81 protein-coding genes, 2 tRNA genes and 1 other annotated feature (2 of these 84 running past the window's edge) are annotated in these 50234 nt (G+C 53.5%); of the genes, 30 read left to right on the plus strand and 53 right to left on the minus strand.

Features of this window, described 5'->3' with window-relative positions:
• The 4 genes in view from HWQ15_RS22635 to HWQ15_RS22650 are tightly spaced (at most 9 nt apart) and all read right to left on the minus strand, a layout consistent with a single transcriptional unit that may run on beyond the window.
• Positions 1-576 carry the 5' portion of a phage tail protein gene (locus tag HWQ15_RS22635; protein WP_080399876.1) on the minus strand. Its footprint begins 3174 nt before the window's first position, so the window shows 576 of its 3750 coding nt (coding positions 1-576); its start codon is at positions 574-576; the stop codon falls past the left edge of the window.
• A gap of 9 nt (positions 577-585) precedes the next feature.
• Positions 586-1119, minus strand: coding sequence for a tail assembly protein (locus HWQ15_RS22640; RefSeq protein WP_023296453.1), 534 nt, complete (start codon positions 1117-1119; stop codon positions 586-588).
• Complete coding sequence (locus tag HWQ15_RS22645) at positions 1062-1781, minus strand: C40 family peptidase (protein ID WP_059291162.1); 720 nt, start codon at positions 1779-1781, stop codon at positions 1062-1064. Before HWQ15_RS22645 ends, HWQ15_RS22640 begins: the two co-directional genes overlap by 58 nt.
• Complete coding sequence (locus tag HWQ15_RS22650; protein ID WP_023296451.1) at positions 1781-2485, minus strand: phage minor tail protein L; 705 nt, start codon at positions 2483-2485, stop codon at positions 1781-1783. The genes HWQ15_RS22645 and HWQ15_RS22650 overlap by 1 nt, the downstream gene beginning before the upstream one ends.
• A gap of 164 nt (positions 2486-2649) precedes the next feature.
• On the opposite strand from HWQ15_RS22650, the gene HWQ15_RS22655 reads away from it, so the two are divergent.
• Positions 2650-3114 (plus strand): retropepsin-like aspartic protease, encoded by a 465-nt coding sequence (locus HWQ15_RS22655; protein WP_032665925.1) that lies wholly within the window; start codon positions 2650-2652, stop codon positions 3112-3114.
• On the opposite strand, the gene HWQ15_RS22660 is transcribed toward HWQ15_RS22655, so the two are convergent.
• The 44 genes from HWQ15_RS22660 to HWQ15_RS22870 all read right to left on the minus strand — a co-directional run bounded on the left by HWQ15_RS22660 (position 3097) and on the right by HWQ15_RS22870 (position 30252).
• Positions 3097-3258, minus strand: coding sequence for a hypothetical protein (locus HWQ15_RS22660; protein WP_023303625.1), 162 nt, complete (start codon positions 3256-3258; stop codon positions 3097-3099). The genes HWQ15_RS22655 and HWQ15_RS22660 overlap by 18 nt on opposite strands.
• A 21-nt stretch (positions 3259-3279) precedes the next feature.
• The gene (locus HWQ15_RS22665; protein ID WP_022651022.1) at positions 3280-3627 is read right to left on the minus strand and encodes a phage tail protein; all 348 of its coding nucleotides are present in this window, start codon (positions 3625-3627) and stop codon (positions 3280-3282) included.
• Positions 3627-6800, minus strand: coding sequence for a tape measure protein (locus HWQ15_RS22670; RefSeq protein WP_176587417.1), 3174 nt, complete (start codon positions 6798-6800; stop codon positions 3627-3629). Before HWQ15_RS22670 ends, HWQ15_RS22665 begins: the two co-directional genes overlap by 1 nt.
• 62 nt (positions 6801-6862) lie before the next feature.
• Positions 6863-7276 (minus strand): hypothetical protein, encoded by a 414-nt coding sequence (locus HWQ15_RS22675; RefSeq protein WP_049126368.1) that lies wholly within the window; start codon positions 7274-7276, stop codon positions 6863-6865.
• A gap of 76 nt (positions 7277-7352) precedes the next feature.
• Positions 7353-7631: a hemolysin XhlA gene (locus HWQ15_RS22680; protein WP_237764776.1), complete on the minus strand. Its 279-nt coding sequence runs from the start codon at positions 7629-7631 to the stop codon at positions 7353-7355.
• A gap of 8 nt (positions 7632-7639) precedes the next feature.
• A complete protein-coding gene (locus HWQ15_RS22685) occupies positions 7640-8008 on the minus strand; it encodes a hypothetical protein (protein ID WP_032676269.1) in 369 nt (122 codons plus the stop codon).
• Positions 8009-8122: 114 nt separating this feature from the next.
• The gene (locus HWQ15_RS22690; protein WP_047052483.1) at positions 8123-8653 is read right to left on the minus strand and encodes a KilA-N domain-containing protein; all 531 of its coding nucleotides are present in this window, start codon (positions 8651-8653) and stop codon (positions 8123-8125) included.
• Positions 8654-8836: 183 nt separating this feature from the next.
• Positions 8837-9490 (minus strand): DUF6246 family protein, encoded by a 654-nt coding sequence (locus HWQ15_RS22695; RefSeq protein WP_049126362.1) that lies wholly within the window; start codon positions 9488-9490, stop codon positions 8837-8839.
• A 38-nt stretch (positions 9491-9528) separates the two neighbouring features.
• Positions 9529-10263, minus strand: a complete 735-nt coding sequence (locus HWQ15_RS22700) for a phage tail tube protein (protein ID WP_022651017.1) — start codon at positions 10261-10263, stop codon at positions 9529-9531.
• A 17-nt stretch (positions 10264-10280) separates the two neighbouring features.
• On the minus strand, positions 10281-10667 hold the full coding sequence (locus HWQ15_RS22705) for a hypothetical protein (RefSeq protein ID WP_042889546.1): 387 nt from the start codon (positions 10665-10667) through the stop codon (positions 10281-10283).
• Complete coding sequence (locus tag HWQ15_RS22710) at positions 10664-11101, minus strand: hypothetical protein (RefSeq protein ID WP_042889545.1); 438 nt, start codon at positions 11099-11101, stop codon at positions 10664-10666. Before HWQ15_RS22710 ends, HWQ15_RS22705 begins: the two co-directional genes overlap by 4 nt.
• A 7-nt stretch (positions 11102-11108) precedes the next feature.
• Positions 11109-11471 (minus strand): hypothetical protein, encoded by a 363-nt coding sequence (locus HWQ15_RS22715; RefSeq protein ID WP_115168533.1) that lies wholly within the window; start codon positions 11469-11471, stop codon positions 11109-11111.
• Positions 11455-11643 (minus strand): hypothetical protein, encoded by a 189-nt coding sequence (locus HWQ15_RS23395; RefSeq protein WP_058663674.1) that lies wholly within the window; start codon positions 11641-11643, stop codon positions 11455-11457. The genes HWQ15_RS22715 and HWQ15_RS23395 overlap by 17 nt, the downstream gene beginning before the upstream one ends.
• Positions 11643-12044, minus strand: a complete 402-nt coding sequence (locus HWQ15_RS23400) for a hypothetical protein (protein WP_045339783.1) — start codon at positions 12042-12044, stop codon at positions 11643-11645. Before HWQ15_RS23400 ends, HWQ15_RS23395 begins: the two co-directional genes overlap by 1 nt.
• 58 nt (positions 12045-12102) lie before the next feature.
• Complete coding sequence (locus tag HWQ15_RS22720; protein ID WP_063945709.1) at positions 12103-12399, minus strand: hypothetical protein; 297 nt, start codon at positions 12397-12399, stop codon at positions 12103-12105.
• Between the two features lie 9 nt (positions 12400-12408).
• The gene (locus HWQ15_RS22725; protein WP_058663656.1) at positions 12409-13506 is read right to left on the minus strand and encodes a major capsid protein; all 1098 of its coding nucleotides are present in this window, start codon (positions 13504-13506) and stop codon (positions 12409-12411) included.
• A 14-nt stretch (positions 13507-13520) separates the two neighbouring features.
• Entirely contained in the window at positions 13521-13976 is a 456-nt protein-coding gene (locus tag HWQ15_RS22730) for a hypothetical protein (RefSeq protein WP_063216492.1), read from the minus strand.
• Positions 13977-13988: 12 nt separating this feature from the next.
• The gene (locus HWQ15_RS22735) at positions 13989-15254 is read right to left on the minus strand and encodes a hypothetical protein (RefSeq protein ID WP_063216490.1); all 1266 of its coding nucleotides are present in this window, start codon (positions 15252-15254) and stop codon (positions 13989-13991) included.
• A gap of 2 nt (positions 15255-15256) precedes the next feature.
• On the minus strand, positions 15257-16183 hold the full coding sequence (locus HWQ15_RS22740) for a phage minor head protein (RefSeq protein ID WP_063216488.1): 927 nt from the start codon (positions 16181-16183) through the stop codon (positions 15257-15259).
• Positions 16143-17492: an anti-CBASS protein Acb1 family protein gene (locus tag HWQ15_RS22745; RefSeq protein ID WP_063216486.1), complete on the minus strand. Its 1350-nt coding sequence runs from the start codon at positions 17490-17492 to the stop codon at positions 16143-16145. Before HWQ15_RS22745 ends, HWQ15_RS22740 begins: the two co-directional genes overlap by 41 nt.
• Before the next feature lie 69 nt (positions 17493-17561).
• Positions 17562-17762 carry a hypothetical protein gene (locus HWQ15_RS22750; protein WP_063216484.1) on the minus strand — a complete coding sequence of 67 codons (201 nt, stop codon included), beginning with the start codon at positions 17760-17762 and terminating at the stop codon, positions 17562-17564.
• A 60-nt stretch (positions 17763-17822) separates the two neighbouring features.
• The gene (locus HWQ15_RS22755) at positions 17823-19301 is read right to left on the minus strand and encodes a DNA-packaging protein (RefSeq protein WP_063216482.1); all 1479 of its coding nucleotides are present in this window, start codon (positions 19299-19301) and stop codon (positions 17823-17825) included.
• Positions 19288-19767 (minus strand): DUF2280 domain-containing protein, encoded by a 480-nt coding sequence (locus HWQ15_RS22760; RefSeq protein WP_022651005.1) that lies wholly within the window; start codon positions 19765-19767, stop codon positions 19288-19290. Before HWQ15_RS22760 ends, HWQ15_RS22755 begins: the two co-directional genes overlap by 14 nt.
• Before the next feature lie 32 nt (positions 19768-19799).
• Positions 19800-20438: a putative metallopeptidase gene (locus HWQ15_RS22765; protein ID WP_058663661.1), complete on the minus strand. Its 639-nt coding sequence runs from the start codon at positions 20436-20438 to the stop codon at positions 19800-19802.
• 3 nt (positions 20439-20441) lie between these two features.
• The gene (locus HWQ15_RS22770) at positions 20442-20648 is read right to left on the minus strand and encodes a hypothetical protein (protein WP_032935983.1); all 207 of its coding nucleotides are present in this window, start codon (positions 20646-20648) and stop codon (positions 20442-20444) included.
• Complete coding sequence (locus tag HWQ15_RS22775) at positions 20645-20863, minus strand: hypothetical protein (RefSeq protein ID WP_032935985.1); 219 nt, start codon at positions 20861-20863, stop codon at positions 20645-20647. Before HWQ15_RS22775 ends, HWQ15_RS22770 begins: the two co-directional genes overlap by 4 nt.
• Positions 20864-21126: 263 nt before the next feature.
• Complete coding sequence (locus tag HWQ15_RS22780) at positions 21127-21522, minus strand: DUF2570 domain-containing protein (RefSeq protein ID WP_063135921.1); 396 nt, start codon at positions 21520-21522, stop codon at positions 21127-21129.
• A complete protein-coding gene (locus HWQ15_RS22785) occupies positions 21519-21995 on the minus strand; it encodes a glycoside hydrolase family protein (protein WP_045348743.1) in 477 nt (158 codons plus the stop codon). Before HWQ15_RS22785 ends, HWQ15_RS22780 begins: the two co-directional genes overlap by 4 nt.
• Complete coding sequence (locus HWQ15_RS22790) at positions 21982-22287, minus strand: phage holin family protein (protein WP_154815988.1); 306 nt, start codon at positions 22285-22287, stop codon at positions 21982-21984. The genes HWQ15_RS22785 and HWQ15_RS22790 overlap by 14 nt, the downstream gene beginning before the upstream one ends.
• Before the next feature lie 189 nt (positions 22288-22476).
• Positions 22477-22552 (minus strand) — tRNA-Arg (locus HWQ15_RS22795).
• A 3-nt stretch (positions 22553-22555) separates the two neighbouring features.
• Positions 22556-22633 (minus strand) — tRNA-Met (locus tag HWQ15_RS22800).
• 97 nt (positions 22634-22730) lie between these two features.
• A complete protein-coding gene (locus tag HWQ15_RS22805; RefSeq protein ID WP_176587404.1) occupies positions 22731-23420 on the minus strand; it encodes a bacteriophage antitermination protein Q in 690 nt (229 codons plus the stop codon).
• A 109-nt stretch (positions 23421-23529) separates the two neighbouring features.
• Entirely contained in the window at positions 23530-24171 is a 642-nt protein-coding gene (locus HWQ15_RS22810; RefSeq protein WP_063849957.1) for a recombination protein NinG, read from the minus strand.
• The gene (locus tag HWQ15_RS22815; RefSeq protein ID WP_032652810.1) at positions 24164-24334 is read right to left on the minus strand and encodes a NinE family protein; all 171 of its coding nucleotides are present in this window, start codon (positions 24332-24334) and stop codon (positions 24164-24166) included. The genes HWQ15_RS22810 and HWQ15_RS22815 overlap by 8 nt, the downstream gene beginning before the upstream one ends.
• A complete protein-coding gene (locus HWQ15_RS22820) occupies positions 24334-24789 on the minus strand; it encodes a YbcN family protein (protein ID WP_063849959.1) in 456 nt (151 codons plus the stop codon). The genes HWQ15_RS22815 and HWQ15_RS22820 overlap by 1 nt, the downstream gene beginning before the upstream one ends.
• 211 nt (positions 24790-25000) lie before the next feature.
• Entirely contained in the window at positions 25001-25234 is a 234-nt protein-coding gene (locus HWQ15_RS22825; RefSeq protein ID WP_059596222.1) for a hypothetical protein, read from the minus strand.
• 31 nt (positions 25235-25265) lie between these two features.
• Positions 25266-26423 carry a DUF551 domain-containing protein gene (locus tag HWQ15_RS23415; RefSeq protein ID WP_255319048.1) on the minus strand — a complete coding sequence of 386 codons (1158 nt, stop codon included), beginning with the start codon at positions 26421-26423 and terminating at the stop codon, positions 25266-25268.
• A gap of 3 nt (positions 26424-26426) precedes the next feature.
• The gene (locus tag HWQ15_RS22840; protein ID WP_058656688.1) at positions 26427-27095 is read right to left on the minus strand and encodes a hypothetical protein; all 669 of its coding nucleotides are present in this window, start codon (positions 27093-27095) and stop codon (positions 26427-26429) included.
• Between the two features lies 1 nt (position 27096).
• Positions 27097-27522, minus strand: coding sequence for an ead/Ea22-like family protein (locus tag HWQ15_RS22845; protein WP_176587418.1), 426 nt, complete (start codon positions 27520-27522; stop codon positions 27097-27099).
• Entirely contained in the window at positions 27519-27818 is a 300-nt protein-coding gene (locus tag HWQ15_RS22850; protein WP_023330689.1) for a hypothetical protein, read from the minus strand. The genes HWQ15_RS22845 and HWQ15_RS22850 overlap by 4 nt, the downstream gene beginning before the upstream one ends.
• Positions 27815-28609, minus strand: coding sequence for a replication protein P (locus HWQ15_RS22855; protein ID WP_176587419.1), 795 nt, complete (start codon positions 28607-28609; stop codon positions 27815-27817). The genes HWQ15_RS22850 and HWQ15_RS22855 overlap by 4 nt, the downstream gene beginning before the upstream one ends.
• The gene (locus HWQ15_RS22860) at positions 28591-29319 is read right to left on the minus strand and encodes a helix-turn-helix domain-containing protein (protein WP_176587441.1); all 729 of its coding nucleotides are present in this window, start codon (positions 29317-29319) and stop codon (positions 28591-28593) included. Before HWQ15_RS22860 ends, HWQ15_RS22855 begins: the two co-directional genes overlap by 19 nt.
• Before the next feature lie 133 nt (positions 29320-29452).
• Positions 29453-29995 (minus strand): toxin YdaT domain-containing protein, encoded by a 543-nt coding sequence (locus HWQ15_RS22865; RefSeq protein ID WP_176587420.1) that lies wholly within the window; start codon positions 29993-29995, stop codon positions 29453-29455.
• Positions 29996-30024: 29 nt separating this feature from the next.
• Positions 30025-30252 (minus strand): hypothetical protein, encoded by a 228-nt coding sequence (locus tag HWQ15_RS22870; RefSeq protein ID WP_033817243.1) that lies wholly within the window; start codon positions 30250-30252, stop codon positions 30025-30027.
• Positions 30253-30320: 68 nt separating this feature from the next.
• Between HWQ15_RS22870 and HWQ15_RS22875 the strand changes: the two genes are divergently transcribed.
• From HWQ15_RS22875 to HWQ15_RS22885, 3 genes are all read left to right on the plus strand, one after another.
• Positions 30321-31043, plus strand: a complete 723-nt coding sequence (locus HWQ15_RS22875) for an XRE family transcriptional regulator (RefSeq protein WP_255319049.1) — start codon at positions 30321-30323, stop codon at positions 31041-31043.
• An 11-nt stretch (positions 31044-31054) separates the two neighbouring features.
• Positions 31055-31642, plus strand: coding sequence for a hypothetical protein (locus HWQ15_RS22880; protein WP_176587422.1), 588 nt, complete (start codon positions 31055-31057; stop codon positions 31640-31642).
• 360 nt (positions 31643-32002) lie between these two features.
• Entirely contained in the window at positions 32003-32185 is a 183-nt protein-coding gene (locus tag HWQ15_RS22885) for a hypothetical protein (RefSeq protein ID WP_063945715.1), read from the plus strand.
• Here HWQ15_RS22885 and HWQ15_RS22890 read toward each other — a convergent pair.
• On the minus strand, positions 32172-32381 hold the full coding sequence (locus HWQ15_RS22890) for a hypothetical protein (protein WP_023303584.1): 210 nt from the start codon (positions 32379-32381) through the stop codon (positions 32172-32174). The two genes, HWQ15_RS22885 and HWQ15_RS22890, sit on opposite strands and share 14 nt — an antisense overlap.
• Positions 32382-32657: 276 nt before the next feature.
• Between HWQ15_RS22890 and HWQ15_RS22895 the strand changes: the two genes are divergently transcribed.
• From HWQ15_RS22895 to HWQ15_RS23420, 18 genes are all read left to right on the plus strand, one after another.
• Positions 32658-33014: a hypothetical protein gene (locus HWQ15_RS22895; protein WP_176587423.1), complete on the plus strand. Its 357-nt coding sequence runs from the start codon at positions 32658-32660 to the stop codon at positions 33012-33014.
• The gene (locus tag HWQ15_RS22900; protein WP_176587349.1) at positions 33011-33157 is read left to right on the plus strand and encodes a hypothetical protein; all 147 of its coding nucleotides are present in this window, start codon (positions 33011-33013) and stop codon (positions 33155-33157) included. Before HWQ15_RS22895 ends, HWQ15_RS22900 begins: the two co-directional genes overlap by 4 nt.
• Before the next feature lie 9 nt (positions 33158-33166).
• On the plus strand, positions 33167-33337 hold the full coding sequence (locus HWQ15_RS22905; RefSeq protein WP_044704447.1) for a host cell division inhibitory peptide Kil: 171 nt from the start codon (positions 33167-33169) through the stop codon (positions 33335-33337).
• A complete protein-coding gene (locus HWQ15_RS22910) occupies positions 33324-33770 on the plus strand; it encodes a hypothetical protein (RefSeq protein ID WP_176587424.1) in 447 nt (148 codons plus the stop codon). The genes HWQ15_RS22905 and HWQ15_RS22910 overlap by 14 nt, the downstream gene beginning before the upstream one ends.
• A gap of 71 nt (positions 33771-33841) precedes the next feature.
• Positions 33842-34126 (plus strand): host nuclease inhibitor GamL, encoded by a 285-nt coding sequence (gamL, locus tag HWQ15_RS22915; protein WP_176587425.1) that lies wholly within the window; start codon positions 33842-33844, stop codon positions 34124-34126.
• 9 nt (positions 34127-34135) lie between these two features.
• The gene (locus tag HWQ15_RS22920; protein WP_176587426.1) at positions 34136-35050 is read left to right on the plus strand and encodes a recombinase RecT; all 915 of its coding nucleotides are present in this window, start codon (positions 34136-34138) and stop codon (positions 35048-35050) included.
• A complete protein-coding gene (locus HWQ15_RS22925) occupies positions 35047-35529 on the plus strand; it encodes a siphovirus Gp157 family protein (RefSeq protein ID WP_176587427.1) in 483 nt (160 codons plus the stop codon). Before HWQ15_RS22920 ends, HWQ15_RS22925 begins: the two co-directional genes overlap by 4 nt.
• 8 nt (positions 35530-35537) lie before the next feature.
• Complete coding sequence (locus tag HWQ15_RS22930) at positions 35538-35966, plus strand: regulator (protein ID WP_176587428.1); 429 nt, start codon at positions 35538-35540, stop codon at positions 35964-35966.
• Positions 35963-36130 (plus strand): hypothetical protein, encoded by a 168-nt coding sequence (locus HWQ15_RS22935; protein WP_176587429.1) that lies wholly within the window; start codon positions 35963-35965, stop codon positions 36128-36130. Before HWQ15_RS22930 ends, HWQ15_RS22935 begins: the two co-directional genes overlap by 4 nt.
• Positions 36127-36678 carry a phage N-6-adenine-methyltransferase gene (locus tag HWQ15_RS22940; RefSeq protein ID WP_063865842.1) on the plus strand — a complete coding sequence of 184 codons (552 nt, stop codon included), beginning with the start codon at positions 36127-36129 and terminating at the stop codon, positions 36676-36678. The genes HWQ15_RS22935 and HWQ15_RS22940 overlap by 4 nt, the downstream gene beginning before the upstream one ends.
• Positions 36675-37169: an HNH endonuclease gene (locus HWQ15_RS22945; protein WP_063865840.1), complete on the plus strand. Its 495-nt coding sequence runs from the start codon at positions 36675-36677 to the stop codon at positions 37167-37169. Before HWQ15_RS22940 ends, HWQ15_RS22945 begins: the two co-directional genes overlap by 4 nt.
• Entirely contained in the window at positions 37166-37384 is a 219-nt protein-coding gene (locus HWQ15_RS22950) for a hypothetical protein (RefSeq protein ID WP_176587430.1), read from the plus strand. The genes HWQ15_RS22945 and HWQ15_RS22950 overlap by 4 nt, the downstream gene beginning before the upstream one ends.
• Complete coding sequence (locus HWQ15_RS22955) at positions 37381-38055, plus strand: hypothetical protein (protein ID WP_176587431.1); 675 nt, start codon at positions 37381-37383, stop codon at positions 38053-38055. The genes HWQ15_RS22950 and HWQ15_RS22955 overlap by 4 nt, the downstream gene beginning before the upstream one ends.
• On the plus strand, positions 38052-38273 hold the full coding sequence (locus HWQ15_RS22960; RefSeq protein ID WP_047076775.1) for a TraR/DksA family transcriptional regulator: 222 nt from the start codon (positions 38052-38054) through the stop codon (positions 38271-38273). Before HWQ15_RS22955 ends, HWQ15_RS22960 begins: the two co-directional genes overlap by 4 nt.
• Positions 38274-38275: 2 nt before the next feature.
• Positions 38276-38617, plus strand: coding sequence for a hypothetical protein (locus HWQ15_RS22965; protein ID WP_176587432.1), 342 nt, complete (start codon positions 38276-38278; stop codon positions 38615-38617).
• A gap of 190 nt (positions 38618-38807) precedes the next feature.
• Positions 38808-39008 carry a hypothetical protein gene (locus HWQ15_RS22970; RefSeq protein WP_176587433.1) on the plus strand — a complete coding sequence of 67 codons (201 nt, stop codon included), beginning with the start codon at positions 38808-38810 and terminating at the stop codon, positions 39006-39008.
• 8 nt (positions 39009-39016) lie between these two features.
• Entirely contained in the window at positions 39017-39352 is a 336-nt protein-coding gene (locus tag HWQ15_RS22975; RefSeq protein WP_072058545.1) for a helix-turn-helix domain-containing protein, read from the plus strand.
• Positions 39235-40392 (plus strand): site-specific integrase, encoded by a 1158-nt coding sequence (locus HWQ15_RS23420; protein ID WP_255319060.1) that lies wholly within the window; start codon positions 39235-39237, stop codon positions 40390-40392. Before HWQ15_RS22975 ends, HWQ15_RS23420 begins: the two co-directional genes overlap by 118 nt.
• A 101-nt stretch (positions 40393-40493) precedes the next feature.
• Here HWQ15_RS23420 and HWQ15_RS22980 read toward each other — a convergent pair whose 3' ends face one another.
• The 4 genes from HWQ15_RS22980 to HWQ15_RS22995 all read right to left on the minus strand — a co-directional run bounded on the left by HWQ15_RS22980 (position 40494) and on the right by HWQ15_RS22995 (position 43919).
• Positions 40494-41852, minus strand: coding sequence for an APC family permease (locus tag HWQ15_RS22980; protein ID WP_022648602.1), 1359 nt, complete (start codon positions 41850-41852; stop codon positions 40494-40496).
• Positions 41842-41904 carry a membrane protein YoeI gene (gene yoeI, locus HWQ15_RS22985; RefSeq protein WP_099458931.1) on the minus strand — a complete coding sequence of 21 codons (63 nt, stop codon included), beginning with the start codon at positions 41902-41904 and terminating at the stop codon, positions 41842-41844. Before yoeI ends, HWQ15_RS22980 begins: the two co-directional genes overlap by 11 nt.
• 219 nt (positions 41905-42123) lie before the next feature.
• Positions 42124-43053, minus strand: a complete 930-nt coding sequence (locus HWQ15_RS22990) for a LysR substrate-binding domain-containing protein (RefSeq protein ID WP_022648603.1) — start codon at positions 43051-43053, stop codon at positions 42124-42126.
• Positions 43054-43094: 41 nt separating this feature from the next.
• The gene (locus HWQ15_RS22995) at positions 43095-43919 is read right to left on the minus strand and encodes an SDR family oxidoreductase (protein ID WP_006811206.1); all 825 of its coding nucleotides are present in this window, start codon (positions 43917-43919) and stop codon (positions 43095-43097) included.
• A 172-nt stretch (positions 43920-44091) separates the two neighbouring features.
• Here HWQ15_RS22995 and hisL point away from each other — a divergent pair, with 172 nt between their 5' ends.
• The 8 genes from hisL to hisF form a co-directional block, all read left to right on the plus strand.
• Positions 44092-44142 (plus strand): his operon leader peptide, encoded by a 51-nt coding sequence (gene hisL / locus HWQ15_RS23000; protein ID WP_099516347.1) that lies wholly within the window; start codon positions 44092-44094, stop codon positions 44140-44142.
• Positions 44118-44241, plus strand: a sequence feature (His leader region). It overlaps the preceding gene by 25 nt.
• 45 nt (positions 44242-44286) lie before the next feature.
• On the plus strand, positions 44287-45186 hold the full coding sequence (hisG, locus tag HWQ15_RS23005) for an ATP phosphoribosyltransferase (RefSeq protein WP_032623983.1): 900 nt from the start codon (positions 44287-44289) through the stop codon (positions 45184-45186).
• 5 nt (positions 45187-45191) lie between these two features.
• Positions 45192-46496, plus strand: coding sequence for a histidinol dehydrogenase (gene hisD / locus HWQ15_RS23010; RefSeq protein WP_023300525.1), 1305 nt, complete (start codon positions 45192-45194; stop codon positions 46494-46496).
• Positions 46493-47554 carry a histidinol-phosphate transaminase gene (gene hisC / locus HWQ15_RS23015; RefSeq protein WP_058646953.1) on the plus strand — a complete coding sequence of 354 codons (1062 nt, stop codon included), beginning with the start codon at positions 46493-46495 and terminating at the stop codon, positions 47552-47554. Before hisD ends, hisC begins: the two co-directional genes overlap by 4 nt.
• Complete coding sequence (gene hisB / locus HWQ15_RS23020; RefSeq protein ID WP_058646954.1) at positions 47551-48618, plus strand: bifunctional histidinol-phosphatase/imidazoleglycerol-phosphate dehydratase HisB; 1068 nt, start codon at positions 47551-47553, stop codon at positions 48616-48618. Before hisC ends, hisB begins: the two co-directional genes overlap by 4 nt.
• Positions 48618-49208: an imidazole glycerol phosphate synthase subunit HisH gene (gene hisH / locus HWQ15_RS23025; protein WP_003859485.1), complete on the plus strand. Its 591-nt coding sequence runs from the start codon at positions 48618-48620 to the stop codon at positions 49206-49208. The genes hisB and hisH overlap by 1 nt, the downstream gene beginning before the upstream one ends.
• Entirely contained in the window at positions 49208-49945 is a 738-nt protein-coding gene (gene hisA, locus HWQ15_RS23030; RefSeq protein WP_063148535.1) for a 1-(5-phosphoribosyl)-5-[(5-phosphoribosylamino)methylideneamino]imidazole-4-carboxamide isomerase, read from the plus strand. The genes hisH and hisA overlap by 1 nt, the downstream gene beginning before the upstream one ends.
• A protein-coding gene (gene hisF / locus HWQ15_RS23035) for an imidazole glycerol phosphate synthase subunit HisF (RefSeq protein WP_017383296.1) crosses the window boundary here: on the plus strand, positions 49927-50234 show its start. The gene runs 469 nt beyond the window's last position; only the first 308 of its 777 coding nucleotides appear in the window; it begins with the start codon at positions 49927-49929; its stop codon lies beyond the right edge, outside the window. Before hisA ends, hisF begins: the two co-directional genes overlap by 19 nt.

Consider the following 50234-nt stretch of genomic DNA (forward strand, 5'->3'; position numbering starts at 1 on the left):
GCTGCTGTCAGGCGTAATGCGGCGAACGCGGATATCAAACGGTTTGGTGTCGGGGGCATCAATGACGTGCGCCTCAAGGTACTCGCCAGAGATTTTCCCTGTAATCGTCACCGTCTTCTCCATGACCCAGCCCGACGAGCCAGTTCTGGTCTCGATAACCATCGTTACAGAGGTGTTTTTCTGGTTACCCTTGGAGTCCTGCTCCATGAGCCCGGTGACGCCGATGTTAAAACGAACGCGGGTCACGTCCTGATCTGTCACGGTTCTAACCAGCGGGGTATCGTAAGTGACCTCAGTGTTAACAATGGTCGTCGCTTCGATTGCAGAGAAGCCGTTGATTGGCTCCTGAGTTTCCGATCCAGGTCGCCAGGCAACACTAATGCCGTTCACGTTGACATTACCGTTCGAGTCAGTGATAGGCGTCTTATTCAGCTTGAATGAAGACAGGTGCTCCTGATCCACCGGGCCCGCGATTGGCCCCTCAGATATCAGATCCAGTACCCGATAGAATTGTTTTGATTTGAGGTTATCGTCGAGTAGTTTTGGGGTTGATGCTTTACCGCCACCTGAAGACATAGCGCCACCTTAGCTGATTGATTCTTCCCAGTCGGAATTATTAGATGTGTCGATCCCGAGACTTATTACGTTGCTGCCGACCTCCATCTCGCCGAGGAGTATGGGGACAGGATGCCCCTGTCCGACCCTGTTTTCTGCACTGGTAAACGAGTTATTCGTGAGGGTGTTTGTTTCGGCCGCTTCCGCTGAAGTTTTGCTTTTCATGTTCCGGGACATGTAGATGGAGTAAGCAACCGAGGCGGCAGACAGCACCAGTGAGGCAATGAGAACTATCGTACTGGTCTCAAGTCCCGCCCCCTCAATCACCGGGACAAACAGCACTACAGAGCCATCCTTCAGGCGCCGATCCATGTGCCACTGCACCGAAGACGTTTCAACATCCTCACCCGCCACTCGCATTCTTACTCTGGCGTTCAGGAATGCTTTTTTGAACTCATGATTCTGAGCAAGCAAAAGACGAATGCCCTGGGCAGGGGTATCAACGCTCAGCTCGACTTTGCGGAAATGTCGGCGTAAATGCCCTGCAAATTTAAAGATGAGCACTGTTCATGTCTCCATATGGAATGCATCTGCTTAACGTATGCCGGGCGCATTGGTTCTCTCCGGCTTAAATGCCCTGAGCAATCGTGGTGAAGAACCATATTGTCATCGAGCAGAATCATTGCGTGGCAAGGGTCAGCTCCGGGGAATGGTTGCCTGATTATTACGTCACCTGGCAGCGCTTCTCCCGGCGATACCTGATTGAAGCCATTGCGCGACATGTTGTTCAGATAAAGGTTCTCCCCTCTCAGCCACCAGCCATTCGTCCTTTCGAAGTCAGGGAGGTCAATGCCACACAGGTGATACGCATCACGGAATAGCGTGTAACAATCAGTCACTCCGTGCTCGAACCGCCTCCCCAAAAAGTAATCCACAGGCCTGAACGTTCTGATTTTCCCGTTACAGGCCAGCACCCATGGAAGGCCCGATGCAACCTGGCATTTACGGTCGGCGCCGGACAGAACCGGGCTGTTCATTGGGTGAGAGTGGAATACCGCAGTCACCTCTCCAGCCTCCTCGGCCGCCAGCCACTCATCATCACTGATTCGGAAGTGCTTTCCAGGCTCCGGGTGAACATTCCGACAGCGGAACAACTGCCCGCCATCCAGGATTAAGCCGCACACCTCATCCTGCGACGATGCCGCATAATCGAGTAATTCCTGCATCATGAAACCTTCTGAGAGCCGGGGAAGCTGCTGATTGGCATTGGTTCCGGTCGTGGATAACGGAAGCGGCAGCCGCTACGGCGGTGAGAGCATTTGTCCTTCGCCGGGTCAGTGGTTGGGTTGTCGCGCTCGTCTGCAACAGGGGGGCCGTCATAGCCGCACCCAACACCCCGATACTGCCACTGACATACGTCTGCAAGGATAGTTCGCGCCGGGATGATGGCGTTATCGCAGTCAATCGGCGTCGCCAGCGTGTAAGTGACCTGCTCGAACGTCTCTTCCGTCATCTCCTCAACAACGTAGCGGGAAACCGCTTCCTGCGTCGGATCTGCGTCAGGGTTGCCATTGGGGAAGTTCACCGCGTCCAGGTATTTCACCGGAACCTGACGGCGGGTGATCACCACCCCAAGCATGTCGTCGAAGTCATGGTTTATGCCCGTCAGTAAACCCGTGACGTTCGCCACCACCATTGTTGGCCGGGCATATGTGCCTTCGTTCTTTGACTCGAACCCTTCGACTGCTATCGGGTATGCCTGATACTGATTCCCCTTCCAGATCACATTTCCGTAATATCCATTGGTGCCGGAATGGAACCGGATAAGGTCTCCGCCAAAGGGTTGCAGGTCGGCTTCGAACAGGTCGATAAACGCGCCTACTCCGGCGTCGACGCTATCAATAATCATACTGGCTGGTATGTCGCGCACGGCAAACTCCCATAAAAAAAGCCACCAAGTGGTGGCTACTGTTTGAATATCAGGATGTTGCTTACTGATAACCCTGGTTAACGTGTAAGCTCAGCCCGTCAGTGGTGGGACACTGATTCACGCAAAGAGGAGGAATGGCTGAATAACTCTTCGAAGGAAAAAGGATGATCACCAAAGTAAAAATCAAGTTTATTTCCCCTATTGATGGATCGGTATCAGATACCCCCACGGAGCATGCAATTCCCGTAGTTCCATTGACAGTATGGCCAAGTAGCTCAAAAGATATAAACGTTTATAAACCAAATGGATTGAAGGCTGGTGCCTACGCACTTATAGATACCGGAGCAGATATTTGCTATGTGGATTCAGACTTTGCTGACGATTTAAAACTCCCAATCGCGGAAAAAACAACTGTGAGCGGAGCCACCTCAACAATAGAAACTACAGTTCGGCATGCGGTAATATCGTTCACTGAGGACGAAAGAGTTTTTTCAACAGAATTGACTTCAGTGCCATTGGTAAGTAACGGGAGAAAATTCCAAGTCGTTTTCGGAATGCAACTAATTAAAATGGGCGCCCTTACGATGGATTTTTCCAATCAAGTATTTGAGTTAACATTTTTTAACTAACCCCCCAGGGATACCTCCCTCTTTTGCAAGACTGGATAAGGGCATTGCTTTTGCTGTTTTCCTAGAATCGGTACCAGAATTGAGTTGCGATTTAATATCTTTTAATTCGCTCTCAATTCTCTTTACACGTTCAGCTAAAGTCATAACTGTCTCCCGCCTTTCGGCTTATCGTGGTACTTGTTCAAAAGTGGCCGTCAGTTCAAACAGCGGCCCGGTCTTTGTCATATTCCAGGATCGGCAGACAAACAGCTTCCTCACTCCCGTATCGGATGACGTCCAGTAGAACGATTCAACCGCCCCCCTGGCCTTGAGGAATGCCTCAGCATCCTTCGCAGGGTTACTGCGGCACGCTCCGCTGACGCCGCGAAAGGTGAGCGAGTATTTATCCATCAGTGGATTGATACCCTTCACCTGTCGCTGCTCGTAGCCGTCACCGAGCTTAACAACGGCTACGTTTGGGGTACGTTCAACCTGGTAAGCTCGCTGCGGTGTCCATGTGAATGTTTCTGGCACTATGACCTCCGTAGTAACCCGTTAGGGCGCTGCTGATCACGAATGGTGCTGAGGCTAACCTGCTTCATCATCTGCGCCATCTTAGCCATGGTCGCATCGTCTATGCCGCCGGTGGTGTTGATTTCAAAAGTGATGTGCTGAACCACACTGCCGCCGCCACTGCCACTTCCCTGCATATCCCGATTGCTAATCACCCGACCATTGTCACCCGGTATCATGTACTGGCTACCGTTGCTGGTCTGAAATATCTCTGGCTTACCCTTCTCACCAACGCGATACATAGAACCGGCATCGACTGGCCCACCGTTGTAGCGAGCACCAGCAACCGCCATTCCTTTGGCCGCCAGGAGTGAGCCAGCATAGGCCGTCTGACCAACAGCAGCAGCACTCCCCATTGTTGCTATAGAAGCACTTATTGCAGCAGGGGCCCATGCTGAAGCAGCGGCAGTCGCTTGAGCCATTGTCGATGCCAGCGATGCCGCGGCTGCAGCTTGCCCCATTAACTGACTCTTGACCCACTCGATCCCCATCTGCACCAGACTACCGACAACACTGTTGAGGATTGTTGTGCCGATGTTGGCGAAAGATTCTTGCAGGCTTTGGGTGCCATTGATAAGACCAGTTATCGCATTAGTAGCGCCACCTTGAAGGGAATCTACAGCCGCGCCAAGCATGCTATTAATCTCGCTTTGCTGCTGCCATTCCTCCCACATTGCGGCCATGCGTTTCTGATGATACTGATCTTCAATTCCTGCGCGGACGGCTTCTGCTTCTGCAATTTTTTGTGGGTAAAGCTGCACATACTCGTCAAGCTGCGCCATTTGCTGTGCGTAGGTGTTATCTACTGCGGCAACTGGTGATACCTGCCCCTGTAGCCCGGTAAAGTTTTGACCCGCCTGTGTGCGCTTCCTTTCCTCTTCTGCCGCCGCTTTGGTTGCCTGTTGTATTTTCCATATGGATTCCGCTTGCTGTTCAGCTTTGGCAATCTGCTCTCCTGATGCTTTGTTTCCAAGAGCAACTACAGCGTCGTATTTCGCTAATTCGAGAGAGCCATCGGCGTACCCAGTGTTCAGCCGATCGAGTGCGGCTTGTTGGCGGGTAAGGGATTGCGCTGCCTCATCAACAGCCTTAGAACCTTCTTTTGTGGACTTTGTTGCTGCGGAATCAGCCTTTTGAAGATCGTATCGTTTCGCTGCTGCTTCTTCGATCTGACGCATCTGATTAGAATGCGCATCCACTCCGGCATCCAGGGCCGATTGTCTGGCCTCGGCTACAGCTCTTTCTTTTTTGTCGGTTATAGACAGCAGACTGTTTTGCTTTTCAAGGCTGGACAGGAGTTTATCTCCATCCTCGCTGCGCATAACCATCAGACTGGAAGAGTTGTATTTCTCCTTCGCTTTTGCGGCGAAGTTAATCATGTCGCCAAGCTTGCTCATCATGCCAGCGGTGATGCTCGCCTCCTCCCCCTCTCTCTGTAGAAGCGGAAGGCCTTGTCGCATCGTACCATTGAGCGTTGCCTGTCCAATATTAATGGCGCTCTGTGTCTGGCTTAATCTGTTTTGCGCTTTTTCAAGTTCGAAAGTAGCTATTGCAAGTCTATTTTGAGCGCCAGACAATGCTTCTGCTGCCTCTCTCCCTCTTGTGGTGTTGCCATATCGTCCTATTTCGCGGTTATAGTTTTTTACCGCATATTCAGCGTCGTTAAATTCTTTTTGTGCATCAGCAACGGCGTCACTTAATTCAGGGAGTTTTTCGCCTAGTTTGCCGATTGTCGCCGCCAACTCGGTATGCGACATGATTTGGAACTTAGCGCTTAGCTCATTGACGCTATCAGCCAGATTGTTGGCATCGTCTCTGGCCTCTTTAGTTACCTGCGACCAGTATACGACGGCGCTGGCTGCGAGCATGGCAAAACCTGCTGGCCCGCCAATAAGTGATAATGCCCCACGAAGAATCCCAGCTCCAGTAGCTAACCCAGCCTGTGCCGCTTTATTTGCTGCCAGAGCGCGATTGTAATTATCAACAGCGCCAGCTGCGGCTACGCGAGCGGCAGATAAGCGTTGCTCGGCAGCGGCGGCATTCGTCGCACTAACCGCTGTCTGCTTCATCATTTCCGCAAGGCGGATTTCATCCAGCGCACGTTCTTTTGCGACGGCGGCTGCGCGGAGATCTGCTGTAGCTTTGTTTGCCGCCGCCTGCGCGGCCTGTAATTCAGCGGCTGACTGATTCCTTGAAGCCACAGCAGCCTTAACTTTAGCAGCGGTCGCCATTGTCAGTGCGCCAACGTAGCGGCTACCCATTACAGCAGCGGTAGCGGTCAGGATGGCACTAAGAGCACCGATGTTCTCACTTACGCTGATTACAGCATCGTTGAAAATTGCCGTACCGGTTTTAACCGTGGAGTTTTCACCAAAGAACTTGGTGATATTGTTGCCGGCAACCTGCAATGCCTGACTGATAGTTGTAGTGGTATTGGCGAACTCATTGCCGATCGTCACCCCCTGTGAAAGTAACCCGTTCACCACAACATCAGTAGTCAACTTTCCGGCCGCAGCCATCTGACGCATCTGTCCAATGCCTACCCCCATAGAGTCAGCAAGCGCCACAATCAGGCGGTTCCCCTGCTCATTCACAGAGTTGAATTCTTCCCCGCGCAGTGCACCAGAAGCCAGCCCTTGAGACAACTGGATAATAGCGTTTTCTGCTTCCTGAGCGGTCGCACCGGAGACAACAAACCCTTGGTTGATGATGGTAGTCAGCTTAGCCAGATCATCAGCACTGGTTCCATATTCCCTGGTTGCTCGCTCCAGTCGTGCATACAAAGAAGCTGTAGCGTCGAGGCTGCCGCGAGTTTGCTGTGTGATGTTGAATACTCGCTCAGTAACGTCAACCAGTTGCTCGCTAGGCCGAAGGGCGTTTGCCAGTTTGTTGTTGAGAGTCGTCCATGCGTCAGCGTATTGAGCCACCTGCTGCACAGACAAAATTGCCATAAGAGAAGTGGCAACCCGGCTTAGGCTACCGAAGGATGATGTTAGCGATGAAGCTGCCTTGTCTGCGCGGTTAAACCCACCTTCCATACCGTCTGTTATATCACGGACCTGCTTATCGGCACGTAGTAGCTGAGCCGTATCAGCCTTAATTACATATTCAATATCACCTACGTTCTCCGCCATTTCATTTTCTCCTGGCAATAAAAAACCCCGCCGGAGCGAGGTTATGTTAGTTAGTTTTTACCTTAGAGTAGGCCGGCTTTTCTTCTTGCCTCTTCCAAGTATTCTTCATCAGTTTTTTCTGGGCCGAGATCCAATGGTTGCTGTCTTTGCCATTCTTTCAACTTGTTGCTAAGCGCGTAGATGATTTTATCAAAATTCTTCTGATGCCTATGTGCTCCAGTTACGTTTACTCCAAGCTTAAGTGAAGAGTCGATACCAACAGTACACGACTTATCTCCATCGGCATTAACAACGATAGATACATTTTCACCCCATGAAAAAAGTGAGATGCCCGCACTAACGGAAACTCTACGCAAAATGTCGTCTTTCTGCTTTATAGACATCCCGACCTCTGGAATTGCTTCAATCAGTTTTTCGTAAGCAATATCAGCCGGAAATGGAAATATCTGTTGTGTAGATTGACTAGCGAAACTCATATCCCTATCCCCTTTGGTAAAAGATGAGGGAATCCTAGCAGGGATCGTGGCCAGGGAAAACTCAGCGAGCGCTGGGTTAGAAAATGAGCTTGGCAACTGCCATGGCAAGGCCGGCTATACCAATCATGGTCGCAGCTAACCATTTTGTCTGAGCGGAAATAGATTGGTGTAACTCAGCTCTTAAAGAGGCGACATCTTCTTTGTTTGCATAATTTGATTTTATGACTGCTATATCAGTCCGAATGCCAGCCAGATCATCCTCTAGTTTCTTTACACGCTTCTCTAGCATGTCATCTCCTCCGCTACCTCCGCCACCGTGTTTCGGGAAATCGACTACGTGAATGTTATCTTCCATTCTAATATTCATTGGTCTTCCCCTGCTTCTGACAACTTCTGTTCAACCCACTTCAATACTGGCCACGTTGCAAAGTGCATAGAATACGCACAGTTCTTACATATCAAACGATATTCATATTTTACTAAAGAGTATGATGGTCCTTCTGTATCAAGTTTGACAGGGATGGCATAAATGCTGCTTTCGCACCCATCAGGCCCCACAGTGATTGAACTGGCGTTAGGTATAGAAATATCATCACTCCCACAAATTGGGCATATGACTGTTTTGACGCCGCGTTCGAAGAGATATTCAGAAAATAGCTCAGGAGTAACTTTCTCCAGCCGCCGCTGAAGGGTCAGTTGAAGTTGCATTTGGTGCTGTTTTTCGTCTTCCACGCTGATTCACCACGAAATGGTATTTCCTTAAATTTATCACGCGGGCATGACTTCAAAAACTGTTCATCTATCCATGGCAACGGGAAAACCCGCAGTTAAGCGGGTTATCGCTGCCTACATAATGCCAGGCAAATACATTTGAACTTCATCAGCAACACGATCCCGTGCTGCGTTCAGTAGTTGCTTGCGGCCGCCGGAACCCCATCTGGCCATCTGGCTGGCGCATTGGCTGATCTGCTTGGTTTCAGTATTGATGATGTGGTCAATTTTGTTCAGGCGGGACATGGCACTGATGCCGAGGCGAACCACCGTTCGGAACACCTCATATACTTCAATCTCAAATTCCGGCTTAATCCATGCGGCATAACGGATCGCCAACAGTTCAACACCCCAAACGCCTGGTTCATCCCCACCTTTAATAACATTAAGTGGTTGAATTTGTTCCAGAGTGCTTTTTTGCACTTTGGCTTTTAGTGCTTTTATGAAGCGCTTAACTTGAGCACTACGCAAAAACTGACTTGGGCGCTGCTGTTCTGTTGCCTCTCCGTTTGCCACTGCGGCAGCGTGAAGATCATTGAGGTTGTAGCGCCCTTCGTCATCAACGCGAACGGAAACTCCGTTTACAGATACGGTTGGATAGTGCATGAGGTTTACCTATAGAAAGTGAGCCTGTCACACAGAGATAGCCGCCCCAGAGTACAACTAACTCTCAGGCTCGCTTTCTGTAGGCTCTAGGATTATAACGTGCGCGTGTGAAGCGCGTTGGTTTTATTGCGGATACAAAAAAGCCCCGCTATTGCGAGGCTGGTTGTGTTGCTTCGAAGGAGATTAATGCGGGCCGTTCCGTTGCGCGTCGATAGCCAGCATTTGCTCGGCCCAGTCCATAACCTCGTCGTATTTCTCCTGAGTCGGCACTCTGGCTTTCTCTTTCTGCGGGAACTTGGCATTCATGGCGGCGCGGAAGCTGGTCATTGTCATGTTCCAGGCATCAGACTCGCTCATGCCGAGGTGAGCAACAGCGGTGTAGACGAATGACCGTACATCGAATTTGTCACTGTATTCGCCTTTTTTTCCTTCGAAATCCTCCGGCGGCTGATCGCCCATTACGCCATGCAGAATCAGGTGGCGGGCAAGCTGGATAACATCCTCGATTGGGATAACCCCAGGCTTGAACAGCAGCCGTCCTTCTGCGTTCACCGAGTACGAACCAATCACCTCTGCAATATCACCCTCAGAGCAATTCCGTACTACGTTTGCCGCAGATGCTGCCATTTCAGCAAAGCATCGGGCATTGGCCGCCTTCAGGATTTGAGTATCGGAGATTCGGTGTTTCGGGTAATGCCCGGCATGAACCTTCACGAAAGCATCAACAATCTGTTCCGGCGACCCAATACGAGACATGGCGAGGAATGACGGGTTGAGGAATATCTCTTTGCCCCCAGAGCGGACAATGGCCTGGCCGATATCGGTTATTGCTTTCATGAAACCTCTCAAAAAAAATGGGGCCGAAGCCCCTGGTGTCAGGCTGCGTTGACAACAACCGTCGCAGTACCGGATGTGACGGTACCCGCCGTGGTGGATGACACCTGGCAGGTGTATGAGCCAGCATCACCAGCAATCACACTCGCTTTGGTGTACGTTGCGGATGTTGCACCTGAGATATCACTGCCGTTTTTCTGCCACTGGTAAGCCAGCGTAGAACCATCAGAAACCGTCGCGGCAACTGACAGGTTCAGCGCGTCACCTACGGTCAGTGTGCGGTTTTGCGGCTGAGTGGTAATGGTGATTACCGCGCCAACATCACGCACGTCAACCTGACCGGCACTGGACGCTTCGACAGACCAGGTGGCAACGTCGTCGTGCGGCGCCTCATCGCCCCATGATGTCACCATGAACGGCCCTTCGGTGATATCGTTCGGAGAGATGATTTTGAACCACACATACGGCTGGTTGCTGGTCTCTGCTGGCGGGTTGTAGACGTGACGCTTAAGCGCGTTCTGCGCATAAACATCCTCTTTGCGGGTCACACCGTCACCTGAGAACGAAATGTTCTTGTAGGTAACGAGGCTCTCCTGAGTAAATGCAGCGCTCATGTCGCCGGTCGCATCTGCGGTTTCCCACTCTGCATTTACTGTTTTGCCGCGCATCATGCCGAGTCGGCGGTAAGCGCTGGCGGTGGGTTGTACTTCAGGGCATCCAATCGCGTAATAAACGACGACGTCGCGCCCGGTAAAAGCGCCCGATTCACACGCCATAGTGATTTATCTCCGTGTTATCTGGAAATGATGGTTTGAAAGGAAATATCGAAGAGGTAACGCCCTTCTTCGGTCTGGATGGCGGTGATGCCGCCTATTGGCTGCATCGAAATGATGCATTCGGTTTTGTAGTCGTCGATCATCGCCTGGCGGATGGCGTCGGCGCGGTCTTCAACATGGTTAATATCGCTGTCGTTCTGACCTGACAGGAGGAGGATGCGGAAATAATCGCGGGTTATCGCTTCTTCTGGCTTGCCGCCACCGTTCTGCTGGATGACAAGGTATCTTTCCCCCTCGGTATTCTCCAACTCATTCCAGAATCGCTTCTGGACGCGATAACCAACATCAAAGCCATGCGACTGCAACCACGCTCTCAGCGCGTCATACACTTCGCTACGCGTCATACTTTGTACCCTTGCTTGATGATGGCCTTAATCTCGTTGAGACCGTCACGCTCAAAGCCTTTGGTCAGGAACCCCGGCTCGGCATCGGGATCCCAGTAATTCCCCTTCCCGGTGCCGCCGCCGAATTCTTTTCCAGCGCGAGTTCTTCCGAAGTGTCCACGCGGCTGACCTTTTAGCTTACCGGACATACCGTGAACGGCGGCAGCGTATGCAGCCGTGTAACCGACCTTTCCCTGCATCCCGCCGGGCATTGGCTCAAGCTTTCTGTACTGGCTGTTGATAAGCGTGGATGTGTCAATGGGAGTAAGTAGCGCAGCGTGAGACGATCCGACAATCATGACCCCAGTCAGCACTCTTTCTGTGCGTGGCCCGGCAATTTCTGCCAGCACCTTGCGGGTGTTCATCTGAACACGCTTGATACCTTTTACGGGCATGATCCCCTCACGTCAGAATTTTGTAGTCTGGCTCCTCGCCGAATGGTGACATATCCCATTCCGTCACCGCCTTGATGACGTTTGCACCAGCTTTCAGCGGATCGGCCTGTGCCGTTGTGTCACCTCTGGCGATATACCAGTCACGCTTCGGCATGGTCGCATCGATGCCATTGCGCTTCAGCTCAGTAAAGAAAATCAGGTTCGTGGTGAACTCTTTACCACTGCCATCAACGGCAACTTCATTGTTCGCCGTCCAGGTGCAGTCAATCAGGTATGGGGTGCCGTTTGTCCAGGTGTTGTTCCAGTCGTCATAGACGCGAGGGTAGACAGTGGCGACGTTGGTGTAAGACCAGTTAGCCGTGACTGACACTTTCATCCTCCCACCGGATAACCTCCGGATTCACAGCGGCGACCTTCCGGCACAGCAAATACCATTCCCCGTTACTTTTAACGTAACCCGTGACCCGCCGCCCGCAGTCAGTGATAACCCAGACCTTTACGAAGGGCTCAGGAAGCCTCTGCTTGACCGATATCAACGCCATCATCGACTCCCGTTGCACATGCAGCCACCCCTTGCAATCCAGATGCCAGCGAAAGCGGTGTTAGTCGGATCAGGCGGGATCAGGCTTGTAGCGCATCCATACTTATCTAGTCCCCTCAGAAGCCCCAGAGAGGCTTTCCATCGGTCAGCAAAAGACAGGTACCGAAATGAGCGTGATGCGCCGTTGGGCCCTGTCTGAGAACTGATGTACTTGTCACCCTGCCCCAGCGCCATTAGCCCCAGCAGGTAGGACTGTATTAGCAGAGCGGTTGCGGGAGGGTAATGCGCATCCAGACACTCCTGAATGCTGCCAGCCTGCTCTAAAAGAGCCAGCAGGATGAAATCAGGCAGCGTGATACCGACTGACTCCAGATATTCCTTGGCCTGTACTGTAGTAATCATGCGAGCCTCTGATAAGCCCTCCGAAGAGGGCATAAAAAAACCGCCTTAGAGGCGGCCGTTATTCAGCAGGGAAAAGCTTTTCGAGTTCACCTTCCGGCAACAACTCAGTGAGCTTCTCCAGGCCCAGGTTGCCTTTATGCTCAATGCCCAGCGCATCGAGTCGGGCAATGACTGCCTCTTTGCGCGCTTTGTTGTCAGTGCCAGCACCCGGGGTTGCAGGTACCAGTTCCGCAGCAGCTTTATCGGACAGCTTGCGCACATGCGGTTTCAGCGACGGATGAACTTCGCCCAGCTCAACAACGTCACCAAGCGCAACGCCGTGCCACGGCTTAACCACTTCGTATTTTTCAGCCATGATTGCTCCTTAAGCCAGGTTGGCGCCGTAGACCACACCGGACAGGCCTTCGCCGTCCTTCTTGATCTGCAAACCTTCTGCGGACATGATCTGGAAGTTGTAGTTGCTCTGCGGCATCAGGCGCGGGAGCGGTACAACGCCCACAGCCATACCTACCAGAGGAGAAATCACATCCTGTCGGCGCTCGTACGCCAGGAACTCGTTACCTTCCAGTGCATAGGTCATCTGGATAGACTTAGCAGGAATAAACTTGCTGATCGCATCCAGAACGGTTCCGCTAAGCAGCGCATTTGTGCCGGTGTTGATATCCACCAGATACGGCTTAGCCATGTTGGCCCAGACTTCAGGGCTCACCCACAGCTTGTCGTAAGCTGTAACCTTGTTACGGCGGGCAGTGAGGCCAAATGGACCTGTGGGGCCAAAGAATGCCAGTAGCTCAGCCGGTGTAGCTGTGGTGAGATTGATGTTGGCGCCGCCAGCGCCACTACCCAGGTTGATTTTCTGAGTGTTGCGGTGGTTTTTCATACCTTGCGCTGGCAGACCATCAACCACGATGCTGGCATCGCCGTTCAGGTAAAAGTCGACGCGCTTCTTGTGGAATTTACGCATCTTGGCCGACTGAGATTCCAGGGCCAGATCGATGCCGACAGTGCTCAGCCCGGCAGCATGGCGCCAGTTGACTCCGTAACCAGCAGTGAATACCGGGATCGGATCGCCATCTGAACCGAATTCGGTGTGGTCGAAGGAATACGGCGACTGACCATCAATGCTGATAGAGACATCATCCGCGATATCGCCGGAGACGTTATACAGCTTTGCAGTTTTTCCAATCGGCAGCACGGTCTGCACACCCATCAGGTCATTGACGATTTCCATGCCAATTTCCTGATCGCGCATCTGGATAATCTGGCGGTCAATTTCGGCCCAGAATTCACGTGTAAAGCCACCGATGGCATTCGCCGCCAGCATTTCATGCGTCATGCGCGTGCGGTACGCGTTGACCATCATGTCATGCTGGGCGTTATAAATGTCACGGTTGGCCCACAGCTCACTCCAGTGCCCTTGGAGTCGGCGGTTAGTAGCCAGTGATTCAGCGGTAAAATACATTATTATTCTCCTGATTAAGCGCCAGCATCTGCAGCGGCTACGGTACCGACGCGCATACGCACGCGGATGAAATCGGTAGTGCTGGCTGCGATGGTCGCATCGTCCTGGCTATAGCCAATCACCGAATCGGTGTCTGCAGTAGCTTTGGTAAATTGCCCATTACTACCCAGCTTGATTGGATCGTCTTTGGCGTAAGTCCCCGCCACGCACAGCAGCGCCAGCTCGCGGCCCTCTTCTACGTAGTTACCCACTGCGGAGTCGCCGGCTGGCACTGCTTCAGTGATTTTGAGACCCTGATGATAGGCAACATCGATGATGTAGATACGACCAGCCAGCGAAGTTGCCTGCGCAAACTCATTGTCGTCATTGATGACTGCAGCGGTACCGGGCAGCAAGGATGCGGCAGTAACGCGGGTTTCGGTCTTGTACAGAGACTGACCGTCGATATTAACGCGACGATAACGTGCCATTATTCTGGCTCCTTATTTGAAGTATTCGGCAGGGTTAGGTGCACCGGTTTCTTTCTGCTGCTGCGCATTGTTGGTGCCCAGCGGTGCAGCTTCGCCCAGCGTCTTGAACATCGCATCCAGAGCTTCGCCAGACAGCGCGTTAGCCACGATATCGCCATGGACCTTGGCAACCGCTTCGCGCTTTGTTTTCTCTTCAGCGCGAGAGTTGGCGGTCAGGGTTTCCGAGAGTTGCTTCTGATTGGCCTGCAGCGCATCAACCTTTTCCGCGAGAGGCTTAATAGCCGCTTCAGTATTGGTCGCAACAGCCTGGCCGATCATGCTGCCGATTTGTTCCAGTTCTTCTTTGGTTAAAGGCATGTCGCCCTCCGTTTTGTGGTTTGGTGCAGGCTGTTCCTGCGGTGTGAATAGAGCTTTGAATTTGTTGGCTACGACGGCCACCCATGACTCCTGGCGCGCTACTGCGGTGCCGGTGTCGTCGAAGGTGATAACGCCGCCCTCAGACTTGTAGCCAAACACCTCAGCGGTGCCGCCGTTGCGGATGATTACCGCTTGCGAGTCAGTGAAGTCAGCAACCCATGCGTATTCATCCGCGCCCGCCGCAAACTTAGCTTTGGCCGCCCGATCGAGACGCTGCTCGCGCTCCCGGTAGGATTCACCCACTAGCGCGCCGGAGTTCGCCTTAAGCGGCTGAGCAAGATCGGCATTAACCATCAGGCCTACTCCTTGCTCAGGGGTGGCCGCTCCGACTTCGTGCAGCAGGATCGCGTCATGGTCCATGCTGTGAATCTTCGCCACCCACTCGGCGCCCGTAGCTCTCTGTTGTTCGTTAGGTTCAAGCTGGTCGAGGAATGCGGCAACACTGGTATGAATCGGCGGCACGTCTTCACCGCGCTCAATGGCAGCGACACGTTCAAGCAGTTCCCTGCCACCTTCCGACTCGCTAGCGCGGGCAACATCTACCCACTTTTCTAGGTAGATGCGATTACCGGACTTCTTAACGTTGCGGTTCCACGCGCCGATATGGCCTGCGTTAATCCCCTCAGGCGAGAAAGCAGACACAAACTGACCGTTAACCTGAGGATGCCCAAGCGGTGCCAGGGTGCCTTCCAGTCCCTTATAGTGGGCGTCGATTTGTTCTTGCGTGTACAGCCCGCCATTCATGACGACGTTCGCCGGAAGCGTGTAACTCGGCAGTACCAGATGCTCACGCCCGTTGTATGTTTCGCGCCGGATAGACTGACTGTTCACCTGCGTGGTGATGTTGACCTGCATAGGCATAGTTATTTCTCCGCCCAGGCGTAACCGCGCGCCTGCATCGATTTATATTCCTGTTTTAGTTTCGTAATGGTGTCCGGGTATTCCGGCTTACCGTCCGCATCCACCAGCACCGACTGCTGGCTGCATTTGCAGTTGATGGAGTTGCCATCCTTGCTGTACCAGTCACGGACCTCTTCATTGGTGTAGAGGTGGGCGTGACGCACTGCATGGGTATGTCGGGTGGTCGATGACAGCGCCGAGATGTTAACCAGAAGGGTCTTAAGGCCGAATAGGTCATTCGCCTCCTGGTCTTCATCCCACTTTGCCCGGCGCAGCGCGGTAGTCACTTCAGTGCGTGCTATACGGTTTGCCCGGCGCTTCTCGATTCCGGTCTGGTCTGTCAGGTTGCGCGCAATCTCCAGCGGATTAAGCCCGCGCCCCACGCCATCAGTCAGCACGCGCGCCATGTCGCGCTTAACGTCAGCGCTCAGCCCCTTCATTTCCTCAAATACACGCGCATGCACCAGCGCCATTCGTTGCTGGTACGGGTCGCTTGCGAGGATGGACGCTAACGACTCACGACCAGCGGCGTACACCGGCGACTGCTGGCTGAGGTTGTAGAACGACTGCCCGGTCCCTTTCTCCGAAGCCAGATCTATGTACTCGTAAAACCACAGGTCGTAATCGCCACCTTCAAGCAGCACCTGATCCACCAGGTAACTGGCATCGTTCAGGATGATGGAGAGTAGCGTTGGGTTTAGCTGGTATTCGTATCTGGCGTTTACTGCGAGGGAGGAAGGTATTTTGTCGAGTGCTGATTTGTACGCTTTGCCAATCTTATTCATCCGCCTGGAGAAGTCTTTCATTGCCCGGCGTTCCAGCGCATCGGCTCCGGTCGGATCCTGATAGTTACGCGGCAGAATTGGTGGCTTCGTCTTTTTCGTCGTCATCCTCTTCTCCTAACGGGAATTCATCGACGTTTTCATAACCGGCTGCCGTGCGAATTTCTTCACGGCTGAATGCCGGATTCTCTCCGCTGCCCTGGAACGTCTGGTTAATCTCTGCCATGGTTTTGGCATTGGCGAGTTTCTCAGTTCCTGTCTGCTCGTTGAGGTCATCCCAGATAACCGTCTTCTCGCTGACAGCATCAATGATGTTCAGGTCGATGAGCTTGTCACTGAAGTCTTCAATTTCGAATGACAGGTCACCGCGGCGTGACTGACAGCGCGCGTTGAAATATTTCTGATCCTCGGTGCTTGCCCTTTCACCCGTCTGCATCCCAACCAGAACTTTCACAGGGATATCAACAGATGCAGCGAAGGTTTGCAGGTTGACGTTATAGGTCGCTGACGGATCCGCTACAGCTGTGACCAGTGGTGCGACTGTAGCCCCTTGGGTTGTCATCAGAACATCGTTACCACGGTTCATTTCCCCGGCAACTTCGTTAAACTTATCCTGCAACTCGTCAATGCTCACGCCATAAAGTGACGCGAGATTGTTGAAGTCGATTTCCTTCTCAAAATTGACATTAAGCTGCCGCGCGGCGTTCTTCAGGAATGACTCACCAGAACCACCCTCGACCTTCTCAAGGCTGACGCAGGCGTTATAGCCAGGCTCAAGGAAGCCAATGGCATCATTCGAGTAGTCGCCCAAGATGAAGACGCGATCAGGATGCACAAAGCGCTGATTCGTCCCGCCATTTGGCAGGCTCTCAACGTATTTCCACTGCTTTGGTTGCCCGTAGTCTGCAGATTTCTGGTCAGTTACCCACTCGCTCACAGTTAACGAACCGGCCCATGCGATCGTTACCTTTTTAAGTGACTTACCGCGAACAACCGGCTGATCCCATACTCTTGAATCGTTGATATGCAGCAGGATGCCAGCATAGCGCCCGACCAGGCGGCGGCGGTCAGCTTCAGCAAAGGCCCGCCATAGGCGCTTTGTGAAAACCTTTTTGGTGTTCTTCTCCCAGATGGTCTCGTCCTTGCTCTCGTCGGCATCGTCACCCTCGATGATTTCCGGGTTAGTCTGCCAGCACTTGCCCACCAGCTTCTCAACTGCACCGTGAGAGATACCGCCGCGGCGGTAAAGGGCATAGAGGTTTTCGTAGGTCACCTGCTCAGGGAATCCATACTCGCACCATGCGGAATGGCGCTTATTGTCCAGCCCCATCGTTGGCGCCATCAGTCCCATACGGGCGCGCGCCATCCGCGCATCGTTCAACGCATGGTTGACGGCGAGAGTTAATTTGTCAGTCATGGATTGTCCGTTGGTGGATTTATGGCAATAAAAAAGGCCGCCTGAGCGACCTTAGAAAGAGAATTGGGTTTACAGGCCCTCTTCTTTCATCCGATATTTAAATTCTTGAGCCATCATTTCTGCTTCCGCATACAAAGCGCCCGAATCGCTATCATATGTTGCTTTATCAACAGCTCTTGAGACAAAAACCTTCTTGCCTGTTTCTGGATCAATGTATTCAAATGTTATGACGATTTGTGGACGGCCATCATCTGTATCGAACTGTTCCATATTATCTCCTCATTTTTGTTCAAGAAGATAATCGGCAGGGATAAACCAAAACTTAATTGATTATCTCAATCGTTTTGGAATCATCATCCCTACAGGTTGCGATCCATTCAGTTCTGTCAGTGCGTAAACCATCGCGTCGAGGCGGTCTGGTGATTTCTTCGCAGTGGCTGGGATGTATTCCATCAGCTGATTCTCCAACACGTAGAGATTTCCGTGATTTGCCACTCGGCCCTGCTCGTAGAGCGCCGATATCGGCTCCGCGCGGGCATACTTCCCTTTGCTGGCATGGACACGAATGATGCGACCTTTGAACCCGGCGTTGCGGAGTGTCTCCTCCGCCATGTCTCCACCTTGGTTCGTCTCAATAACTATCGCGTCAGCTTCGTGTTGCTCATAAGCCGATATGGCTTTCTTGGCCCATCCAGCAGGTGAAAATTTACCGCTGTAATCGCCATCCACAGAGAACTGCTTTTTATCACCAGCACCATATGAGCTGGCAGCGACAATACCTGTTTCATCGCTTTCGTCGCTGTTTGTTGCCTGCGGGTCAATGGCTACGACAGTGCGAACCTTGTCGTGATGAATTTGCAACTCGCGCGCCGCACTGATCATCACCTCCGTCCACAGAGCGCCTTCTGCATTAAACCTGCGAGGCTTCTGCATGTACTGGGCTTCTGCGGTGCGCCGGTGCGAGAACAGCGATACACGATGCGATTCATTGTGCTTAAAAGGCCACAGCCAGCCGTCAGGTAAGCCATGGTCAATCGGTATAGCGTGTGAGTTTTCAGGGTACTGCGCCGCATATGGCTGACTATTGTCGATAATCACCGGCAGATTCAGGTGATGCCATTTCTCTCCACTCCCGCCCCGCAGCAGATAGCCACTCAGGTCGTGGTAATGGATCCGCTGCATGATGACAATCATCGGCGTCGTCTCGATCGCCAGTCGTGATTTGATTGTCTCGTTAAAGCGGTTGTTTACTCCGTCGCGGACGATCTCTGAGTAAGCGTCATCTGGCTTAACCGGGTCATCGATAATCAGCGCCCCCTGCCAGCCTGGTTCCATGTGCCCGGCACGAAAGCCGGTAACCTGCCCGGCAGCTGACGACGCATAAACGCCGCCGCCGTGCTCGGTCCACCACATCGCCTTGCTGTCTGCGTCATCGCGCAGCGCCATCGGCCACATCGACTGGTAGGCCTGCGACTTAATCATGCCGCGCGCGGTTGAGGAGTTAAGCAGCGCCAGGTTATGCGAATAGGACAGGTGCATGAAACGGGCCCGGCAGTTCAGCGCCAGCCCTCGGCCCATCATATTGATGGTCGCCAGTTCCGTTTTCGTGTACCCAGGCGGGACGTTGATGATCAGGCGCTGAATCTCACCATCAATGACGCGATCCAGCGTTTGCTGAATCACCTTGTGGTGAGGCGCGACAATCATCTTTCCGCCGGTGCGCTGCTTGAAGAAGTAGCGAGCGTAATAGAGCCCGTCCTCTTCGCATTCAACCTTACGGGCAAATGCCCTTTGCTCAGCAGTCGTCATCCTCCATCATCTCCTGCCGTGCGGATTTGTATTCCTCTTTGCTCATGGTGATCGTCTGGATGGCGCCACCATTCGGGCCGGAATGTTCAAACTTGTGCTTATTGGTGTAGGCATCGCCGCATTCCTTCGCCGCCTGTTCGATAATCTCGGCAGTAAGCGCGAGGTTCTTCATGCCCTCGGCACGCGTTGCCATGCGGTCGAGAACGCGAAGTCGGTACGCCTTGTTAGCGATCGGTATGTCTGAGATTTCATTCTGGAAGCGTTCGCGGGTGGCATTGAACATGTCCACCCATTTCTGCGCCAGCCCCCTGCCGTTTGCTTTCGTCGGGTCGTGTGATTCGACCTGCTGACGAGTGATGCTCAGGCCAAATTCTTTTTTGACCAACTCAACCACCTGGGATGGAGTATCGAAGCAGGCAAGGGACTGAACGATGAAGGCTTTGACCTCACCTTTCAGTGTCGCCATTAGTTACCTGCCTGTCATAATCAGTCATATTGTTAGGCCAGCTTTAGCATGCATGTGCCGCATGACCTGGCTATATCGATGTGAGCCACTTCTGCTGGCGCATTAGCCGCATCAACGAGCTCCTGTACTTCTTTGCTGGCACCGTATCTACGTACGACACCAGTGAATTCTTCGACGTCGTGGCCGCGCAGTGTAAGCACTGGCTGCCCAGTCTCTTTGTTGAACTTTGGCGCGCCGAAATCATCGGTGGCCTGGGCGATGTGGTAAAGCTCATGCTCTACCAGTGCGCAAAATTCGAGGTCACTGCATTGTGAGCAGTAATCGGCTGCCAGCGTGATGATGAACTTTGGGATGCGCCCGAACCATTCATGCATCTGCTGTTCCATTCTGGCTTTCTGCCAACCACCGGCACGGAGCATTACCTGTTCGGCCTGGCCGAGGACGTAGCGCCCCTTCTTCGCGAATGAGTCTGACGCCCACATGAAGCAGAGATCGGCCTCAACCAAGTGCTCGTGGTCATGGTTATGGATGCTGCCGGTATCGCTCAGGATTTGGCGATTTACCCACTCATGCACTTCATTGGCTGGGATCAGTCTGGTGTATGGCTGCCAGTTGTCGGAGGCGATGAAGTTAACTGGCGGGTATGGCCTGCGCTCGTCATCGTTAGCCATGGATTACTCCGTTGTTTGATCTGCCTTGCTCTTGGCCTTCAGGTAATCCCGGGTCACGTCGACCAGTAGAATCCGAAGCGCCTCATCTTCAGAAATGCGCGGGCTAAGCCCATTAGTGCGGCGGAGTAGCTCGCTGGCCACGGCCTGAGCCTCTTCGCCAGCAGATGAAACATCCAGGCTAAGCGTTACCGGGATAAAAGCGCTCTTCATGATGCGGACTCCTCAGTTTCTGCCGGTTCTTCCTCTGCCGGTACTGGCGTGAACTCCACACGCTTCACATCAGCAGGTGCGAAGTAAAGCCACTGGCCTGTTTCGGTTGCCAGCGGCACAAAGCCGTTTACCAACTCAGGCTGACGTCGTGACATCTTGCCCGTGAAGGTTTCGCCTGTTTGGGTGGTTAGCGTGATTTGGTAGATGTCGGACATGATTACCTCTTTGCCTTGTCGCAGCTGTTGCCCTGCTTCTCAGAAGTGCTTAGCCACTTACGGCTTACCCGTCAGCAAGATGATGATCACCGCCTTATTGGGGTTGAGCATTCTTTCCTTGTCGGGAGGATTCGATTTTGCGGATTGCCGCCTTATCCAGATTGCACTGCCCCAGCGCCGTATAGAGCTGAGCGTTTAACTCGAGACTTGCCTGCCATGTGAACGGAACCACCATTCCGGGGATCGGTGTGTCTGCGGTCAGGTCAGCGCTTATCGGCACCACCGGGGCCGGAACGTAAACTGTCTGCGTATTCCCGCAGGCTGTCAGCAGCGGCAGAAGGAACAAGCTGGTTAGCACACGGATCGCCTTCAAGTGCCTGCCTGATGTAGACAATGCGCGTCTCGCCTTTATGGGCCAGTTCGTTCTTTGCATTCTGGGTAGCCTGTGAGATGTCACGGATAAGGTTCATCGTGGTGATCACGTTGTTGGTGATCGCTTCCGATGTGTCTGCCCTGACCGTCGCCTTGTCGCGCTGGCCTTTGTAGGTGATGGCATTGTCGCGGTAGTGATTCACCTTCCACGACAGCACGGCAAATACAAACAGGATGACAACTGGAAGCCAAAGTTTTTTCAACAACGAGATGATGGTCGTGTTCATGATGCAGGCTCGTTAACTTTGCCTCCGGCAGCCTTGAACTTTGCAATCAGAGCATCAACTTTATGTTCGAACTGACCGTAACCAGCGCCGGGAAGTGATGCCCAGATATTGCTGCAACGATCGATAGCCTGGCGAATGTCGCCACGGTCGATCAGAGGTAGCGCCCCGCGCTCTTTAATCTGCTGGAGAGCAACAGCGTCCTGGTTAGCTGGAGAGAAATCATTCAGCCCAAGCTGCTTGCGATATGCATCCCAGTAACGCGCCAGTAGTTGATAGCGCCCCGCAGCAGTAGATTTAAGTCTCGGATTCAGCGTAATCAGTTTGCGCGGGTGATCGGAGTAATCAGTAAACAGCGATCCGCCAACAATTACGTCGTAACCGTGGTTTTGGGTCGGCTGCCGTCCGTTGTCAGTGCCTTCTGACCATGCCAGCATGTCGAGAAACGCTTTGCGCTGAGGGTTAATTGTTTGCATTATTCATCCCCGTCAGGCGTTCCCAGAAGTACGTCAGCGCCACAGAGCCCATCGCCCCGCTAATGCCCGACGTAACCAGAATCATGTAAAGGCTCAGCCCACTTTCAACGCTGATCAGGCCACCAATAAGACCGGTAAAGCCGGACACTGCAATTTGCGCCAGCGCGTTGATCCAGCTCCAGGTGGCTTTGTTCTGCTTAACGTCAATAAGGTATCGGACCAGGCCGCCCCAGCATGACAGAGCAAGGACTATCAACCATGACACTCCGGCAATGCTTTCTTTATCTTGCATACGTTTAGCCATATCACCTCCGAAAAAACGGGGTGCTGTTTGTGTAGTGGGGAAAGGCCGTCAGACACGATAGCTACGTGGCATCTGGAATTGATTGTCTGCGGCCTGGAATAAAAAACCTGGCGACAAGCCAGGAAGATGAGGGTAAGGCAATGTCGGCTCTATGGCCGTAAATACCCTGGCTGGGTTTGGCTCGCCTGGCTGGATTCGAACCAGCGACCAACCGCTTAGAAGGCGGTTGCTCTTTCCTCTGAGCTACAGGCAAATTTGGTGGGCCGTGAAGGATTCGAACCTGTCTACCCTTCCCTTATGAGGGGACCGCTCATACCAAATGAGCTTCCGGCCCAGAAACAAAAAAGCCCCGCATTTAGCGAGGCTCTTAATTCTTTGTCGACCTACGAAGCTATGGCGACGATATCAGATTTACATGAAATATATGCGTTTTAGTTCGGTTTTGCAAGACTTACGTCTAAATTTGTCGCCTTTTGTTGTGAACGTGATCGCGTTACTGAGATAAGCGCACCGCTATCGAGTCGCTTAAAGCTGTTACGCATCGCCAGCCAGTGAGGCAGATACGTTTCTGTCCAGGTGGATTTCGCCACGCCAGCCAACTCCGCCAGCGCCTGATATTCGTACGTCTCACGCCCTGCCAGCTCCAATTTCACGTCCTGCGCCGCCAGCCAAATTAGCTTCTTCAGGCGATCCAGCGTCTTGCCGGCCACTTTCTTCGTGCCGAGCTGTTCCCGGAACTCTGCCCACGCCCACTGGGTGATCGCAACCTGGTACTCGAAGCGGATATTCTCGCTGTAGTTCCATAGTAGCCACGCTTTCTGATGTTCTTCCAGAGACATGACAGCGCGGCGCCAAGATGCTGTCACGAACTCGACCGGACCCACCAGCGCGATAGATGAGCCCTTAGCGCGGGACTGGCTGCCACTCATCGCCGGGCCGTCCGGGTTAACTTTCCGGCCGGTGACCGGGTCAGTGATTTTCTTACGTCCCCGGCTGCGCGCCGTCGCGGTGAATTGCGCGTTCTCGGCGAAAGCTACCAGTTGCCCTTTCGTCGCCCAGCTTAGGTCTGCGGTCGCCACAATGAGCTGCTGACGTACGTATTCCAGTTGCTGACTGTTCATGCGGCTTCCTTCTGTGGCTGATTGGTTTTGGCCTGGCTGTGCTTTGCTACTGGCGGCAGGTTGGCGCGCTTAACGCTTTCTGCCTGGTACTGGAGGAGGTCGGCGTGGTTCATGCGGCCTCCTGCTGTTTCAGTGCTTTGAGTTTGGCGCGGTACTCATCCCGGATCCGGATGAAGTCTTCCCGGCGGTAGTTGGTCATCTCATGAGGGCCATTGAGCCAGTCGACGTATTCCTGGCCGTAACGAGCGACCAGGCCAGCTTCGTATTGCTGCGCGACCGTCGCCTCTTTGGCGGTGTATTTGCCAGCGCCGCCATTACAGGATTTGCACTGCTTATGGGCGTTGCGCTCTTCAAAGCGCAGCTCAGGGTTTGCACCTACAGATTTGAAGTGGCCACAGTCCCACTGGCCGCCGTGCAGATCGGGCGGGTTGGTCTCTCCGCAGCTGATGCATGGCAAATCAGCATCTCGCGCACGGATGTAGGCGTTGAAAGCCTGCTGAGCCTGCGCCTTGTAGTAACCGGCAGGCCTTAGCTCTGCCAGACGCTCCTTACGGCGTTTGCGCCCGGCCTTCTCGGCTTCCTTCTGCTCCTTGATGCGCTTAGCCGCAGCTTTCACCTTCTCCTTTTCGCGCTCTTCCATCGCGAGGATTGCGCCGTGCTCCGGGCTGCACCAGCGGATCCGGATGTCGTGAAATTTCGGTACGAAGTATTCACCGCATACTTTGCACTTACGGCGGGATGGTTTACGCATGATTTCTCCTTGCCGCGAGGCGCAGCCATTTCTGATCCACCAGGCGGGCGGTGTAGCCCTTCAGTGTTGGGATATCGGACGGCTTAACCGCAGGCTTACGCTGGCGGCGCGCCGGAACGCGGAATATTTCGTTTGTGATGACGCGGGAAAGTGGAGTAGACATCAGGCCTCCTGCTTATCGCGCAGCTGCTGGTACTCGCAGCTCTGCGGAATGGTCAGGTGGCAGCCTATATTCATTGCCCAGGCTTCGACTTTGCACAGGAAGATGTACATCTCGCCGGTTTCCAGCTCTGACGTATGGCGGAGGGATTGGACGGTGGTGACCTCGCCGGACACGACGTCTACATGGTCTTTGCTTTCGTAGCCGAGATAGGTGTGCTTCATCGCGTCTTTGACCCACTCAGGAGTAGCGAAGGTCTTGCCGCGGGCGATGAGGTATTTACTGATCTCCGTGTACCACATGTGGCTGAGTGCGTTCTGAGACAGGCTGCGCTTCTCGCGCCATGGCTTAACCTGAAGGCGGAAGCATTGGCCTGCATCCAGCAATGGCTGAATTTGCTGGCCTATGGCCGCGAAGTTGCCGCGATGGAGTTTGATACCGTCTACTGGCAGAGTCATACGGCCTCCTTAAAGGAAACCGCAGAATGCAGAAAATCGCAGGTGCATTTCTGCATCTGTGACAAGGTGAGGAGTTCAGATTGTGGTCGCATTTAAGTCCCCTTAAATGCGCAGAAGTCACCGGAGTTGTTCAGGCTCCGATGACTTAATTATGGATGGATGATTATTGGAAATCAAACGTTGCTTGACGTTTTGTTATGCGGCGAATTGGTTAGGCGTCGCGCTTCTCAAGCCTCCATACAGCCTGACCTATCCTGCTGTGGCCTAAGTCTTTTGTTACGAGCCCTTCCTTAGCCATCTCGGTTAAAATCTTGCGAAGCTCTGCTGACTTCCACTCTTCATCTGGGAATCTAGCCTCCATTGCCAGGCGAAGATTCCATGTAGCCATCCTGACTGGATATCTGCCGCCAAGGACTTTCTCTTCCTGAGCAGCTCTAGCTTGCATTACCTCTAAAATCTTTGTTTTCTCATCCACATCACACCTCCTGCTGAGGTGCTGCTGGCAGTGGCATCCAGTGGGTGACCCTTACCGGATAATATTCAATGCCGTAATTTTGCTCGTATACCTGCGCGTACCAGCCAGCATCTCTTTTATCGAATTTTCCGTACTGAGCAACATGCAACTCGACACCAAAATCGGGACGAGGCCAGATATAAACGAAGTCATCGTCTTCAGGCATCCGCTCACTGCAAGCCACCCAACCATCCGGAATCACCGGAGAGTTGAGAACATCGCGCTCTGCAAATATTTTATCGGCATCGATTGCTATACCGGAGCTGCGAATGGTTTCCACCGCATCGCGCAACTTGTAAGCCGTCGTTACAGGTTCAACCATATTGTTGGAGTCACCGGAATGGTCAACCATAGCGAGCTTATCCTCGGTATGGTTGGTTATCGCTTCCTGATACCGTTCCAGCGTCACGTACTCCTGACATAACCAACCGCCATCAATGAAATCGCGAGCTTCAACAGCGTCGAAAGTGAATGATGTTTCGCCACCAGTTGGTGAGGTTAAGCCGTACAGGTCTGCTACCGGCTTAAATTGCGTGACTGGTATGGTACCTTCATTGGTGAGGGTACCATCGGCACCCTGAAGCATGGCGGCGCGGATGTTAACGTGAAGTTCGCTGAAAGCTGCGACGTGAGAGATAACCCACTCGTACATGTCGTCCTTTTGATTGTCGCCCAACTCATATTTTGCCTGCATACGGAGGAACTCAGCGCGGCGCATTTCAGACCACTTAAGCAGGCTTTCTAAATCCACTACACCCGCATGCTTCATGAATGCATCAATCGGCTGGCCAGCAATAATTTCTGCCGCAGATAACATACCGGCATTTTTCATGCGAGTGTCTATATCATCAGGCACAGATACCGGCGCTGGCTGGGCGGTGACATTAGCGAATGCAGCACGCAACCCAGCCTTAATTTCTTCAACTTCGTCAGAGCCTAATGATGAATCTGATATCGCATGATGGAATGCATAAGCCATATCGTCGTTGACTGACACCGGCTCCGCTTCGAGCGATGCCAGCGCGATACGCGCCAGCTCAATTCGCTCTTCTCGTGTAACCTTGCAGATATTGTTTCCGTTTGCCAATTGCTCGATACGTTCTCTGGTAATAGTGCTCATGGGTTAGTCCTCCCGATTTGCTAAAAATACCGCTCTGGCGAATCCGCGTGGCGTAAGTGAACGTAGTTGCTTCGTACGCGGTGAGTTGCCACCTAACCAACGCCACCCCCAAAACAGTCCAATATTCACCGGTCCCGGTTTTTTATCTGGCATGACAAACCCACCGCCAGCCCAAATACATGTTTTTTTCGTGTAACCGTCATACGCTGGCATTTTCGGGTGAAAACTTTCCTCGCGTCCGTGCATATGTCCTCCGTATTCATACGGGTGAAAGTAGTAATCCGGCTTGCGCCATGCCGTTGACATTTTTCCTACCGGATTCTCAACCATCCATTTAGCGCCGAATTCCTCCGCAATTTTCTGCACCATTTTCGCGTTATCTACGGAAGCAAGACTTGTGTGGCTATCATGCTTCGCACCTGATACCGCAAGCTCTGTGCAGTCGGGGAAAGCAAAGATAATGTCTGGACTGGGAATGTTCATCGTGACGCACTTCTCCGCAAAATCTCCATCAATCCACATATCGATGTGATGAACTAACGGATGCTCATTCCGTCCTACATATTCACCATGATTACCCGATGAGGCATTAAAACAGTAAACGGTGTGACCACATTCAGCCCAAGGAAGCCCCATAATCCCAGAACCATCAAAAAGCGACCAAATAACCATATCAGCCCTCCCCGTTGATGCGGATTCCGGCAGTACGCATCGCTTCGATAACTTCGTCGCGGTCAAGATACTCACCATCTTCGGCTGCTACCATATAGGCTTCGTCGATGTGATACCCCTCAGGATCCATTCGCTGAGGGAGTATCACCTCCCGCGTCTCCAGCTCAGCAATCAGCTTCTCTGCGGCTTCCAGCTCATCCAGCAGCGCCAGCACGGTGACGGGGTCACATAACCTGAAGAACAGCTCATCCTCCAGGCTGTTATCACCAACAAACCCATAATCATCATGGTTGTCGGTTGAAAGAACCAAGGTTCCATCAGTACCTCTACAGGTGTATTTGATGCTTCCCTCTACGCGATCGCCAATACGACCCGGAGTAGCCTTCTCCGCTGCTTCCCGTAATGCGCGTTTGTCGATGTTGCTCATACCCCTACTCTCCCCCAAACCATCAATACTCGCTTCATAGCCGCGCTGTTGCGGCACTCCTGAAATATTCCGTTGGTACAGCTGCGCGCTGTACCAGCCTGTTCTTCTGGCGTCGCCAGGCGATAAGTCACCGTTCGCCAGACCTTGCTCACGCGAACAATCTTCCGGGCCCGCTCCAGATCGATAGCGTTCTTCGTGATGCAGTTGATGGTCATGCCGCACTCTGTGGCCACATCCTTAGCGGTAAAGGTCCGGTGCGTTTCGAGATAACGCAGAATTGCCTGTTTGCCTTTCATTGAATAAGCCCTCTCTCTTTCCCGCGCTGATACTCTTCCCAAAGCCATTGGGCTGGGGTGAGAGCGCCGAGAGTCGCTGCGTTTGGCATGCACCCGAAGCTTTTTCCTTCCGGGTGATAACCGGCCTGACGGCTCACGTGATTTGTCGGGATCACTTCATCAGAATTCTCGAGCGCCAGGACGGGAGATGGTATTTTTTCCCCACCAGCAACTTTCAGCGCCCATTCCTCAAGTTTTTTTGACGCGTATTTTTCAGTTTCAGCCTCGCTCAGCTGGCGCTGGTACATCGCTCTGCGCGTATCGGTCACAATCCAGTACATGACGTCATGAGACCACGGGAAAGCTTCTGCTCCGCCGGTATGCAGCCCTTTTTCGCGGCTATACCGATGGAACTCATTCATCACATCAGCCAGGCCAATGCCAAGCACGGTGCCGCTGTCCTTGCACCATTTGATGAATTGACCTGGTGACGGCCAGAACGGTGATTCACTGGCGCGGGCATGACGCACACCAGCGGAAAGTTGTTCGCGAGTGCGGATCCCATTCTCTGAAAACGCTGCGATCCACTGACGCTTTGCCGTTTTCTCGTCTGCGTCAGTTTTCAGGTTTGTCTGCGTAGACGCAGGGAAAATCTGCTTCAGCTGCCGAAAGAGAGAATCAACGAGGCTTTCCGCTTCGGGATTTATTACCTTCTGCTGGTCGGCGTTTCCGTTAGCCATTCTTGAGATCAGTGTTCCATCACGGCCGTTTACGGCTTGCATAATCTGATTATTCACAGGAAGTCCTCCCATCCCTCGCGGCTGTTCCAGTGCGGCGTTTCCTGCTCAGCACGACTACGCTTAGCCAGCGGGTTAACCCTGGCATTCCGGATCCAGACTCTGAAAGCCGAATTCCAGTCGATTAGCTGCGTGCCGCGGGAAAGGTGATAGTCCCGGAAGTTCAGCAGCTCAGTTTCAATGCTCACCCCCTTCTCGGCAGCCATAGCAATGTGATCTGCCGACGGATTAAACAGGGGTGGGAATGGAATCTCCCCGTTTGGTGAAATCCCGATCCGCCGCTTAGCGGCTTCGCTCATAAAACCATCGCGCCCAGAGAGAGAGTTAGGTTCAGTGACTGGTTCAAAAGAGTGACTGGTTCTGGTGCCATCTGGTGGCACAGGGGGTGTGCCATCAAATGGCATAGGGTGTGCTTCGTCGTGGCATACCCCTGTGCCATTTGATGGCATAGGGGTGGCATCTAATTTGAGGTAATACACATTTGACGTGTTACCTTTTCCGTTGTTGACGCCGACACGGTTCTCACGCTTGATAAGACCCATTTCTTCAAGCGCATCAATATGGTTACGAACAGCCGTTCGGCTGCATTCGCATTGGTCGGCGATGTGTTGATACGAAGGCCAGCATTCGCCTTTGTCGTTGGCGTTATCAGCCAGCTTAATCAGGACGAGCTTACGCAGTGAGTTTCCAACTTTGACCCCCATTGCTTTCGCCATAAGTGACATGCTCACGTGCTACCTCCGGTTTGTTTACTCTCTTCGATTTACTTGGCATAATTGCCTCGCAATTGACTGACGTTTATTGCACCTGAAAGCCGTTGGTGTTACAGCACCGCGGCTTTCGCCATTTCTGTAGTTCTCACATAACCCCCAGCATCGATGTAACCATCGTCATCAGCGGTCCTACCTGCTCCGGCATGAGGCGGAACAGCGAAGCTATACCCTCGCTTACCTCTTTCAGCTTCTGATGCTCTGGAGCTTCCAGCAGAACGGCCTGTTTAGCCTCGGCACACTCTTTCATCGCAGAGGCGATCAGCGACATCGTGTCGTTCTTCGGCGCCAGACGATTGCGAAATTCCAGTGGAAGAACCGCCATGATTGCGGGCGTCAGCTGGCGCACGTTCTCGCGGTACTGTTCTGAGTCGAAACGGTTGTCCAGAAAGCGGAACAGCTTCTGGCGCGCCCGGCTCATGTCCTCCGGGAAGCTGATGGCGGTCCCGCCCTGCTCCCGGTATTCGTTGATGATCAGCGCCGAAACGACGTCCTGATTGTCCAGCGCCGACGACCAGGCACGGACCGCATCGCGGATCTTTTCGTGGTCTGGCGCCGCTTTAGGTTGAGCGCGGTTTATCATCGCTCCCGGGTGTATTCCGGTATTGTGTTGATACGCAAGTGAATGCATTGCTTTCCCTTTCGTGGTTAGGGCCGCCGTTAAGCGGCTTTTGGTTTACTGATTTCAAGGATCTGGTTCTCGGTAAACTGACCACCAGATGCAGCTGCGATTTTGGATGCATAACCTGTTTCGCCGGTGTAATCGGTACGCGGCAGGCAACCGCTGTTAATCCACTTGTAAATAGCGCGGGGAGTGCGCCCGCAAGCCTTCGCCACCACCGGTACACGGATTTGCTTGATGATGTCGCCAAGGTTTTTAGGTTGCATTTGTTAACCCTCAAATTGAACTGTAAGTACATATTATGTCGGAACTGATAGTTCACGCAAGTGATATTATGATTGAACCCATGGTTCAAGAAGAAAGAGCGCGTAAAGAGTTCTCCCAACGGCTAGCGCTGGCCTGCGATAAAGCTGGTTTACCTGCACATGGTCGTCAGACAGAGTTGGCAAAACTCATGAAGCTGACACCTAAAGCGGTAAGTAAGTGGTTCAATGGGGAGGCTATCCCAAGACGTGGGAAGCTGCAGGAATTGGCGGCTATACTTGGCACATCCTCGTCTTTCCTGCTGGGCGATAGTGCGGCAGATGGCATATCTGAAGGGCATATGGCGATGAGGGACGATTCTTTCCGTGTAGACGTTTTCGATATTCAGGCTAGTGCTGGGCAGGGAGTTCTCGTGCGAGATGAATTCGTTGAGACCATCAGATCCATAGAGTATTCAAACGAAGAGGCTCGCACGGTCTTCGGTGGCCGCCCAGCTGACCACATAAAAATGATTGCCGTTAATGGCGATTCGATGTCTGGCACGTTCGAGCCGCGAGACCAGATCTTCGTCGATGTCAGCATCGACTGCTTTGACGGTGACGGCATATACATTTTCGTTCTGGACAATGATCTCTACATAAAGCGACTTCAAAAGCAGCACAAAAAATTAGCTGTGATTTCAGACAATAAAAAATATGAAACCTGGTACATCGAAGATGGTGATTTTTCTTCTCTCCGCATCTGCGCGAAAGTGCTGGTAAGCCAGTCAAGGGCATACAGATTTCATAGCTGAGGAAGTTAAGCATGGAAGCAATTAAGGTTACAGATCTGAGTGATGGACGCGCCTTATACGAGCTTGGCTACCACTTCATCACCTGCACATTAAGCCACGATAAACGTTGGCAGCTAGGTGCTTTCAAACGTGATGAAAGCAATCTCAGAGATGACACTCTAGCGGTTTTGAAGAATGAAAAATTCATGTTTATGGTTAAGCTTGGCGGGCAGCTTTCTCCTAAGCCTCAATGCATAGCTGTTAACGGGCGATTTTTATTTTCTGTCCATACCGGCAAAGACAACAACATGGCTGCAGCCATAGTCATGGATAACACCGGTAAAGAGTTATTCAAGATAGAAACTTCCACTCACCTCATCAGTTCGGCCATATCTGAATTTGGGCGCTACATCGCCCTATCGTTTGCCGGTAGCAAAAACAAAGATGATTTTTACGCGCACCGGCTTGAGGTCATAAACATTGATACCGGAGAGCTGTTGATGTCCGTTATCAAAACAGACTTCCTTCGATACGCTGAACTTTCAGTTGTTGAGCCAGACGGCGGACTTTTCGCAACTTTCAATGGTCGCACAAGACTAATAGATGTGACGAACCTCTAAAATATCCAATCCGCACCCTCCCCCAGGTATTCCCCGCAAAAAAATTCTAAAAATTATTTCTCTTTAAAGTTCATAAACATACTTGCATATGAACTTTCCATTCACTTTAAATGTACTTTTGGTACTTTACTTGAATGAACTATTGGTACATTATCAACCCATCGAAACGAAACATCGACAGCTGAGCGAAGTTAGCCAGCGGCGAAGTGGAGATTTGGTCAGTCGAACGGCGCGACAGTAAACCATGCGTCGGACCATAGGCGGGCTCAGGAAGAGCGGCAATTATGGCAAAGCGATTTACCAGCAGCTCTTTGCGAGGGGCTGACGGCAAATCTACTCCACTTATTTGAGGTGATGGTGATGGATATAAAAAACGATGAAGTAGCGATGTTTAAAAGCAACAATGGCGTAATTTTAGCAGCTGACGCAGCTTATGCTGCTGCTGAAGAAGCGGTTAAAGGGGCATCAGATGACCACTGGTATCGGCAGAATTTGATAAAGGCAGCACTGGAGACTGCCCTGGCATCAGTTATCGTTTTATAGCGATCCCAAAAGGCGTAGGTGCTTCTGCTTTGTACTTTTCCTTTGCTGCTTCACGACAGGCAGGAAGCAAATCAGCAATGCGCTCAATTAAAGCTTCTGGCGTGTTGGCGGATGGGTCTTTTACTGCAAGCGCCAGCGCTAAATCATATGCCACTGATTCCTCAGTTCTCTTTCCTGCAAATACATTCATGGACATAAAGAAATCCTTTTATTGACTGTGGAATATCCAGTCTACGGCATTCCTTTGACTGTGGAAAGTGAAGGAAATCACGCGCCGGGCGTGGCTAAACATCCCGGCACTCATTCAAGTTGAGGCTGCCAGGTAGGCGGCCTTTTTCATACCTGGAGTTATTTACGAGTGACTCAAGTTATGACAATCGGCGGCCATCCACCGCCCATTGAAACACTGAATAAATGCGTTGAAGTCTTGTATTAACCGTTCGGCGGCGCGGCCTTAAGCGCGGAGATGATTATGAAATACACCATGAAGGTTTATAAAAACTCTGATGACCATGCTGCTTATCTGAAAGCGCGATCCGACAGCGCCAGAAATGGCCAGTCATTTGAATGGGCGGGTCACCGCTGGGCGTACGAAGTCACCAGCTTTGACGATGCCGGTGATTACGACCTGCTTTACCGGTTTGATGACAAGCCATATCCAGAAGAAGTTTCAGTCACTACAGATGACATGACGATCCGTGACTACTTTGCGGCTAAGGCTATACAGGGAATCATCAGCAGCGAATGCAACTATGGAGCGTTTAGTGATTTAGCAAGCGATGCATACAGCATTGCCGACGCGATGCTCCTCGCTCGGGAGGCATCATGACAGTCACCCACAACGGCAAGCAGTACACCGCCAAAAAGCTCAACGATAACGAGTGGCAGCTGACGTCGGTATCGGCACCGCGTGAAAAGCTGGTACTTAACCGCTGGCAGATGCATATCGCTGTTCCTCCTGGAACAGGTTGAGGTGAAGGTATGATCAATCATCACCTGCTGCGCGCGGCGCAGAGCAAAGCAGCCATCGCCCTTTTTATCGGTGATGGCGCCATGTGGATGGCAGCCTACGACGAAATGAAGGTTGCCATCGGTTATCCATGGCATCGGGGAAAGTCGAATCAGCGTGGAGGTGCGCATGCAATGGGTTAAATACTCTGAATGCAAGCCTGATTCCGCCGGTGTTTATATGTGGCGAATGGGCAGCCGAAAAGTTAAAGGTCTTACGGTTATTGCCCGGGCGAAATTTCGCCTTCGCGGTGCTGGTTACGAAGATGTTCTTTCACCTGAATTTGATCGTTGGGACGGGTATTCGGTTATTGTGCCAGGCGAACTTCAATGGGCTGAAGATGATGGCTCATTGCCGGATATTTCTTTCGAAAATCTCCCTGACGCAACAGAGTGTCCATTTTGCAAACGACAGCCCGTAATTAAAGCGTTCGAATGGGATCGCGGTTGCCGGATTGGTCCTGAGCCATACATCCTCAATCAGTTCCAATTAAAGTGCTGCGGATGGATCGCTCCGGTTACCTTCGACTCACCAATTACAGCCATAGAGTCATGGAACTCAAAACTTTCTAAGTAACCACCCTATTCAACCGATCGGCCTGGCTTCTGCGGGCGGGATCTGCACATCCAAATTTCAGGAGTTCAGCCATGAACGCATACCTCACTTACGACCGCATCGAAGATCGGCGCTGGGCTGAGCAGCAGCTCGACGACGAAAAAGAGAAGTGGATCGACGACCGGGCACAGCAAATCATCGACATGATGCCAAAAGAACCGTCCGGCCTCTTCCACTTCACGGTCCCGATTGACTCCAGTCCATACGAAGGGCTTCGCAGCGATAAAGCTGGGGAGGCCTACAACGATTTCATTTCGGCAGTTGCTTACGCCCAGGCGGAATACGATTGGGAACACCGGACCGGCTGCCCGTTCTAAGGAGGGTTTATGAGTTTCGATCTGATTCAGTTCGTTAAGGAGCAGGAGCCGCTATTTGTCGGCGCCCTAACTGACCAGTCTCTGACATGGGCAAAGGAATGCCAGTTTGCTATCCAGTTATTCCAGCGCAATCAAAAATTGGCAGAAACTGCGATTGCCAACCCCGCCAGCGCCCAGAACGCGATTATCAACGTTGCAGCTGTCGGCATTAGCCTGAACCCTGCAAGCAAACTGGCTTATCTGGTTCCGCGCGACGGTATGGTCTGCCTCGATATCAGCTATATGGGCCTTCTTCACATCGCCCAGTCAGCTGGCGTCATCAAGTGGGGTCAGTGCAAGCTAGTTCATGCAAGCGACGACTACGAGACACTAGGTCTCGATAAGGCGCCAGCTCATAAATACAACCCGTTTGCCACGCCTGACGCTCGCGGCGCCGTTATCGGTGGCTACTGCACAGTTAAAACCGCTGATGGCGACTATCTGACTGAAGAGATGAGTCTCGCTGAGATAGAAGAAATCAGGAAAGTGAGCAAAGCGGGAACATCACCAAAAGGCCCATGGGTCAACTTCTGGTCTGAGATGGCAAGGAAGACGATCGTCAAAAGAGCCTATAAATACTGGCCGCGTGCTGACCGTCTGGATAATGCCGTCGATGTGCTCAACGAAAGCGAAGGCATATACACCGAGCCAGTTATGCCATACACCCCAGAAAGCGAAATCATCCAGTCAGAAGAAAACGCAAAACAGGAACTTACCAACACCATCCAGTCACTATGTGAGGACATGAAGCAGGCGAAAAATATGCATGCTCTCAAAACCCACTTCCAGGCAGCTTACAAAATGACGGTCGGAATGCAGCTTCAACAAGAGGTGCAGGCCGTCTACGCCAAGTGCAAAGCAAAATTCGAAGAGGTTACGCAATGACAGCTCTTTACCAGATCGCCAATGATTTCGCAAAGCTGACTGATTCAGGCATGGAGCCTGAAATGATAGCCGACACCCTTGATGGCATTGAGTGGGAACTGGAAGCAAAGGTCGAGCAGATTCTTGCTGTTTGCAAAAACGAATCTGCTTATGCCGAGGCGCTGAAAGAAGAAAGCAAGCGTCTTGCAGAGCGCGCAAAAGCCGCAGAAAACCGAGTGTCGAGCATGAAAGATTATGTGGCTACCTCCCTCGAAACAGCGGGAAAGAAATCACTGAAGGCAGGCATTCATCAGGTAACGGTTCGCGCGCCGTCTAAGTCCGTTGAAATTACGGATGCCAGCGCGCTTCCTCCTGAATTCGTCGAATACGAGACGAACATCAAGCCAGACAAATTGGCTATCAAACACCAAATCGAAGCTGGCGTGGATGTACCTGGCGCGCAAATAAAACTCGGCAAACCTTCACTCATTATTAAGTAGGTGCCGCCATGAAACGTACACCCTTCTACCGCCGTCCCGGGCGAACCGGGCAATTCTCCGGCCTCCGTGAACGCGTTATCTGGATGATTCAGACGCGCGGCCGCCCGGTCACTGGCAGCGAAATCGCCGAGAAGTTTGGCGTAACGCTCATTGAGTTTAACAGGGTCGCCAACGGCATTACCCGCGGCTCCGGACAGATAGCTCAGATCGTTGAATCGGAAAAATGGCTCAACGAGGAAGGAATCTGCGACCGGGCATTCGACTTAGCCACGAAGCCAAGGGTCGTAACGCCGCAAGGCAAATCACGGCTGTTCACCCGGCGCGACATTGAGCAATCGCAGGAAGGACGACGGCAGGAGTGCATAGCTCGTGCCGCACGCCGTCGCCGCCTGATTGCTCAGGGCCTCTACATCGACGAAATGGAGTCAGTGCTATGAAAGCGTGGTCTCTCGAAGAGCTGGCGCTGCTGTGGCGACACTCAAACTCTGAAGTCGCTGAGATTACCGGCCGCTGCATTGAAGAGGTCGGAGATAAGCGGCTGCAAACCAATATTGAGCGTAATGGCTGGGATGTAAACGATCCGGAGCGGGAGGAATCATGACCGATTACACCGGAAGTAATACCCCAGCGGATCAGCGCGACCTCTGGCGCACTCCACCAGCCCTCTTCGCCTCCCTTGATGCTGAGTTCTGCTTCCAGCTTGATGCCGCCGCAGCGCCGCATAACGCGCTATGCCGGAAGTTCATCACCTCCGAGCAGAACACGCTGGAAACGCCGTGGGCTGATTACCTGAATGTGCCAGGCTACGTCTGGCTGAACCCGCCATACAGCGACATCACGCCGTTTGTGAAGAAGGCCGCCGCCGAGAGCGCAAATCAGATCGGCACGGTCATGCTGGTTCCGGCAGACACATCGGTTGGCTGGTTTAAGGAGGCTATCCAGACAGCCAGCGAGGTACGCTTCATCACCGCCGGGCGGCTGGCATTTATCAACCCGGTCACCGGTAAGCCGGTCTCGGGAAATAGCAAAGGATCCATCCTGATTATTTGGCGGCCATACCCCCGCACGCATTGTGAGTTCACTACGGTTGAGCGAGATGTGTTGATGGAGTTTGGTACAAAGCTACTAGCTAGACGGGAGGCTGCATGACCGAAGGTATTGATCAGCTAATTTATAACGACGAGTTTCCCGGGCTTGCGTACAACAAATTTACCGGGCAGTTCTTTGGAAGGAAAAGTGGAAACCCGATCGGCAGGATGCACAACAAGGGTTACTGGCGAATAGCTTGCGGCAAGAAGTGCTATCTCGCCCATCGGCTGGCTTGGTTCTTCTGTTATGGGGTTTGGCCCAAAGAGATTGACCATATCGACAATAACAAGCTCAACAACTCCATCGGCAACCTACGTGAAGTCACCCACCAACTTAATCAATTAAATATGCCACTGCGCAGCAATAACACGAGCGGCGTGAAAGGTGTTAATTGGGATAAGCAGCGTAAGCGGTGGCGAGCCAGGGTAATTATTAACGGCAAGTATTTCACTGCCGGACACTTCAAGGAAATTTCAGATGCCGAGGTGGCAATCAGGGCACTCCGCGAGCAAGTCCATGGAGAATTTGCAAATCATGGGGGCAAGTCATGACATCTGAAACAGACAACGCCATCCGCACCGCCTGCCGCCGCTGCACCGAAGAAATCCAGCAGGCCATGCGCAAGAAGCCAAAGCCAAACTGGAACGAAACGGTGCCTCCCATCATCAACAAGCACCACAAGAAAATTGAAGCTCTGGGAGTTAGCCTCCTGGAGTTCGTCGTATACACAGGGCGGCTTAATCGCCGTTTCGGAGTGGAATCGTGAAAGAACGCGGAATGATTTTTAACAGTGAGATGGTTCGCGCCATTCTCGACGGTCGAAAGACGCAGACTCGGCGGATCATGAAAATTCAGCCAGAACATTCAGGGCTTGGGTTACGCCTGGTGACTGACTCCAAAAACGGTAGTGATGACGGTAAGTATTTTTGGTCATCGTCTGATGCGTGCGGCCTAAAAGCGCGCTCCAAATCGTTCACCTGTCCATTTGGTGTCGTCGGCGATCGCATCTGGGTACGTGAAACATTTCAGGGGCCGTTATTCGATTACGAACAGATGGAGTCATACCTCGAAGATAGCTCGAAATTCGAAAAGCCAGAATTTTGCCAGTATGCCGCTGATGGCAAGCCAGCGCCGGAATATTACGACGCTGACGACAACCTGCGTCACGGATGGCGCCCGTCAATCCACATGCCGCGTTGGGCCAGTCGAATTCTACTGGAAATTACAGACGTGCGGGTTGAGCGCCTCGCTAGCGTGAGTGACGAAGATGCTGGCAAAGAGGGCTATCCGGCGGATCCCTCTCCGTTTGGTGGGCCGATGGATAAATGGCTGTGGTTTCGTCAGTTGTGGGACGGCATCTATCCAGAGCAGAGCTTTAAACACAACCCCTGGGTGTGGGTTATCGAGTTCAAACGCGTTGAAGGCGGTGCAGCATGACAGCAGAAATCATCGATCAGGCCAACGAACTAGCGCAGCAGCGCATCGACATGGCGATCGCAGCGCACCGCATCAACCGTAACGCCGTATCAGCTGAGCATTGTAGTGAATGCGGAGAGGATATCCCGGCGCCGCGGCGCGCTGCCGTTCCCGGCTGCCAGACATGCGCGGAATGCCAATCTGTTATCGAGCTAAAGAATAAGCAGCGGGGTCTCTGAAGATGATTGGAATACTCAAACCGGTCCAGGAATCACAATGGCCTGTAAGGTGCCACGATCCTAAGCGGAGCAACGTCTGGGCTAACTCTTATTTTCTGGTCCAGGAGTTTCAGGAAGAAAACGGCGTTATCCGTCTGTCAGTGAACACCACCAGCATTGCCAGCTCCGGCCGGTGGAAAGCTGGCATCAGTTGGGATGCGCTGCAGGAGATAAAGTCAGCTGTCGGTTACGGGGATCGTGATGCCGTGGAGATATATCCGCGGGATTCAGACATCGTTAACGTGGCGAATATGCGACACCTGTGGATTACACCGGAGCCAATCTCTTTTGCCTGGCGTAAATGACGCAACTTATAGCCAGTTATGAGCTGGCTATTGGGTGCGAAAGCACTGCCACGTAATCCCTTTTGCCCTCCACTGTGAGGGCATTCTTTTTGGGAGTTAACATGCAATCAAACCCCATGACCTGGCTCATCGCCGCACTTATGGCGCTGGGCGCTCTCATCTCATTTCTTCACGAACCGGAAGGTGTGCAATGGCTGCTTTTAATGTGGGAGCAATAGTCCAGAAGAAGACCGGAGGCATTCATGGTGTGGTGGATAGCCTGCAGGATCCGGACGGCGACCATCCGCAGTTCTGGGTGCGGTGGGACGACAGAGAATATTCAGTGCATCCGGAAAACGAATTACGCGCGGCCACGCCAGACGGTCCGCAGTTTTATAAATCGATGTCATAGGAGGGGTGATGGTTACAGCTGAGCCACTCACTGCGCAGAAGGCGGCAAAACTCCTGAAGGTCTCTCCGAGGACTGTCTACCGCCTCATCGACTCCGGCCAACTCGCCGGGAAGAAGATCGGGAACAAATACCGCACGACCGACGTCGCCTGTATTGCGTATTTACATGACCCGCGCGATCCTGTTTCCGCGAGCGCGGGTGAACATAAAGGAGAAATTTTATGTCAATCACCCTCAGAGGCGGCGTCTGGCACTGTCATTTCGTTACGCCGTCAGGGAAAAGAATTAGACGATCTCTTGGCACGGGGGACAAGAAACAAGCGCAGGAGCTGCACGACAAGCTGAAGGCTGAAGCGTGGCGGGTGGATAAAATCGGGGAACTGCCGACGAGGACGTTTGAGGAATGTTGCATCAGGTGGATCCGCGAGAAAGAGCATAAGCGGTCCCTTGATGACGATAAGACCAAAATCGAATACTTCCTTCGGCATTTCTCCGGCCGGGATATTTCGACCATCACGGCCGACCAGGTAAACGAAGCAGTTTCGAAGATGGTCAACCGCAAGCATATTCAGGTGTGGGAGTCGCGCCGGGACGCAGCTGTACGCCGGGGAAAGGAGCCGCCGCCATACACTGAAAAGCCAGTAAGCCAGGCTACAAAGAGCCAGCACCTTTCTTTTATGCGATCGCTGCTGAAAACTGCAGCCAATGACTGGGGATGGATAAAGGCGGCCCCCGTCATTAAGACCAAAAAGCCAATCAGCAAACGCATCCGCTGGCTGACCAGGGAAGAGGCAGAACGGCTTATCGCCTGCATGCCGGAGTCGATAAAGCCGGTAGTGATATTTGCGCTGGCAACCGGCCTGCGCCGCTCCAACATCATTGATCTGGAGTGGCAGCAGGTCGATATGCAGAGAAAGGTTGCATGGGTAAATCCGGAGAACGCGAAGGCGGGCAAGGCTATCGGCGTGGCTCTGAATGATACCGCATGCAGGGTGTTAAGGGATCAGATCGGGAAAAGTTCCAGGTGGGTATTCGTTCACACGAAACCATCGACGCGCCCGGATAAAACTGTCACTCCAGCGGTCCGGAAAATGCGCGTGGACGATAACAGTGCCTGGCGTATTGGCCTGGCAAAAGCAGGTATAGAGGACTTCCGTTTTCACGACCTCCGGCACACCTGGGCGAGCTGGTTAATTCAGTCCGGCGTGCCGCTGTCCGTGCTGCAGGAAATGGGCGGATGGGAGTCGATCGAAATGGTCCGTCGTTATGCTCACCTGGCGCCGAATCATTTAAGCGAACACGCGCGGAAAATAGATGCCATTTTTGGCAACCATGACACAAATACGACACAAGGAGAAAATCAGGCTGGGTTGAAACTGGCGTAACTACCTGTTTCTAAATGGCACGCCCTGTAGGATTCGAACCTACGACCTACGGCGTAGAAGTCCGTAGGTCGGGTAAGGCGAAGCCGCCACCCGACACAGTCTTACGCGACGTCTTCGTACTGAGGAACCGGGTTGCGGAAGCTCTTCGTTACGCAAGCCAGGTAAATCAGACCGATTGCACCCCAGATCAGACCCAGAACCATTGAGCTCTCTTCCAGGTTGATCCACAGGGCGCCAACCGTCAGGGCACCACACACTGGCAGCACCAGATAGTTGATGTGGTCCTTCAGCGTCTTGTTGCGCTTCTCACGGATCCAGAACTGCGAAATCACGGAGAGGTTAACGAAGGTGAACGCCACCAGCGCACCAAAGTTAATCAGCGCAGTGGCCGTTACCAGGTCGAACTTGATCGCCAGCAGGGCAATCGCGCCCACCAGCAGCACGTTCCACGCCGGGGTACGCCATTTCGGATGCACGTAACCAAAGAAGCGAGTTGGGAACACACCGTCACGGCCCATCACGTACATCAGACGAGAAACGCCCGCGTGCGCTGCCATACCGGATGCCAGTACGGTGACGCTGGAGAAGATCAGCACGCCCCACTGGAAGGTTTTACCCGCCACGTACAGCATGATTTCAGGCTGCGATGCATCCGGATCTTTAAAGCGAGAGATATCCGGGAAATACAGCTGTAAGAAATAAGACGCACCGATGAAGATCAGGCCGCCAATCAGCGCGGTCAGGAAAATCGCTTTCGGGATCACGCGCTCGGCATCTTTGGTCTCTTCAGACAGAGAAGAGATACCGTCGAAGCCCAGGAACGAGAAGCACAGGATAGTCGCCCCGGTGATCATCGGCACAACGTGCGCACCTTCAGACCAGAACGGACGGGTGCTGGTCAGCGTACCTGCGCCTTCACCGTGGGAAACGCCGTAGATGATCAGCCCAACGATAACCGCAACAATCCCCATCTGAAGGATCACGATCAGGGTGTTGAAGTTAGCCACGGTCTTGATGCTGCGCAGGTTAGAGATGGTCATAAAGGCCACCAGCGCCACAACGAAGATCCACGACGGTACGGAAGGTACCAGCGCTTCGAAGTAAATTTTTGCCAGCAGAATGTTGATCATCGGCATGAACAGGTAGTCCAGCAGTGATGACCAGCCCACCATAAAGCCAACAGCCGGGCTAATGGATTTCTGAGCATAGGTGTACGCAGAGCCTGCGGACGGGAAACGGCGAACCAGTTTACCGTAGCTCAGCGCTGTAAAGAGAATGGCGACCAGTGCAAAGGCGTACGCCGTTGCAACGTGACCGTCAGTAAGGCCTGATACGATACCGAATGTATCGAACAGCGTCATCGGTTGCATATAGGCAAGGCCCATCATAACAACCGGAATCAACGTAAGCGTTTTACGTAATTCCACGCGAGAGGTGTTTGGAGTTGCGTTATGCGACATAGTTATTCTCCTTTACGGTGATAACCGCCACGTAAGCGAAAAATTGCCCCATTTCTTTCTTCCTCAGCGACAACAACTGTCGGATTTTAGTAAATATCTATCCGGTACGAAGCCCGGCCTCTTGGTTTTTAGTTTCGTTTCGTACATGCAAAAAAAAATAACCGACGCCTTTTATATCGTCGATTATTCATTTGTTTGCAGCGGCGGCATTTTGCCCTATTCCAGATACAAAAGGCAATACATTGAGAAACCTGCCCATAAATTAATTTTACTAACTGGTTGATTTCCCATCATCTGCCTGAGTGTAAACTGTCGCGATAGCACTATTTGCTAAAATTTCGTCTCGCCACCAGGCGCTGGCAAGCCCGGCGGTCTGTTCATTCCAGCCCACCCATACCGATTCGTTACTGCTCTGCGCTAAAACCTGTTTTTCCACCAGCGCGCCGCTTTCAATAAAGCGCTGTGCTAAATAACGGGGAAGGTAGCCGCACCCCAGGCCGCTTATTTGCAGTTCCAGCTTGGTTTTAAAATCAAAAACGGTGATGGCCTCCTGCTCATCCAGAAGCTGCGATGAAATGCCGCACTCGGGGCGGGAGCTGTCTCCCACCACAATGGCGCGATGGTTTTTAATGACGCGTCTTGAAACAGGCTCCGGTTCATTCGCCAGCGGGTGGTGAGGCGCAACAGCAAAGATCTGCTCCAGAACGCCCAGCCGGGCGAAACCAAATTCACTCAGTTGAGGAGGCTCATGCAGCGCTCCAACGATGATATCCGCCCTGCCCTGCGTTAAGGCGTCCCACGAGCCGCCCAGCACGCCGTTGATAAAAACCAGCCGCGTGACGCTATGGCGCTGATAGAACGCCTCAATAAGCGGGGTAAGCAGCGAAAAAGGGAAAGTATCATCAACCCCAATCACCAGCTCATTTTCCCAGCCCTGATGAAGTTTGACGGCCTGTTTTTCCAGCTCGCGAACCGTATGCAGCACGTCACGCCCTTTTTCCAGCAGCATCTGCCCAGTACGGGTGAAACGCGCGCGATGGCCAGTGCGGTCAAGGATTTGAATATTAAGATCGCTCTCGAGCTTTTGCACGGTGTAGCTCAGAGCCGAAGGGGTTTTATAGAGCTTCGCCGAGGCGGCGGCAAAGCTCCCCTCTTTTTCCAGCGCATCCAGAATAACAAGAACATCCAGCAGCGGTTTCATCTTCGCCCCCTTGCGGTGTGCGATGGCCTCCGCCGGCGCAATTATTCCATAGGCATAACCAGCGGATCGGGATACTGATATTCAAATCCCAGTTCATGGCAAATACGATTGCCATCAATAATTTTGCCTTTGCGCTCCCCCTGCGCCTCACTGAACACCGGCGGCGCCAGACCCAGCTGGCGCGCCATCAGCGGATAAAAGGTGCTGCGTGGCGGATGCGAAGGCGCACATATATTATAGATGTGCCCCCCTTTCGGAGCCTGTAAAAGCAGCTCTATTGCACCGATAACATCTTCAAGGTGTACAAGGTTAACGCCGTGCTGACCATCCGGCGCGGATTTACCGGCAAAGAAGCGTCCCGGATGACGCCCCGGCCCCACCAGCCCGGCGAGGCGTAAAATATCCACCTGCGTGCCAGGCAGATTGTGCAGCCAGTCTTCCAGCTCTTTCAGTACCCGTCCGCTGGCGGTTACCGGACGGCGCTCGGTGTTTTCTTTCGCCGTACCGTCGATATCGCCATAGACGGAGGTCGAGCTGGTGAAAATGATACGCGGAATATGGTGCGCCAGGGCGCTGTCGACAATCTCCTGCACCGCCTGCAGGTAAAACGTCTCGCCCGGCCCGCTGCGCCGCGCCGGTAAGGTAATGACCAGTGCGTCCACATTCATCAGTTCATCCAGCTCGTCGGTATCGCAGATAAGCTCGGGTTCGAGACGCAGCTCGACACCATCAATGCCGCACATGCGCGCCGCCTCAACCCCGTCCCGCGTGGTCTTACTCCCTGTCACCTGCCAGCCTTTTGCGGCTAATGACATCGCCAGTGGCATTCCTAACCACCCTAATCCGACAATCGCGACCTTTTTCATGACATTCTCCGCTTAACGACGCCTGTTATAAGGCTACGCCAGCCTTATGGAACGCACAATTCATACCATCAATATGAAATGAATTAATGATCAAAAAAAGCCCTTGCTTTATGGCGTACAACTGGTTTAGGTTAAAAGACATCAAATGCATAAGCATTCAACGAGAATTTATATGACACGCGTTCCTTTTAAAAACCACCATCATCACCATCATCCTGACTAGTCTTTCAGGCGATGTGTGCTGGAAGACGTTTGGATCTTCCAGTGGTGCATGAACGCATGAAAAAGCCCCCGGAAGATCTTCTTCCGGGGGCTTTTTTTTGGACCGCATTCAGACAGATTAAAACAGGTTAACGAGGAACACAGAATGTTAGATAACTCACGTTTACGCATAGCTATTCAAAAATCAGGCCGTTTAAGCGATGATTCACGCGAACTACTGGCCCGCTGCGGGATTAAAATCAACCTGCACACCCAGCGCCTGATCGCCCTGGCTGAAAATATGCCGATCGACATTCTGCGCGTACGTGATGACGATATTCCGGGCCTGGTCATGGATGGCGTCGTTGACCTCGGCATCATCGGCGAAAACGTACTGGAAGAAGAGTTATTAACCCGCCGCGCGCAGGGCGAAGATCCACGCTACTTTACCCTGCGTCGTCTGGACTTCGGCGGCTGCCGCCTGTCGCTGGCCACGCCGGTTGATGAAGCCTGGGATGGCCCGGCCGCGCTGAACGGCAAACGTATCGCCACCTCTTACCCTCACCTGCTGAAGCGTTACCTCGATCAAAAAGGCGTGCAGTTTAAATCTTGTCTGCTGAATGGCTCTGTTGAAGTGGCGCCACGCGCGGGCCTGGCCGATGCCATCTGTGACCTCGTCTCCACGGGCGCCACGCTCGAAGCGAACGGCCTGCGCGAAGTGGAGGTGATCTACCGTTCCAAAGCGTGCCTTATCCAGCGCGACGGCGAGATGGCGGAGGCTAAACAGCAGCTCATCGACAAGCTGCTGACCCGTATTCAGGGCGTGATTCAGGCGCGTGAATCCAAATACATCATGATGCACGCGCCGACCGAGCGCCTGGACGAAGTGATTGCCCTGCTGCCAGGTGCTGAGCGCCCAACCATTCTGCCGCTGGCGGGCGACCAGCAGCGCGTGGCGATGCACATGGTCAGCAGCGAAACCCTGTTCTGGGAAACGATGGAAAAACTGAAGGCGCTGGGCGCGAGTTCTATTCTGGTGCTGCCAATTGAGAAGATGATGGAGTAACGACCATGAGCTTTAACACAATCATCGACTGGAATACCTGTAGCGACGCGCAACAGCGTGAGCTGCTGATGCGCCCGGCAATTTCCGCCTCGGAGAGCATCACCCGCACCGTGGCGGAGATCCTCGATAACGTCAAAGCCCGCGGAGACGACGCGCTGCGTGAGTACAGCGCGAAGTTTGATAAAACTGAGGTCGACGCGTTACAGGTCACCGCACAGGAGATCGCCGGGGCGGAAAGCCGCCTTGGGGATGAGATCAAACAGGCGATGGCCGTCGCGGTGAAAAATATTGATACCTTCCACACCGCTCAGAAATTGCAGGCGGTGGATGTGGAAACCCTGCCCGGCGTGCGCTGCCAGCAGGTGACGCGCCCGGTGGCGTCCGTTGGCCTCTATATTCCTGGCGGCTCTGCCCCGCTGTTTTCGACCGTCCTGATGCTGGCCACTCCGGCACGTATTGCCGGTTGTCAGAAGGTGGTGCTCTGCTCTCCACCACCGATCGCCGATGAGATCCTGTATGCGGCGAAGCTGTGCGGCGTGCAGGCGATCTATAAAGTGGGCGGCGCGCAGGCGATTTCCGCCCTGGCGTTCGGGACGGAGTCTGTTCCCAAAGTCGACAAAATCTTTGGCCCGGGCAACGCATACGTTACCGAAGCGAAGCGCCAGGTCAGTCAGCGTCTGGACGGCGCGGCGATTGATATGCCTGCCGGTCCGTCTGAAGTGCTGGTGATTGCCGACAGCGGCGCTACACCGGATTTCGTGGCCTCTGACCTGCTCTCGCAGGCCGAGCACGGCCCTGACTCGCAGGTGATTTTACTGACGCCAGATGCCGATATGGCAAAACGCGTGGGCGAGGCCGTTGAGCGTCAGCTGGCCGACCTGCCGCGTGCGGAAACGGCGCGTCAGGCGCTATCGGCCAGCCGACTGATTGTGGCTCGCGATATCGACCAGTGCATCGCCATCTCCAATCAGTACGGGCCGGAGCACCTGATTATTCAGACCCGTAACGCGCGCGATCTGGTCGACAGCATAACCAGCGCAGGCTCGGTGTTCCTCGGGGACTGGTCACCGGAATCCGCCGGGGATTACGCCTCCGGCACCAACCACGTGCTGCCCACGTATGGCTATACCTCAACCTGCTCCAGCCTGGGGCTGGCGGATTTCCAGAAGCGCATGACCGTGCAGGAACTCTCTCGCGAGGGATTTGCCTCGCTGGCGTCGACCATCGAAACCCTGGCCGCCGCCGAGCGCCTGACTGCCCACAAAAATGCCGTGACGCTGCGCGTTGCCGCCCTGAAGGAGCAAGCATGAACATTGAAGAATTAGCCCGCGAAAATGTCCGTCGCCTGACGCCCTATCAGTCTGCGCGTCGTCTGGGCGGGAACGGCGACGTCTGGCTGAATGCCAACGAATATCCCACGGCGGTGGCCTTTGAGCTCTCGCAGCAGACGCTGAACCGCTACCCGGAGTGTCAGCCGAAAGCGGTGATCGAGAACTATGCGCAGTATGCAGGCGTGAAGCCTGAGCAGGTACTGGTCAGCCGTGGGGCGGATGAAGGGATTGAGCTGCTGATCCGCGCCTTCTGCGAGCCGGGTAAAGACGCGGTGATGTACTGCCAGCCCACCTACGGGATGTACAGCGTCAGCGCCGAAACCTTTGGCGTGGCCTGCCGCAACGTACAGGCGCTCGACAACTGGCAGCTGGATTTGCAGGGCATCGCCGATAACCTCGACGGCGTGAAGGTGGTGTTTGTCTGTAGCCCGAACAACCCGACCGGGCAGATTATCAATCCGCAGGATATCCGTTCCCTGCTGGAAATGACGCGCGGCAAAGCGCTGGTTGTGGCCGACGAAGCCTACATTGAGTTCTGCCCGCAGGCGACACTGGCAGGCTGGCTTGAAGAGTATCCGCATCTCGTCGTGCTGCGTACCCTGTCGAAAGCCTTCGCTCTCGCCGGTCTTCGCTGCGGTTTTACGCTGGCAAATAAAGCGGTTATCGACCTGCTGCTGAAAGTGATCGCCCCGTATCCGCTCTCAACGCCGGTTGCCGATATTGCGGCACAGGCGCTGGCCCCGCAGGGCATCAGCGCGATGCGCGAGCGTGTGGTGCAGATCCTGGAGGAGCGTCAGTATCTAGTCGATGCCCTGAAAACGATTCCGTGCGTGGAGCAGGTGTTCGACTCGGAAACCAACTACATCCTGGTGCGCTTCACCGCATCAAGCGCGATATTTAAATCGTTGTGGGATCAGGGCATTATCTTACGAGACCAGAATAAACAACCTACCCTGAGCGGCTGCCTGCGTATTACCGTCGGCACCCGCGCGGAGAGCCAGCGCGTGATTGACGCCCTTAAAGCGGAGAAAGTATGAGTCAGAAGTATCTCTTTATCGATCGTGACGGCACCATCATCTCGGAGCCACCCAGCGATTTTCAGGTCGATCGTTTCGACAAGCTGGCCTTTGAACCCGACGTGATCCCGGTGCTGCTGAAGCTTCAGAAAGCAGGCTATAAGCTGGTGATGATCACCAACCAGGACGGTCTGGGCACAGACAGCTTCCCGCAGGTGGACTTTGACGGCCCGCACAACCTGATGATGCAGGTGCTGACCTCGCAGGGCATCGCCTTCGACGAGGTGCTGATCTGCCCGCACATGCCTGCCGACGAGTGCGACTGCCGCAAGCCAAAAGTGAAGCTTGTTGAGCGTTATCTGGCGGAAGAGGCGCTGGATAAAGCGAACAGCTATGTGATTGGCGATCGCGTCACGGACATCACGCTGGCCGAAAATATGGGCATTGCAGGCCTGCGCTATAACCGCGACACGCTAAACTGGGCGATGATTAGCGAGCAGCTCACCAGACGCGACCGCTATTCTCACGTAGAACGCAACACCAAAGAGACGCAGATCGACGTGAAGGTCTGGCTCGATCGTGAAGGCGGCAGCAAGATCCACACCGGCGTCGGTTTCTTCGACCACATGCTGGATCAAATCGCCACTCACGGCGGCTTCCGCATGGAGATCGCCGTTAAGGGCGACCTGTATATCGACGATCACCACACCGTGGAAGATACCGGCCTGGCCCTGGGCGAAGCCCTGAAGCTGGCGCTCGGCGACAAACGCGGCATCAACCGCTTCGGCTTTGTTCTGCCGATGGACGAGTGCCTGGCGCGCTGCGCGATGGATATCTCCGGGCGTCCGCACCTGGAATATAAAGCCGACTTCACCTACCAGCGCGTGGGCGATCTCAGCACCGAGATGGTGGAGCACTTCTTCCGCTCGCTTTCTTACACCATGGGCCTGACGCTGCACCTGAAAACCAAAGGCAAAAACGATCACCACCGCGTCGAGAGCCTGTTCAAAGCCTTTGGCCGTACCCTGCGCCAGGCGATCCGCGTGGAAGGTGACGCCCTTCCCTCGTCGAAAGGAGTGCTGTAATGAACGTGGTGATTCTGGATACCGGATGCGCCAACCTGAACTCCGTACAGTCGGCGATTATGCGCCACGGCTACGAGCCGGTGGTGAGCCGCGACCCGGACGTGGTGCTGCGCGCGGATAAACTCTTTCTGCCGGGCGTAGGCACCGCCCAGGCGGCGATGGATCAGATCCACGAGCGCGAGCTGGTGGATCTCATCAAAGCCTGTACTCAACCGGTGCTGGGCATTTGCCTCGGCATGCAGCTGCTTGGCCGCCGCAGTGAAGAGAGCAACGGCGTCGATCTGCTGGGCATTATTGAAGAAGACGTGCCGAAAATGACCGACCACGGCCTGCCGCTGCCGCACATGGGCTGGAACCGCGTTTATCCGAAAGCGGGCAACAGGCTGTTCCAGGGAATCGAAGACGGCGCGTACTTCTATTTCGTTCACAGCTACGCCATGCCCGTGAATACCTACACCATCGCCCAGTGCAATTACGGCGAGGCGTTCACCGCCGCAGTGCAGAAAGATAACTTTTACGGCGTGCAGTTTCACCCGGAACGCTCCGGCGCCGCCGGCGCGCAGCTGCTGAAAAATTTCCTGGAGATGTGATGATAATTCCCGCTTTAGATTTGATTGACGGCACAGTTGTTCGTCTCCACCAGGGCGATTACGGGCAGCAGCGCGACTATGGCAACGACCCGCTGCCGCGGTTACAGGCTTACGCCGCGGAGGGCGCTGAGGTGTTGCACCTGGTCGATCTGACCGGCGCGAAAGATCCGGCGAAGCGCCAGATCCCGCTGCTTAAAGCACTGGTGGCTGGCGTGGACGTCCCGGTGCAGGTGGGCGGCGGCGTGCGTACGGAAGCCGATGTTGCCGCCTTACTGGACGCGGGCGTGGCGCGCGTGGTAGTGGGTTCGACCGCTGTGAAAGATCCTGAGACGGTCAAGGGCTGGTTCCGCCGCTTCGGTGCGGATGCGCTGGTGCTGGCGCTGGATGTGCGCATTGACGAACAGGGTAACAAGCAGGTCGCGGTCAGCGGCTGGCAGGAAAACTCCGGCGTGACGCTGGAAGAGCTGGTTGAGATGTATCTCCCCGTGGGGCTAAAGCATGTGCTGTGCACGGATATTTCACGCGATGGTACGCTCGCAGGCTCTAACGTCTCGCTGTATGAAGAGGTTTGCGCGCGTTATCCGCAGGTGGCGTTCCAGTCCTCTGGCGGTATCGGCGACCTGGCGGATATCGCCGCTCTGCGCGGAACCGGTGTACGCGGCGTGATCGTGGGTCGCGCGCTGCTGGAAGGCAAATTTACGGTGAAGGAGGCGATCCAATGCTGGCAAAACGGATAATTCCCTGCCTGGACGTGCGTGATGGTCAGGTTGTAAAAGGCGTGCAGTTCCGCAACCACGAGATCATTGGCGACATCGTTCCCCTGGCTAAGCGCTATGCTGAAGAAGGCGCAGACGAACTGGTATTTTACGATATCACCGCCTCCAGCGATGGCCGTGTGGTGGACAAAAGCTGGGTGGCGCGCGTGGCAGAGGTGATTGATATACCCTTCTGCGTGGCGGGCGGGATTAAATCTGCTGACGATGCGGCGAAAATTCTCTCTTTCGGAGCGGATAAAATTTCCATTAA

The sequence above is a fragment of the Enterobacter sp. DSM 30060 genome, assembly GCF_013375955.1.
GTDB classification, from domain to species: domain Bacteria; phylum Pseudomonadota; class Gammaproteobacteria; order Enterobacterales; family Enterobacteriaceae; genus Enterobacter; species Enterobacter intestinihominis.

What these genes read in the sequence shown, in the direction of transcription:
- HWQ15_RS22895 (WP_176587423.1), top strand. Translation starts at nt 32,658, where the DNA reads ATGAAATACACCATGAAGGTTTATAAAAACTCTGATGACCATGCTGCT.
- HWQ15_RS22845 (WP_176587418.1), bottom strand. Translation starts at nt 27,522, where the DNA reads ATGAGCAACATCGACAAACGCGCATTACGGGAAGCAGCGGAGAAGGCT.
- HWQ15_RS22885 (WP_063945715.1), top strand. Translation starts at nt 32,003, where the DNA reads ATGGATATAAAAAACGATGAAGTAGCGATGTTTAAAAGCAACAATGGC.
- HWQ15_RS22695 (WP_049126362.1), bottom strand. Translation starts at nt 9,490, where the DNA reads ATGAAAGCAATAACCGATATCGGCCAGGCCATTGTCCGCTCTGGGGGC.
- HWQ15_RS22945 (WP_063865840.1), top strand. Translation starts at nt 36,675, where the DNA reads ATGACCGAAGGTATTGATCAGCTAATTTATAACGACGAGTTTCCCGGG.
- hisC (WP_058646953.1), top strand. Translation starts at nt 46,493, where the DNA reads ATGAACATTGAAGAATTAGCCCGCGAAAATGTCCGTCGCCTGACGCCC.
- HWQ15_RS22705 (WP_042889546.1), bottom strand. Translation starts at nt 10,667, where the DNA reads ATGACGCGTAGCGAAGTGTATGACGCGCTGAGAGCGTGGTTGCAGTCG.
- HWQ15_RS22760 (WP_022651005.1), bottom strand. Translation starts at nt 19,767, where the DNA reads ATGGCGACACTGAAAGGTGAGGTCAAAGCCTTCATCGTTCAGTCCCTT.
- HWQ15_RS22940 (WP_063865842.1), top strand. Translation starts at nt 36,127, where the DNA reads ATGACCGATTACACCGGAAGTAATACCCCAGCGGATCAGCGCGACCTC.
- HWQ15_RS22750 (WP_063216484.1), bottom strand. Translation starts at nt 17,762, where the DNA reads ATGGAACAGTTCGATACAGATGATGGCCGTCCACAAATCGTCATAACA.
- HWQ15_RS22925 (WP_176587427.1), top strand. Translation starts at nt 35,047, where the DNA reads ATGACAGCTCTTTACCAGATCGCCAATGATTTCGCAAAGCTGACTGAT.
- HWQ15_RS22790 (WP_154815988.1), bottom strand. Translation starts at nt 22,287, where the DNA reads ATGCAAGATAAAGAAAGCATTGCCGGAGTGTCATGGTTGATAGTCCTT.
- HWQ15_RS22730 (WP_063216492.1), bottom strand. Translation starts at nt 13,976, where the DNA reads ATGGCACGTTATCGTCGCGTTAATATCGACGGTCAGTCTCTGTACAAG.
- HWQ15_RS23415 (WP_255319048.1), bottom strand. Translation starts at nt 26,423, where the DNA reads ATGAGCACTATTACCAGAGAACGTATCGAGCAATTGGCAAACGGAAAC.
- HWQ15_RS22860 (WP_176587441.1), bottom strand. Translation starts at nt 29,319, where the DNA reads ATGTCACTTATGGCGAAAGCAATGGGGGTCAAAGTTGGAAACTCACTG.
- hisH (WP_003859485.1), top strand. Translation starts at nt 48,618, where the DNA reads ATGAACGTGGTGATTCTGGATACCGGATGCGCCAACCTGAACTCCGTA.
- HWQ15_RS22995 (WP_006811206.1), bottom strand. Translation starts at nt 43,919, where the DNA reads ATGAAAAAGGTCGCGATTGTCGGATTAGGGTGGTTAGGAATGCCACTG.
- HWQ15_RS22785 (WP_045348743.1), bottom strand. Translation starts at nt 21,995, where the DNA reads ATGCAAACAATTAACCCTCAGCGCAAAGCGTTTCTCGACATGCTGGCA.
- HWQ15_RS22690 (WP_047052483.1), bottom strand. Translation starts at nt 8,653, where the DNA reads ATGCACTATCCAACCGTATCTGTAAACGGAGTTTCCGTTCGCGTTGAT.
- HWQ15_RS22865 (WP_176587420.1), bottom strand. Translation starts at nt 29,995, where the DNA reads ATGCATTCACTTGCGTATCAACACAATACCGGAATACACCCGGGAGCG.
- HWQ15_RS22975 (WP_072058545.1), top strand. Translation starts at nt 39,017, where the DNA reads ATGGTTACAGCTGAGCCACTCACTGCGCAGAAGGCGGCAAAACTCCTG.
- HWQ15_RS22840 (WP_058656688.1), bottom strand. Translation starts at nt 27,095, where the DNA reads ATGGTTATTTGGTCGCTTTTTGATGGTTCTGGGATTATGGGGCTTCCT.
- HWQ15_RS22775 (WP_032935985.1), bottom strand. Translation starts at nt 20,863, where the DNA reads ATGTCCGACATCTACCAAATCACGCTAACCACCCAAACAGGCGAAACC.
- HWQ15_RS22935 (WP_176587429.1), top strand. Translation starts at nt 35,963, where the DNA reads ATGAAAGCGTGGTCTCTCGAAGAGCTGGCGCTGCTGTGGCGACACTCA.
- HWQ15_RS23400 (WP_045339783.1), bottom strand. Translation starts at nt 12,044, where the DNA reads ATGATTACTACAGTACAGGCCAAGGAATATCTGGAGTCAGTCGGTATC.
- HWQ15_RS22855 (WP_176587419.1), bottom strand. Translation starts at nt 28,609, where the DNA reads ATGGGAGGACTTCCTGTGAATAATCAGATTATGCAAGCCGTAAACGGC.
- HWQ15_RS22910 (WP_176587424.1), top strand. Translation starts at nt 33,324, where the DNA reads ATGCAATGGGTTAAATACTCTGAATGCAAGCCTGATTCCGCCGGTGTT.
- HWQ15_RS22660 (WP_023303625.1), bottom strand. Translation starts at nt 3,258, where the DNA reads ATGACTTTAGCTGAACGTGTAAAGAGAATTGAGAGCGAATTAAAAGAT.
- HWQ15_RS22670 (WP_176587417.1), bottom strand. Translation starts at nt 6,800, where the DNA reads ATGGCGGAGAACGTAGGTGATATTGAATATGTAATTAAGGCTGATACG.
- HWQ15_RS22655 (WP_032665925.1), top strand. Translation starts at nt 2,650, where the DNA reads ATGATCACCAAAGTAAAAATCAAGTTTATTTCCCCTATTGATGGATCG.
- HWQ15_RS22810 (WP_063849957.1), bottom strand. Translation starts at nt 24,171, where the DNA reads ATGCGTAAACCATCCCGCCGTAAGTGCAAAGTATGCGGTGAATACTTC.
- gamL (WP_176587425.1), top strand. Translation starts at nt 33,842, where the DNA reads ATGAACGCATACCTCACTTACGACCGCATCGAAGATCGGCGCTGGGCT.
- HWQ15_RS22780 (WP_063135921.1), bottom strand. Translation starts at nt 21,522, where the DNA reads ATGAACACGACCATCATCTCGTTGTTGAAAAAACTTTGGCTTCCAGTT.
- hisG (WP_032623983.1), top strand. Translation starts at nt 44,287, where the DNA reads ATGTTAGATAACTCACGTTTACGCATAGCTATTCAAAAATCAGGCCGT.
- hisD (WP_023300525.1), top strand. Translation starts at nt 45,192, where the DNA reads ATGAGCTTTAACACAATCATCGACTGGAATACCTGTAGCGACGCGCAA.
- HWQ15_RS22990 (WP_022648603.1), bottom strand. Translation starts at nt 43,053, where the DNA reads ATGAAACCGCTGCTGGATGTTCTTGTTATTCTGGATGCGCTGGAAAAA.
- HWQ15_RS22725 (WP_058663656.1), bottom strand. Translation starts at nt 13,506, where the DNA reads ATGTATTTTACCGCTGAATCACTGGCTACTAACCGCCGACTCCAAGGG.
- HWQ15_RS22960 (WP_047076775.1), top strand. Translation starts at nt 38,052, where the DNA reads ATGACAGCAGAAATCATCGATCAGGCCAACGAACTAGCGCAGCAGCGC.
- HWQ15_RS22930 (WP_176587428.1), top strand. Translation starts at nt 35,538, where the DNA reads ATGAAACGTACACCCTTCTACCGCCGTCCCGGGCGAACCGGGCAATTC.
- HWQ15_RS22920 (WP_176587426.1), top strand. Translation starts at nt 34,136, where the DNA reads ATGAGTTTCGATCTGATTCAGTTCGTTAAGGAGCAGGAGCCGCTATTT.
- HWQ15_RS22880 (WP_176587422.1), top strand. Translation starts at nt 31,055, where the DNA reads ATGGAAGCAATTAAGGTTACAGATCTGAGTGATGGACGCGCCTTATAC.
- HWQ15_RS22905 (WP_044704447.1), top strand. Translation starts at nt 33,167, where the DNA reads ATGATCAATCATCACCTGCTGCGCGCGGCGCAGAGCAAAGCAGCCATC.
- HWQ15_RS22820 (WP_063849959.1), bottom strand. Translation starts at nt 24,789, where the DNA reads ATGACTCTGCCAGTAGACGGTATCAAACTCCATCGCGGCAACTTCGCG.
- HWQ15_RS22720 (WP_063945709.1), bottom strand. Translation starts at nt 12,399, where the DNA reads ATGGCTGAAAAATACGAAGTGGTTAAGCCGTGGCACGGCGTTGCGCTT.
- hisA (WP_063148535.1), top strand. Translation starts at nt 49,208, where the DNA reads ATGATAATTCCCGCTTTAGATTTGATTGACGGCACAGTTGTTCGTCTC.
- HWQ15_RS22740 (WP_063216488.1), bottom strand. Translation starts at nt 16,183, where the DNA reads ATGACGACGAAAAAGACGAAGCCACCAATTCTGCCGCGTAACTATCAG.
- HWQ15_RS22735 (WP_063216490.1), bottom strand. Translation starts at nt 15,254, where the DNA reads ATGCCTATGCAGGTCAACATCACCACGCAGGTGAACAGTCAGTCTATC.
- HWQ15_RS22890 (WP_023303584.1), bottom strand. Translation starts at nt 32,381, where the DNA reads ATGTCCATGAATGTATTTGCAGGAAAGAGAACTGAGGAATCAGTGGCA.
- HWQ15_RS22950 (WP_176587430.1), top strand. Translation starts at nt 37,166, where the DNA reads ATGACATCTGAAACAGACAACGCCATCCGCACCGCCTGCCGCCGCTGC.
- hisB (WP_058646954.1), top strand. Translation starts at nt 47,551, where the DNA reads ATGAGTCAGAAGTATCTCTTTATCGATCGTGACGGCACCATCATCTCG.
- HWQ15_RS22970 (WP_176587433.1), top strand. Translation starts at nt 38,808, where the DNA reads ATGGCTGCTTTTAATGTGGGAGCAATAGTCCAGAAGAAGACCGGAGGC.
- HWQ15_RS22965 (WP_176587432.1), top strand. Translation starts at nt 38,276, where the DNA reads ATGATTGGAATACTCAAACCGGTCCAGGAATCACAATGGCCTGTAAGG.
- HWQ15_RS22745 (WP_063216486.1), bottom strand. Translation starts at nt 17,492, where the DNA reads ATGACTGACAAATTAACTCTCGCCGTCAACCATGCGTTGAACGATGCG.
- HWQ15_RS23395 (WP_058663674.1), bottom strand. Translation starts at nt 11,643, where the DNA reads ATGGCGTTGATATCGGTCAAGCAGAGGCTTCCTGAGCCCTTCGTAAAG.
- HWQ15_RS22765 (WP_058663661.1), bottom strand. Translation starts at nt 20,438, where the DNA reads ATGGCTAACGATGACGAGCGCAGGCCATACCCGCCAGTTAACTTCATC.
- HWQ15_RS22900 (WP_176587349.1), top strand. Translation starts at nt 33,011, where the DNA reads ATGACAGTCACCCACAACGGCAAGCAGTACACCGCCAAAAAGCTCAAC.
- HWQ15_RS22700 (WP_022651017.1), bottom strand. Translation starts at nt 10,263, where the DNA reads ATGGCGTGTGAATCGGGCGCTTTTACCGGGCGCGACGTCGTCGTTTAT.
- HWQ15_RS22805 (WP_176587404.1), bottom strand. Translation starts at nt 23,420, where the DNA reads ATGAACAGTCAGCAACTGGAATACGTACGTCAGCAGCTCATTGTGGCG.
- HWQ15_RS22815 (WP_032652810.1), bottom strand. Translation starts at nt 24,334, where the DNA reads ATGTCTACTCCACTTTCCCGCGTCATCACAAACGAAATATTCCGCGTT.
- HWQ15_RS22825 (WP_059596222.1), bottom strand. Translation starts at nt 25,234, where the DNA reads ATGCAAGCTAGAGCTGCTCAGGAAGAGAAAGTCCTTGGCGGCAGATAT.
- HWQ15_RS22680 (WP_237764776.1), bottom strand. Translation starts at nt 7,631, where the DNA reads ATGGAAGATAACATTCACGTAGTCGATTTCCCGAAACACGGTGGCGGA.
- HWQ15_RS22645 (WP_059291162.1), bottom strand. Translation starts at nt 1,781, where the DNA reads ATGCAGGAATTACTCGATTATGCGGCATCGTCGCAGGATGAGGTGTGC.
- HWQ15_RS22980 (WP_022648602.1), bottom strand. Translation starts at nt 41,852, where the DNA reads ATGTCGCATAACGCAACTCCAAACACCTCTCGCGTGGAATTACGTAAA.
- HWQ15_RS22870 (WP_033817243.1), bottom strand. Translation starts at nt 30,252, where the DNA reads ATGCAACCTAAAAACCTTGGCGACATCATCAAGCAAATCCGTGTACCG.
- HWQ15_RS22675 (WP_049126368.1), bottom strand. Translation starts at nt 7,276, where the DNA reads ATGAGTTTCGCTAGTCAATCTACACAACAGATATTTCCATTTCCGGCT.
- HWQ15_RS22755 (WP_063216482.1), bottom strand. Translation starts at nt 19,301, where the DNA reads ATGACGACTGCTGAGCAAAGGGCATTTGCCCGTAAGGTTGAATGCGAA.
- HWQ15_RS22770 (WP_032935983.1), bottom strand. Translation starts at nt 20,648, where the DNA reads ATGAAGAGCGCTTTTATCCCGGTAACGCTTAGCCTGGATGTTTCATCT.
- HWQ15_RS22710 (WP_042889545.1), bottom strand. Translation starts at nt 11,101, where the DNA reads ATGCCCGTAAAAGGTATCAAGCGTGTTCAGATGAACACCCGCAAGGTG.
- HWQ15_RS22875 (WP_255319049.1), top strand. Translation starts at nt 30,321, where the DNA reads ATGATTGAACCCATGGTTCAAGAAGAAAGAGCGCGTAAAGAGTTCTCC.
- HWQ15_RS22850 (WP_023330689.1), bottom strand. Translation starts at nt 27,818, where the DNA reads ATGAAAGGCAAACAGGCAATTCTGCGTTATCTCGAAACGCACCGGACC.